Annotated in this window: 52 protein-coding genes, 5 tRNA genes and 1 pseudogene (1 of these 58 only partly in view); 33 read left to right on the forward strand and 25 right to left on the reverse strand. The window is 60.4% G+C overall.

Annotation, left to right across the window (positions count from 1 at the left end):
- Positions 1-360: 360 nt before the first annotated feature.
- The 4 genes from CW305_RS01060 to CW305_RS01075 all read right to left on the reverse strand — a co-directional run bounded on the left by CW305_RS01060 (position 361) and on the right by CW305_RS01075 (position 4,270).
- On the reverse strand, positions 361-606 hold the full coding sequence (locus CW305_RS01060) for a hypothetical protein (protein WP_104096875.1): 246 nt from the start codon (positions 604-606) through the stop codon (positions 361-363).
- A gap of 82 nt (positions 607-688) precedes the next feature.
- The gene (locus CW305_RS01065; protein ID WP_104096876.1) at positions 689-1,312 is read right to left on the reverse strand and encodes a hypothetical protein; all 624 of its coding nucleotides are present in this window, start codon (positions 1,310-1,312) and stop codon (positions 689-691) included.
- Between the two features lie 114 nt (positions 1,313-1,426).
- A complete protein-coding gene (locus CW305_RS01070) occupies positions 1,427-2,587 on the reverse strand; it encodes an AlbA family DNA-binding domain-containing protein (RefSeq protein WP_104096877.1) in 1,161 nt (386 codons plus the stop codon).
- Between the two features lie 300 nt (positions 2,588-2,887).
- A complete protein-coding gene (locus tag CW305_RS01075; protein ID WP_104096878.1) occupies positions 2,888-4,270 on the reverse strand; it encodes a hypothetical protein in 1,383 nt (460 codons plus the stop codon).
- Between the two features lie 301 nt (positions 4,271-4,571).
- Between CW305_RS01075 and CW305_RS01080 the strand changes: the two genes are divergently transcribed.
- The 4 genes from CW305_RS01080 to tadA all read left to right on the forward strand — a co-directional run bounded on the left by CW305_RS01080 (position 4,572) and on the right by tadA (position 12,986).
- On the forward strand, positions 4,572-7,421 hold the full coding sequence (locus CW305_RS01080; protein WP_104096879.1) for an AAA family ATPase: 2,850 nt from the start codon (positions 4,572-4,574) through the stop codon (positions 7,419-7,421).
- A gap of 462 nt (positions 7,422-7,883) precedes the next feature.
- The gene (locus tag CW305_RS01085) at positions 7,884-10,601 is read left to right on the forward strand and encodes an EAL domain-containing protein (protein WP_104096880.1); all 2,718 of its coding nucleotides are present in this window, start codon (positions 7,884-7,886) and stop codon (positions 10,599-10,601) included.
- Between the two features lie 512 nt (positions 10,602-11,113).
- Positions 11,114-12,484 (forward strand): multicopper oxidase family protein, encoded by a 1,371-nt coding sequence (locus CW305_RS01090; RefSeq protein ID WP_104096881.1) that lies wholly within the window; start codon positions 11,114-11,116, stop codon positions 12,482-12,484.
- Between the two features lie 19 nt (positions 12,485-12,503).
- On the forward strand, positions 12,504-12,986 hold the full coding sequence (gene tadA, locus CW305_RS01095; RefSeq protein WP_014819493.1) for a tRNA adenosine(34) deaminase TadA: 483 nt from the start codon (positions 12,504-12,506) through the stop codon (positions 12,984-12,986).
- Here the strand turns inward: tadA and CW305_RS01100 are convergent.
- A complete protein-coding gene (locus CW305_RS01100; RefSeq protein WP_101274640.1) occupies positions 12,983-14,080 on the reverse strand; it encodes an ABC transporter ATP-binding protein in 1,098 nt (365 codons plus the stop codon). The two genes, tadA and CW305_RS01100, sit on opposite strands and share 4 nt — an antisense overlap.
- Entirely contained in the window at positions 14,077-14,997 is a 921-nt protein-coding gene (gene argF / locus CW305_RS01105) for an ornithine carbamoyltransferase (RefSeq protein WP_014819495.1), read from the reverse strand. The genes CW305_RS01100 and argF overlap by 4 nt, the downstream gene beginning before the upstream one ends.
- A 272-nt stretch (positions 14,998-15,269) precedes the next feature.
- On the opposite strand from argF, the gene grxD reads away from it, so the two are divergent.
- On the forward strand, positions 15,270-15,596 hold the full coding sequence (gene grxD, locus CW305_RS01110; protein WP_014819496.1) for a Grx4 family monothiol glutaredoxin: 327 nt from the start codon (positions 15,270-15,272) through the stop codon (positions 15,594-15,596).
- Between the two features lie 191 nt (positions 15,597-15,787).
- Positions 15,788-16,150, forward strand: a complete 363-nt coding sequence (locus CW305_RS01115) for a VanZ family protein (RefSeq protein WP_104096882.1) — start codon at positions 15,788-15,790, stop codon at positions 16,148-16,150.
- A 232-nt stretch (positions 16,151-16,382) separates the two neighbouring features.
- Here CW305_RS01115 and CW305_RS01120 read toward each other — a convergent pair.
- Together CW305_RS01120 and CW305_RS01125 are read right to left on the reverse strand one after the other, a co-directional pair.
- A tRNA-Asn gene (locus CW305_RS01120) sits at positions 16,383-16,458 on the reverse strand.
- A 102-nt stretch (positions 16,459-16,560) separates the two neighbouring features.
- A complete protein-coding gene (locus tag CW305_RS01125; protein ID WP_031297299.1) occupies positions 16,561-17,757 on the reverse strand; it encodes an amino acid aminotransferase in 1,197 nt (398 codons plus the stop codon).
- 296 nt (positions 17,758-18,053) lie between these two features.
- Between CW305_RS01125 and uvrB the strand changes: the two genes are divergently transcribed.
- From uvrB to CW305_RS01160, 7 genes are all read left to right on the forward strand, one after another.
- Entirely contained in the window at positions 18,054-20,069 is a 2,016-nt protein-coding gene (gene uvrB, locus CW305_RS01130) for an excinuclease ABC subunit UvrB (protein ID WP_104096883.1), read from the forward strand.
- Positions 20,070-20,223: 154 nt separating this feature from the next.
- The gene (gltX, locus tag CW305_RS01135; protein WP_102832467.1) at positions 20,224-21,705 is read left to right on the forward strand and encodes a glutamate--tRNA ligase; all 1,482 of its coding nucleotides are present in this window, start codon (positions 20,224-20,226) and stop codon (positions 21,703-21,705) included.
- Positions 21,706-21,871: 166 nt separating this feature from the next.
- Positions 21,872-21,947: transfer RNA gene (locus CW305_RS01140), tRNA-Ala, on the forward strand.
- Between the two features lie 73 nt (positions 21,948-22,020).
- Positions 22,021-22,096: transfer RNA gene (locus CW305_RS01145), tRNA-Glu, on the forward strand.
- 45 nt (positions 22,097-22,141) lie between these two features.
- Positions 22,142-22,217 (forward strand) — tRNA-Ala (locus CW305_RS01150).
- Between the two features lie 45 nt (positions 22,218-22,262).
- Positions 22,263-22,338: transfer RNA gene (locus tag CW305_RS01155), tRNA-Glu, on the forward strand.
- 191 nt (positions 22,339-22,529) lie between these two features.
- Positions 22,530-22,979 (forward strand): acyl-CoA thioesterase, encoded by a 450-nt coding sequence (locus CW305_RS01160; RefSeq protein WP_104096884.1) that lies wholly within the window; start codon positions 22,530-22,532, stop codon positions 22,977-22,979.
- A gap of 13 nt (positions 22,980-22,992) precedes the next feature.
- Here the strand turns inward: CW305_RS01160 and CW305_RS01165 are convergent, their stop codons facing one another.
- A complete protein-coding gene (locus CW305_RS01165) occupies positions 22,993-23,247 on the reverse strand; it encodes a hypothetical protein (RefSeq protein WP_042924450.1) in 255 nt (84 codons plus the stop codon).
- Between the two features lie 98 nt (positions 23,248-23,345).
- Here CW305_RS01165 and dinB point away from each other — a divergent pair, with 98 nt between their 5' ends.
- The 18 genes from dinB (at position 23,346) to CW305_RS01255 (ending at position 42,127) form a co-directional block, all read left to right on the forward strand.
- Positions 23,346-24,410, forward strand: a complete 1,065-nt coding sequence (gene dinB / locus CW305_RS01170) for a DNA polymerase IV (RefSeq protein ID WP_104096885.1) — start codon at positions 23,346-23,348, stop codon at positions 24,408-24,410.
- Positions 24,411-24,740: 330 nt separating this feature from the next.
- The gene (locus tag CW305_RS01175) at positions 24,741-25,661 is read left to right on the forward strand and encodes an MSHA biogenesis protein MshI (protein WP_104096886.1); all 921 of its coding nucleotides are present in this window, start codon (positions 24,741-24,743) and stop codon (positions 25,659-25,661) included.
- On the forward strand, positions 25,661-26,266 hold the full coding sequence (locus CW305_RS01180) for a PilN domain-containing protein (protein ID WP_104096887.1): 606 nt from the start codon (positions 25,661-25,663) through the stop codon (positions 26,264-26,266). The genes CW305_RS01175 and CW305_RS01180 overlap by 1 nt, the downstream gene beginning before the upstream one ends.
- Entirely contained in the window at positions 26,259-26,936 is a 678-nt protein-coding gene (gspM, locus tag CW305_RS01185) for a type II secretion system protein GspM (protein ID WP_104096888.1), read from the forward strand. The genes CW305_RS01180 and gspM overlap by 8 nt, the downstream gene beginning before the upstream one ends.
- A 19-nt stretch (positions 26,937-26,955) precedes the next feature.
- Positions 26,956-27,255, forward strand: a complete 300-nt coding sequence (locus CW305_RS01190) for a Type II secretory pathway component (protein ID WP_234174759.1) — start codon at positions 26,956-26,958, stop codon at positions 27,253-27,255.
- Positions 27,252-28,853 (forward strand): pilus (MSHA type) biogenesis protein MshL, encoded by a 1,602-nt coding sequence (gene mshL / locus CW305_RS01195; RefSeq protein WP_090521652.1) that lies wholly within the window; start codon positions 27,252-27,254, stop codon positions 28,851-28,853. Before CW305_RS01190 ends, mshL begins: the two co-directional genes overlap by 4 nt.
- 8 nt (positions 28,854-28,861) lie before the next feature.
- Positions 28,862-29,791, forward strand: a complete 930-nt coding sequence (locus tag CW305_RS01200) for an ExeA family protein (protein ID WP_102832474.1) — start codon at positions 28,862-28,864, stop codon at positions 29,789-29,791.
- Positions 29,788-31,152, forward strand: a complete 1,365-nt coding sequence (locus tag CW305_RS01205; RefSeq protein WP_104096889.1) for a tetratricopeptide repeat protein — start codon at positions 29,788-29,790, stop codon at positions 31,150-31,152. The genes CW305_RS01200 and CW305_RS01205 overlap by 4 nt, the downstream gene beginning before the upstream one ends.
- Positions 31,149-32,873 carry a GspE/PulE family protein gene (locus tag CW305_RS01210; RefSeq protein ID WP_104096890.1) on the forward strand — a complete coding sequence of 575 codons (1,725 nt, stop codon included), beginning with the start codon at positions 31,149-31,151 and terminating at the stop codon, positions 32,871-32,873. Before CW305_RS01205 ends, CW305_RS01210 begins: the two co-directional genes overlap by 4 nt.
- A gap of 81 nt (positions 32,874-32,954) precedes the next feature.
- Positions 32,955-34,193: a type II secretion system F family protein gene (locus CW305_RS01215; protein ID WP_104096891.1), complete on the forward strand. Its 1,239-nt coding sequence runs from the start codon at positions 32,955-32,957 to the stop codon at positions 34,191-34,193.
- Positions 34,193-34,819, forward strand: a complete 627-nt coding sequence (locus CW305_RS01220; protein ID WP_281257224.1) for a type II secretion system protein — start codon at positions 34,193-34,195, stop codon at positions 34,817-34,819. The genes CW305_RS01215 and CW305_RS01220 overlap by 1 nt, the downstream gene beginning before the upstream one ends.
- A 19-nt stretch (positions 34,820-34,838) precedes the next feature.
- Positions 34,839-35,297: a type II secretion system protein gene (locus CW305_RS23840; RefSeq protein ID WP_104096892.1), complete on the forward strand. Its 459-nt coding sequence runs from the start codon at positions 34,839-34,841 to the stop codon at positions 35,295-35,297.
- A gap of 173 nt (positions 35,298-35,470) precedes the next feature.
- Complete coding sequence (locus CW305_RS01230) at positions 35,471-35,932, forward strand: type II secretion system protein (RefSeq protein WP_104096893.1); 462 nt, start codon at positions 35,471-35,473, stop codon at positions 35,930-35,932.
- 143 nt (positions 35,933-36,075) lie between these two features.
- A complete protein-coding gene (locus CW305_RS23845; protein WP_104096894.1) occupies positions 36,076-36,591 on the forward strand; it encodes a type II secretion system protein in 516 nt (171 codons plus the stop codon).
- Positions 36,592-36,593: 2 nt separating this feature from the next.
- The gene (locus CW305_RS01240; RefSeq protein WP_245890961.1) at positions 36,594-37,055 is read left to right on the forward strand and encodes a prepilin-type N-terminal cleavage/methylation domain-containing protein; all 462 of its coding nucleotides are present in this window, start codon (positions 36,594-36,596) and stop codon (positions 37,053-37,055) included.
- Positions 37,055-37,870, forward strand: a complete 816-nt coding sequence (locus CW305_RS01245) for a prepilin-type N-terminal cleavage/methylation domain-containing protein (RefSeq protein WP_104096895.1) — start codon at positions 37,055-37,057, stop codon at positions 37,868-37,870. Before CW305_RS01240 ends, CW305_RS01245 begins: the two co-directional genes overlap by 1 nt.
- Before the next feature lie 112 nt (positions 37,871-37,982).
- A complete protein-coding gene (locus CW305_RS01250; RefSeq protein WP_245890962.1) occupies positions 37,983-38,390 on the forward strand; it encodes a pilus assembly protein MshP in 408 nt (135 codons plus the stop codon).
- A complete protein-coding gene (locus CW305_RS01255; protein WP_104096896.1) occupies positions 38,387-42,127 on the forward strand; it encodes a DUF6701 domain-containing protein in 3,741 nt (1,246 codons plus the stop codon). The genes CW305_RS01250 and CW305_RS01255 overlap by 4 nt, the downstream gene beginning before the upstream one ends.
- Before the next feature lie 298 nt (positions 42,128-42,425).
- Here CW305_RS01255 and CW305_RS01260 read toward each other — a convergent pair whose 3' ends face one another.
- The 8 genes and pseudogenes from CW305_RS01260 to CW305_RS01295 form a co-directional block, all read right to left on the reverse strand.
- Positions 42,426-42,830, reverse strand: coding sequence for an META domain-containing protein (locus CW305_RS01260; protein WP_090521700.1), 405 nt, complete (start codon positions 42,828-42,830; stop codon positions 42,426-42,428).
- A complete protein-coding gene (locus CW305_RS01265; protein ID WP_104096897.1) occupies positions 42,830-43,264 on the reverse strand; it encodes a hypothetical protein in 435 nt (144 codons plus the stop codon). The genes CW305_RS01260 and CW305_RS01265 overlap by 1 nt, the downstream gene beginning before the upstream one ends.
- Before the next feature lie 95 nt (positions 43,265-43,359).
- Positions 43,360-44,166 carry a dienelactone hydrolase family protein gene (locus CW305_RS01270; protein WP_104096898.1) on the reverse strand — a complete coding sequence of 269 codons (807 nt, stop codon included), beginning with the start codon at positions 44,164-44,166 and terminating at the stop codon, positions 43,360-43,362.
- A gap of 164 nt (positions 44,167-44,330) precedes the next feature.
- Positions 44,331-45,032 (reverse strand): ABC transporter ATP-binding protein, encoded by a 702-nt coding sequence (locus CW305_RS01275; protein ID WP_023444303.1) that lies wholly within the window; start codon positions 45,030-45,032, stop codon positions 44,331-44,333.
- Positions 45,033-45,034: 2 nt separating this feature from the next.
- Positions 45,035-45,802, reverse strand: a complete 768-nt coding sequence (gene livG, locus CW305_RS01280) for a high-affinity branched-chain amino acid ABC transporter ATP-binding protein LivG (protein WP_023444302.1) — start codon at positions 45,800-45,802, stop codon at positions 45,035-45,037.
- Positions 45,799-47,055: a high-affinity branched-chain amino acid ABC transporter permease LivM gene (locus CW305_RS01285; RefSeq protein ID WP_023444301.1), complete on the reverse strand. Its 1,257-nt coding sequence runs from the start codon at positions 47,053-47,055 to the stop codon at positions 45,799-45,801. The genes livG and CW305_RS01285 overlap by 4 nt, the downstream gene beginning before the upstream one ends.
- Positions 47,052-47,975, reverse strand: a complete 924-nt coding sequence (livH, locus tag CW305_RS01290) for a high-affinity branched-chain amino acid ABC transporter permease LivH (protein ID WP_003299167.1) — start codon at positions 47,973-47,975, stop codon at positions 47,052-47,054. The genes CW305_RS01285 and livH overlap by 4 nt, the downstream gene beginning before the upstream one ends.
- 257 nt (positions 47,976-48,232) lie before the next feature.
- Positions 48,233-49,368: pseudogene (locus CW305_RS01295) on the reverse strand (branched-chain amino acid ABC transporter substrate-binding protein).
- A 199-nt stretch (positions 49,369-49,567) separates the two neighbouring features.
- On the opposite strand from CW305_RS01295, the gene CW305_RS01300 reads away from it, so the two are divergent.
- Positions 49,568-49,885: a DUF2288 domain-containing protein gene (locus tag CW305_RS01300; RefSeq protein WP_014821206.1), complete on the forward strand. Its 318-nt coding sequence runs from the start codon at positions 49,568-49,570 to the stop codon at positions 49,883-49,885.
- Between the two features lie 59 nt (positions 49,886-49,944).
- Here CW305_RS01300 and CW305_RS01305 read toward each other — a convergent pair whose 3' ends face one another.
- The 7 genes from CW305_RS01305 to CW305_RS01335 all read right to left on the reverse strand — a co-directional run bounded on the left by CW305_RS01305 (position 49,945) and on the right by CW305_RS01335 (position 56,573).
- On the reverse strand, positions 49,945-51,528 hold the full coding sequence (locus CW305_RS01305) for a M48 family metallopeptidase (protein ID WP_104096899.1): 1,584 nt from the start codon (positions 51,526-51,528) through the stop codon (positions 49,945-49,947).
- Complete coding sequence (locus CW305_RS01310; protein WP_041756511.1) at positions 51,515-51,880, reverse strand: hypothetical protein; 366 nt, start codon at positions 51,878-51,880, stop codon at positions 51,515-51,517. Before CW305_RS01310 ends, CW305_RS01305 begins: the two co-directional genes overlap by 14 nt.
- Positions 51,814-53,172, reverse strand: coding sequence for a CHASE2 domain-containing protein (locus tag CW305_RS01315; RefSeq protein ID WP_104096900.1), 1,359 nt, complete (start codon positions 53,170-53,172; stop codon positions 51,814-51,816). The genes CW305_RS01310 and CW305_RS01315 overlap by 67 nt, the downstream gene beginning before the upstream one ends.
- 84 nt (positions 53,173-53,256) lie before the next feature.
- Positions 53,257-54,024: a phosphonate ABC transporter, permease protein PhnE gene (gene phnE / locus CW305_RS01320; protein ID WP_104096901.1), complete on the reverse strand. Its 768-nt coding sequence runs from the start codon at positions 54,022-54,024 to the stop codon at positions 53,257-53,259.
- Positions 54,021-54,854, reverse strand: a complete 834-nt coding sequence (locus CW305_RS01325; RefSeq protein WP_041013241.1) for a PhnE/PtxC family ABC transporter permease — start codon at positions 54,852-54,854, stop codon at positions 54,021-54,023. Before CW305_RS01325 ends, phnE begins: the two co-directional genes overlap by 4 nt.
- Positions 54,848-55,702 (reverse strand): phosphonate ABC transporter ATP-binding protein, encoded by an 855-nt coding sequence (locus CW305_RS01330; protein WP_104096902.1) that lies wholly within the window; start codon positions 55,700-55,702, stop codon positions 54,848-54,850. Before CW305_RS01330 ends, CW305_RS01325 begins: the two co-directional genes overlap by 7 nt.
- Before the next feature lie 19 nt (positions 55,703-55,721).
- Positions 55,722-56,573, reverse strand: a complete 852-nt coding sequence (locus CW305_RS01335; protein ID WP_044315067.1) for a putative selenate ABC transporter substrate-binding protein — start codon at positions 56,571-56,573, stop codon at positions 55,722-55,724.
- A gap of 225 nt (positions 56,574-56,798) precedes the next feature.
- On the opposite strand from CW305_RS01335, the gene CW305_RS01340 reads away from it, so the two are divergent.
- Positions 56,799-56,996 carry a hypothetical protein gene (locus tag CW305_RS01340; RefSeq protein WP_041013243.1) on the forward strand — a complete coding sequence of 66 codons (198 nt, stop codon included), beginning with the start codon at positions 56,799-56,801 and terminating at the stop codon, positions 56,994-56,996.
- An 85-nt stretch (positions 56,997-57,081) separates the two neighbouring features.
- Here CW305_RS01340 and CW305_RS01345 read toward each other — a convergent pair whose 3' ends face one another.
- Positions 57,082-57,111: the final stretch of an undecaprenyl-diphosphate phosphatase gene (locus tag CW305_RS01345; protein ID WP_104096903.1), read on the reverse strand. The gene runs 783 nt beyond the window's last position; 30 of the gene's 813 nt are visible here — the last part of the coding sequence; its start codon lies off the right edge, out of view — the gene reads right to left on this strand; the stop codon is at positions 57,082-57,084.

The raw sequence follows: 57,111 nt of genomic DNA on the forward strand, positions 1-57,111 counted from the left end.
GGGTCGAGACACGTCCTGGCCGCTACTAATGCGCTCTGTGGGCGACGACCAGCGTTGTCAGTCAGCCGACAGGGATCGCCGCGCACCGAACACCGGCTTGCAGCGTTTTTACACGCTCTGGGCCAGAAGCGGTCATCTGACTCGTTAATTTAATGCATGCGGCTCATATGCGGTTACCAGCAGCCCAATTGGCTTCGAATCTGGCTCGGAGTTTGGCCTCGTTGGCCTGACAAACCTCTACCATGCGCTGAGATTCTGGAAGCAGGCAGCGCTGTGTCGGGGTGAAGTACTTGGACCAGGCACCTTCCTTCCGCCGCTCTTCAGCTGCGGCTCTCGCATGCTCTGCTGCGAGTCTTCTTTCTATCTCGGCTTGTCGACGAGCAGCCTCTTGGCGGGCTGCGACTTCTTCGGGAGAAAGTTGGTGTGAATCGCTGGTGATTGAGGGATGAGGTTGTGATGCAACTGCCTCTCTATGCCGGATAAATCGCGCTCGAGCCTGTTCTCGGCTATATGGATACGCAGCTGATAGATAATCAGCGCGGTGATCACTGTGCCTACAAATCCAATTGCCCATTGAGCAAAGGATTTCGGTCTACGTCGGTTCATATATCCGCCTCCTTGCGCTTAGGCGAATTACCCAAACACTGCCTTTTGCCAATGCTCCTCACTGACGGTGGAGATAATCCGCTCATCCGATGGAGAGGTTTTGCGCAGACATAGATTCATATCGAATCACCGCTCGTGCCCACGGATCACCCTTGCTGGCCGCTTTTTGGATGGATGAGGGCGTAGTAACAAGCCACTTTCCAATTTTTGGCTTCGCCAGCGGTTTCGCCATTCGGGCGTGGCATGCGGCAAGGAAAGGCTCCATCTTTTCGATGATATGCGGCGCCAGATGCGAGATATCCGACGACGGGTAGCGGACAGCCGGGCTATAGATCAGCCCTTTAGGTAACGGGTAGCTCGCATTCCAAAACACCGCTGGCACCTCGCAGGCCTGGAAGCTGGACTCGATTGGCAAGTAGTAAGTTGCCAGGTCAATGATGGAGCCATCTAGCTCGACCCAATAGTGGGAATGCTCGCCAGAGCCGGATGCGTACCCCTGGATCGAAGCCGTGCGTTGATCTCGCGATACGACAAAGGCCCCAAAATTTCCGCCCACGATTACAGGGCTGTAACCTTGGGTCTGCAGCAGCCTGTGCACCCCGAACGACGCATACATACATCGCTTGTAGTAGTCGTCAGGAAACTGGCTTTTCAGACATCTGTCCACTACGCAGAGAACGCGCTCAACAACCGCAGCCTCAACCAAAACAAGCTCCTCCTTGGAACATGGCGACTCAGCAGAAGCTGCAGTTGTAAGGCACCTCGCTGATTTGTACCAGTAATAACGGGGTTCTTCCCCTCCACGGCTTTCGTATCGTTCTTATCTGCACCTAGCTCGCTCCGCTAGGAAGAATCTCTTGTAGCCTTCAAAGTCCAGCGAGAGAACCTCGCCTGTTGTCTCTATTAAGTGCTCTTCTTCAATCGGTGTGGCCAGCTCGCCGCCTAGGATGCGCAGATGGAGGCGCAATCTGCCAGGGGCTTGCGGGAGAATCGCAAGTAATTCCGATCTACCCTGCTCCCCTGGTAAGAGAGACCCAAGGCGAATGTGGCATACCGGGGTTGGGCCGCTTTCATCTACCTCCAGGCTGACATCTTTTTTGGCCAATACCTCCTGTACGGATGCGAGATTGGCTATGTTCCACGTAGGCTTTGGCTCGTCGGGTAAATCGCGTCCAGCGATCATGTGAACCGCTTGGGAGTCAAGAGCTTCTACGGTTACCTCAAGCTTGGAGTTGGACAGCTGTACGCTGGATCGATTGGTCAGCACGAGTCGCATTGCAATGCATGCTTCGTTCACGCGCGTGTACTCGCCGTGCTCCCGCCAGAAATCATTGTTGTCTCTATCAAGGCCTATAAACTCGGGCGGATCAAACGGGCCACGGGGCTTGCGTGGTTTCTCGAAGTCCGGAAATTTCTCGGTGAAATGCAAGTAGGTGTGAGCAAAGCTATTGGGGAGTTCTTCGTTCCCGGGAGTCAGTAGGGACAGCTCGATTCTCAGATCGCCACGACCGCTATCCTCATTTGCCATCGCGATGGTCTCGACCGGCTCTGCTTCGTCAGTGCTGCTACCTCGGCGGACATACACCACATTGCTTTTAAGCTTGCCGTAAGGGCTTGCGAGGTAAAATGGCCGCTTCTGCTTTGGGATGATGATGACGCCGATGGTCTTCTCCTCGTAAACGTGCTCCTCGTAGCGGAACGTCAGCTTCGGCTTCACCTTGCTGTTCACGAACTGCTGTATCCGAGAGTCGTCGATGCTGTCTTGGATGCCGACAACTTCAGCAGGGTGGGGGCGCTGATCCTTGAACCCTAAAAGGATGTAGCCAGTGCCTTCGCGCCAGGAGTTGGCGATTGCGAGAATGTCCTTGAGCAGCTCTGATTTATCGGCCTCAGTGCCGCTATTGAAACGGTACTGGGCAGATTTGAAGTCAATATCAGTGCTCTCGCTCTTGTAGCGCAGCATGTTTAGCAGATCAATCATCTACGCCCTCACGCCTTGATTTGGTGTGAGCCCGATTTGAGCATTATGATCACCTAAGCGGTAGGTGGAATGAGTAGAGCTATGAAGGAGAGCTTGGTCTTCGGTTAAGGGTGCCTATGGGCAGCTGCCGGCCAGATAGCGGACGGTCTCACAGGATCTGAGCAGACCATCCTTGAGGCTTGAAGACATCTATGAAACTAGGGGCGATTCATTCAGGCCCTTCAAACTTACGGCTCATACTTGAAATTACTCAAAAGAAGGTTTGCCCAGTAGCCGCAGCATTTCTTGAGACGGCCCCCGTCACTGCGGGACTTTTGCAGCTTTGTCTTGTGCCCAGTGAGTCGTGCCCTCCACGGCTTCTGCCGGGCCAGAGGCGAGCATCAAGGTCTGGAAAGGGAAGAGAACAGCCAAGTCAGGCACGCGGGCAAAATCTTGTACCGTTTCGGCCCACTCGTAGGTGTCCTCGAACGGGTAGTAATTGACGGCGTGCACGAAGACCCCAAGCACCGTTGTCTCAGAGGCGTCGTAGTTGGAGATGTTGTCGATGTTCTTGTCCCGGCGTAGCTCCTCGATTTCCACTCCATCTCGAGTCTCATACCAGACGTGCACAACACCAGGGCGGTCTGGAGGAATCTGGGTCACGCCATCGTTGACTAGACCCTTGAAGTGCTTAGAGCGTAGAGAAAGCGACTTATCATGCTCACAGCACCATTGGGCGCCTACGCAGCAGCCAACGTCTTTGACGAACATATTGAGGAAGTCATTGTTGCTACCCGGACGAATGACCCGTGCACCGATGGTCGCGATGCTTCGCTTTTCATTGCTGTCCACATCGCCGAATACCAGCAGCTCGTGCTGAGGGCTATTGGGCCTGACGGAGAATTTTAAGTAGTGGCGCTTGAGGCTCTTCTTGTCGATAGCTCGTATTTGACCGCTGACTGACCCAGCCCTTACCTTTTCCCCTCTAGCTTTGATGGCTAGGTCCACCAATTTGATCACCTCGCCCGTTGACACATCGGCGACCTGATCATGGAAAGTTAGGTCAACGGTGCACCAAGGCGCGGCCTTGAGCATGTGACGGCTCAACTGAGTCCATATGTTTGTCCAGGCTTCCTCTTCGGTCCGTGAGTACTTCGTTTGTTTATCCGCCCGTTTACATTCGACGTAGAGCTCTTCCTCGCCCATTTTGACGAGCAGGTCTGGCGATCTCTTTTTCCCATCAGGCCAAGTGATGCTGTTTTCGGGGATAAAAGAAACCTCATAGCCGTTCTTCAAGTAGAACGCGGCGGTCAGCAGCTCAAATAACTGCTTCTCTGGCTGATTGTTGTTCGCCAGCATCTTGTCTAGAACAGCTTCTACGTTGGGCACGACGCGAAGCAGATGAGCAACAGCTCCTATGGCCATGGCATAGGTGTAAACACGCCTGCTGCTGTAGGCGGAGTCGCTATAGGGGAAGTCATGGGCTAGGTATGACGCGAGGATGTACCAGTCGATGTCATCGTCTGCGGGTATGAAGAGCTGGGACTCTATCGGCAGCCTGATGTCGAAACTCGACTCCTTCTCTCGGATGCGCTTCACATAGTCGGCTTTGCGCTCGGCCCAGACATCTGGGCCAAGCCGATCCACAAGCAGCTTGTAAAACGCTTTGATTCTTGCGCGCTCAATCCGATCGACGACATCCATGCGGTCTCTCTCCAACTTGTGACCGATGAGATTACCTCGGAGACATATCAACGTACCACCATCGCGGTTTATATCAGCCACTGGCTTGAATGCTTCCTTCTTAGCCTACTGAAGCCCGTTGTGACTGATGGCTACCGCCATTAGCGGCCTCTCCAAAGATTAGCTGCGGCATCCGTCGGCTTATCAGGTGTGGTACCAGGTTCAGATCGGCAGCGCTCCACATTAGCGAAGGTTGGCCTAGCTGTGATGGTTTTCTGATTTCAGTCCGGCTACGATCATGCGCTTCAGGGAGGAGGGCGCGATGAGCCAGTACCTTTTGAGTTTTGCAAGGCAGCATCTTGAAGAGCGCACTGACGCATACCTCGTGCTGCTCTGGTGCATGTACCAGGCGAACCAAAGCAAGGGGCGCTATTCCGACCATATCAAAACGCACATCACCGCGGCAGCCGACCATCTGCTGGGGCGCAACTATCAGCGCATCGCCTCTCGCTTCAAAAAGGTGCTCGACAACAAGCCGGAACTGGATCGGATACCGCCTTCCGGCCTTGGAGCTTTGGACTACCTTCGCGTGAAAAACTTCCGAGGCTTCGGAGAGTTTGGCCCTGACGACAACGGCTCTTTCATCCGCTTCAGCAAGTTGAAAAATGTCTTCTACGCGCCCAATGGCGGTGGTAAATCGTCCTTGTGCGAGGCGTTGGAGTTCGGCACCACAGGAGACATCAAGGAAGCGTCTAGGCGCAAGACCAAGCTTAGGCAGTACATCGCCCGGGGAGACATTCGGCACGAGCTCTTGCTGAAGGGAGCGGACAAGCTTCCGGTCAAACCAAGCATAAGTTGGTCGAGTTGCTTCATAGACCGTAACCGCCTTCAGGAGTTTTCCCTGCTGGGTTCCAAGGACACCGGCAGTATCGAGAGTGATGTCCTGGCGACCCTGTTTGGCTTGGAAGAACTCCAAGAGGTCATTGCACGGTTCGTCAGGCCTGAAAGCTTCTCGCTCAAGCCCCTCATGCGTGCCGACCAAGCCGAGGCTCTGAAAACTCTGGAGCACACTTGCAGCAGCCTGGGCCAGCAGAGGCGTAAGCATAGGGCAGACCTTTGGGTATCAATTTCCCAAATCTGCGAGCTGCTTGGGCTGCGGTCAGATCAAGACTTTGAGATTCGCCCCAAGGTATTGCGGCTTCGAAAAACAATAGAAATGCATATCCGTGGAGCTGAGCGCCTTCGAGCCGCCAAAGCTCCATTCGCTATCCCGCTGAAGCAGGTGAGGCGCGTCTGTACTATCGCTCAGCGCTTGCTCCACCGCAGAGCCGATATCGAGATGGTATTTCTGCAGAGGGCCAGCGAGGTCAATTATCGCGCCGTTTTCGAGGCCTTGGAAGCTGTCGAGCTGCAGTCGAGGGCAACTTGCCCTGCATGCCTGACGCCCCTCGACAAGGTGACAGTGAACCCATTCGAGAGGGCGCGAGAGCAGATCAAGGCGTTGGGTGCACTGGAATCCCTGAAGCAATCCAGGCTGCGAAATGACGCGCGGATCGCGCTCTGGGCATCACGAGTTGCCACGGGAATCGGCGCTGTGAAGGGCAATGAGTACGCCGACGTACCCTGCCAGCTGAGGATGGACGAGTTAGAAGCGGTGCTTGCAGAATTTCATGCCGCTACCGATCGCTCGGAGGTGGCTCCGTCAGTTCTCGACTCATTCCTGAAACTCTGCGCCGAGCGTGCCGATCAGATCGAGGCTTACCTGCGAAACTGTGAGCGCAAGTACCGGGAGGTTGGCCAGGCAGAAGCCCAGGCAGCCCGCCTTGAAGCACGGGTGGTGCAACTGAAAGCGATTGATGATTCATTGAAGCAACTGTTCGACCGTAAAACGCGTGCGGAGAGCGAGTTCAAAGCCTGCAACGGTCAGATGGCAGAATTGGTAAGGCAAAAAGCAGCCTTGCTCAACGACGCAGTCGATAACAGTCGCTTCAACCAGCTGCTCAAAGATCTCGAGGCTGAGTACCGAACGCTGTACCGCGATCTGCTGGATTACAAGCTCGAGCTGGAGAAAGCGCGAATCACCGGGATCGAAGCCAAGGCAGCCGAGTACTACCGCGCTATCAACAATCACGACGATGACCATGAGCAGATCGCGTCGTTGAGCTTCGACCGGCAGGCGGATAACTACCGGATCAAGATCACCAACGTGGATGGATCATTGCTCGATGCGTTTGCTGTGCTCAGCGAAGGGCATCTGCGAGCATTGGGCCTGTCAATCCTCCTGGCGATGGCTGAGAAAAACAACTTCCCGCTCATCGTCTTTGATGACGTCGTCAATGCGATCGACACCGATCACCGATCGAACATTATCGACCTGTTCTTCAGCGACGCTTACCTGCGCCGGATCCAAATGGTCGTCACCACCCATGACCGCCTCTTCTGGGAACGATTCTGCATCATCGCCGACCGTCACCCTCAGTGCGATCAGCATACTAGCCACGTGCTCAGCTACACGAACAAGGGCATCGTGGTGATTGATCACGAGGGTGGTTTCCAGAAGAAAGTCTACGTGGCGCTGTCGGTCTTCGACGTCCGTCAGGCATTGCTTTATTGCCGTATTTGGTTCGAATCCATGGTGCTTGAGTTTTGCATTGAAAACGGCGTCACAGTCACGGCCAACTTCAACAAGTGGCAGTTGAAGAAGAGCATGTATCTGCAGGTCAGCCTAGAGCACACCTTCTCGTTGGTGGAGACTTTCATCGACTACGACCTGTCGCACTTCAATCTCATCAAGAATGACTTGGTCAACTGGACTGGGCAGAACCAGGAGCATCACGCCTTCGACGAGGGCAGCCTGAACTTTGTGCACTCCAAGACCAGCAGTGAGGTATTGAGAATCTACGATGCCATCCGCTTCTTGGAGTGCCAGCTCTTCCCGGCGAGGAAAAAGGAGTCCGGGGAGAAGTACCTTGCCGAACTTAATGAGAAGATCGAGAGAAGCCAGAGGAAGTTAGCAGGGCTCGCTAAAGCACCAGTAGAGGTGCAGAAGGAGCATCAATCAGCTTTAAAAGCTTTGGAAAAGCGTGCCGGCGAGCTTGATCAGGAGCTTCAGTTCATCGAGCAGTGTCTCGCCAGCGTCGCTCAGCGCGAGCAAGCTAAAGAGCTGCCATGATCTCTACTCAGCTTGGCTCAGATCTGGCTACTTTGGGCTGAAATTCTGCGGGTTCTCAACAGCCGCTTCTGGCCGAAAGCTGCTAAATGATGTTCTGCCGTCCGACCTCACGTTTTCGCTCTGTTGTCTGAGGGATTCCCATTTTGAGGCATCCGGCGATCCGCCGTCGGGCTCGCGGGCTGCGCCCCTCGCCTCGTGCCGAGTCGCGGCCATCCGGCTTTGATCCCTGACGTCTCCGGCCCTTGAGGGCCTGCGCGCTCCGCTTGCCCCGATCCGTGGCATGGGTGGAGTGAGGGGGCGGTCTTGCTGTTCCCTTTACCGTATCACGGCGTTCTCGCCGTCAAGGGCGGCGCGTGCTTTGCACGCTGGCGTCCTGGCGGCCGTCAGTGACCCCTGACAGCTGCGCTGCGCCGTGCTGGCGCCGGTTCCGGGCAATTCCGCCCGAGCAACCGGAGCACGACCATGTCGCAACTTTCCTTTTCCTCGTTCGATGCCATGCTGCTGGTGCGTGATGCACAGGGGCGCTACCTGCCGGCATCTGTAGATCAGATCCTGAGCGTGGCGCGTCAGGCGATTGATCAGAAGTACCAGCGCGGGGCGCTGTTTGACGCACCGGAAGTGGTCAAAGATTACCTGAGTACCAAGCTGGTCGGTTTCGAGCACGAGGTGTTCGCAGCGCTGTTCATGGACAGCAAACATCGGTTGCTTGAGTACGTTGAGTTGTTCCGCGGCACCATCGATCAGGCTTCGGTGTATCCGCTCTCCTATTCCGTTAAGCGAATGACCGATACGCTTGACCGTAACGTGATCGAGCACAGCCATTTCTTGATAGAGAAGGCGTTAAGTCACAGACAGGCCATGCTTCGGCAGGGAATGGCCGCATTCGTCACGCTCAATAACGCCTCAACCGATCCGCAATCGCGAGCTAAGATGGCGGCTCCAGACGTGCTTTTTTACAGCCTCGATTTCGATGCCCTTATGGTGTTTGGCTCCGGCGTCGAAAAAACTCAGGCGCTCACTTCCGAGGCAGTGCGGGACAGCGATCTGCTTCAGCGGCTCGGCGTTGGGTTGGATGGGCTGTTAGAGCAAGCCCGGCGGGGTGGCCCCGATGCGTTGACAGGTGGAATTCTGCGGCTCGATGACACGTTGGTGCTCGCTGCTGCGGCAAATGCTTTGCCTGAGGATCAGGTCGCCCTGAGACGGGCTTCCGGCACCACCTTGGTTCTGATTGATTTGCTGGATCCGGACGAACTGCTGCGGCTCGGCTTCCAATACGGACTGATCGATTTACATTTAATTGGCCAAGGTGAGGGTGGTGCGATATCAGAAGATGGCAGCCTAGCGCTCACCGACCTGGCGGGCGCCTCGGTAATCTTCGGCTGGTCGGCTCCTGAGTTCGGTCATGAGATGCTTGAAGGGCTGCTACCGATAGTCGGCTCCTCTGCGGTATTAATGCTTCTTCTAATAGGGTTGATCGCCCTTGATGCGGTGAGGGCATCGCGACGCCTTGAAGATAGTCACTCGGCGCTTACGGTCAGCCAGGCAAGCCTTGCTAGTAGTGAGAAGCGCTTTCGTGATATCGCCGAGGCTGCATCGGACTGGTTGTGGGAAACCGATGAGCGCTTGAGGTTGATATACCTCTCCGAACGGTTTGAACGCGTCACCGAATTCAAAGCCAGCCAATGGCTGGGACGCCCGCTAGATGAGCTGCTTCAGGCTGATACGCAGGGTATCGCGCTGTGGTTACAGACACAGAGCAGAAAACCCTTGCGTTGCAAGTATTCGGACCGTAACGGTGACGTTCGGATCTGTCGCCTGGCGTCGCGGCCGATCATGGCGGACGGGAAATGTGCCGGTTACAGAGGTACCGCCAGCGACATCACCGAGGAGGTAAAAGCGCAGACGCAGGTAGAGCATCTATCCATGCACGACGCTCTGACTGGCCTGCCCAATCGTAACAACTTGCACAGTTTTCTGGCCGGCAAGCTGGGAGCCAATAGGCCGTTGGCAATGATCAGTCTGGACCTGGATCGATTTAAGCCAGTAAATGACACCCTTGGGCACGCTGCAGGCGATCTGGTGCTCCAGGAAATGTCGCTCCGTTTGCTTAACTGTACGCGCAACGAAGACCTCGTCGCTCGGCTTGGCGGCGACGAATTCATCATGGTACTTGATGGCATAAGCTCCCAGGAAAGCATTGAGGCGCTTTGTGTACGCCTTATCGATCAGATCAAACAACCGATCGTATACGAAGGCCAGAACATCTTCGTCGGCGGAAGCATCGGTATTGCGCTTGCGCCGCAGGACGCGACCGAGGCGAACGAGCTGTTGCGCTGTGCGGACATTGCGCTCTATCAGGCCAAGGAAGATGGACGTGCCACGTGGCGGTTCTACGCCAGCGAAATGAACCAGCGGTTATTACAAAGACGACAGCTTGAGATGGACCTGCGGCAAGCCATGGCTATGGGGGAAATGGCGCTTCAGTATCAGCCGCGCTATCGAACAAATGGTATGCACATCATCGGAGCTGAAGCACTGGTGCGCTGGCAGCACCCACTGAAGGGGTTGCTCGGCCCGGCGCACTTCATTGACCTAGCGGAGGAAACCGGGCTCATCGTTCCGCTCGGACGATGGGTGTTAAATGAGGCCTGCAACGAAGCAGCACGCTGGCCCGAGCATATCTGCGTGTCAGTCAACCTGTCCGTTGTCCAGTTCCGTCAGAGCGACCTCCGACTGGATGTTCAGCGGGCACTGACGGAAGCCGGTCTGGCTGCCTCGCGGCTTGAGCTGGAGGTTGCCGAGAGCATTTTGCTGGATGAGTCCGCAGGTGCGTTAGCAACCCTCAATGCGCTCAAGGAATTAGGCGTACGCCTGACCATGGACCACTTCGGTACGGGCTATTCTTCGCTCAATTACCTACGAAGTTATCCGTTCGACGGGTTGAAGATAGATCGCAGCTTCATTGGCAACGCGCTAAGTTCTGCTAATGACCGTTTGATCATCAAGGCAATCGTTGGGCTCGCGGAGGCCTTGGAGCTCACGGTTACCGCCGAGGGCGTTGAGACTGGTGAGCAGCTTGAATGGTTGGAAGAAGCAGACTGCGCAGTGGTGCAGGGTTTTCACATATGCCAGCCTCAATTCGCTCAAGAAATGGAGCGACTGGTTCAGGAGATGGGATGATGCGAATGTTAGTGGCTAACAGGCTAGGGAACTGCACACATGCCATGAACAAGTTTTCTAATCATTAAGTTAAGGGCGATTATGTCGACTATTTCAAGCGAGACAGTTATTTAGTCCTTGCAAGCGGATCACCATGCGTCAACAAACTTCAATAAACCCGCCCAACCCCGGATTGTGCGTAAAGGCTCTGGTTTTGCCGCATCCGACGGCATTGGTCAAGGATGCTAAAGACGGCTAAAATTGCCGGCGACCGCTAAGTCTTCACTGTTCGAATAGCTCCATCACCGCGCAATATAGATGCTGGCGGAATGGCGGTAAATGTGACGGTAAAACCTATATCGATTAAATTTGTCCCTTTAACCATGCGGGTTTAGGCGACCTATTGATGATTGAGTGGGAATGATCTGAAGCAATGAGGGCAGCCCAGGCTGCCCTCATGCTATGCGCAGCCTCCGCAGAGGGGCGCGTCGAGCCTGATGGGCCCATCAACTCGGACTGGCTGGAGCCCATGCATGTCCTTTACCCGTAGACAGATTCTCACCGGCCTGGCCGGTCTTGGTGTTGTCGGCTTCGCCGGCAGTGGCGCGCGCTACTGGCTCGGTCGCCCGGCCGACATCACCACTCATGACTACGAACTGATTGCCGCCCCGCTGGACGTGGAGCTGGTGCCCGGTCACGTCACGCCTGCCTGGGCCTATGGTGGGCAAGCGCCTGGCCTGGAGCTGCGTGGCCGTCAGGGCGACTGGCTGCGGGTGCGCTTCATCAACAATCTGCCCGAGCCCACCACCATCCATTGGCATGGCATTCGTCTGCCGCTGGAAATGGATGGCGTGCCCTACGTATCGCAGTTGCCGGTGTTGCCCGGCGAGTTCTTCGACTATCGCTTCCAGCTGCACGATGCCGGCAGCTTCTGGTATCACCCGCACACCAGCAGTGCCGCGCAGCTGGGTCGCGGGCTGGTCGGTCCGCTGATTGTCGAGGAGCGCGAACCAAGCGGTTTCAGGCACGAGCGCACGCTCAACCTGAAAAGCTGGCATGTCGACAAGCAGGGGGCGTTCACCGAATTCAGCGTGCCGCGCGAGGCGGCCCGTGGCGGTACGCCGGGCGTGCTGTCGACGGTGAATGGCACACATGCGCCCACGCTTGATTTGCCGGCCGGGCAGGTCGTGCGGCTGCGGCTGCTGAATCTCGACAACACCCTGACCTATCGCCTGAACCTGCCAGATAGCGAGGCGCGCATCTATGCGCTCGATGGACATCCGGTCGTTCCGATGCCGCTGGGCAAGGAGTACTGGCTCGGTCCGGGCATGCGTATCGACCTGGCGCTGAAGGTGCCGGAGGCCGGCATGGAGCTGTCCTTGCGCAATGGTCCGCTACGGCTGGCGACGCTGCGCTCGGTGGCGCATGACGAAGTCGCCGGCGACTGGCCGCCGGCGTTGCCGGCCAATCCCGTGGCGGAGCCGGATCTGCAGCGCGCGGAAACGCTGCGCTTCAACTTCGAGTGGGCCGGTACCTTGTCGACAGACGCCGCGCAGGGCGGCGCCTATACCTTCTGGCAGATCAACGGCGAGGCTTGGGACATCAACGACAAGACCTGTGCCGATCGCCCGATTGCGACGCTGAAAAAGGATGGCCATTACATCTTCGAGCTGCGCAACCTCAGTCAGTACCAGCATCCGATTCATCTGCACGGTATGACCTTCAAGGTGATCTCGTCCAATCGCCGCAAGATCGATCCGTGGTTCACCGATACCTACCTGCTGGGCAAGAACGAGACGGCCCGTATCGCGCTGGTCGCCGATAATCCGGGTGTCTGGATGTTTCACTGTCATGTCATCGACCACATGGAAACCGGGTTGATGGCAGCGATCGAGGTGGTATGAGACAGGGCGGAGTAGGGCAGTGAGGAAGCCGCAGATCATCGACCGCAGCCAGGACGAGCGCTTCATGCGCGAAGCCCTGGCGCTGGCGGCGCAGGGCGCTGCGTTGGGAGAGGTGCCGGTCGGCGCTGTGCTGGTGCAGGATGGGCAGATCATTGGGCGCGGCTTCAACTGCCCGATCTCCCGACACGACCCCAGTGCGCATGCGGAAATGGTCGCGGTGCGGGATGCGGCGCAGGTGCTGCAGAACTATCGGCTACCCGGCGTGACGCTCTACGTCACGCTGGAGCCGTGCAGCATGTGTGCCGGTCTGATCGTGCATTCGCGGATCCAGCGCGTCGTCTATGGCGCCACCGAGCCGAAGGCCGGCGTGGTTGTCAGTCGCGGCCAGTTTTTCGATCAGGGCTTTCTCAACCACCGGGTGCTGGTCGAGGGTGGTGTGCTGGCCGAGGAGTGCGGGATGGTGCTCAGCGAGTTCTTCCGCCAGCGCCGGCAGAAGGGTTAGCGCGCCGCTGTTGTCGGCTGCAGCGTTTCATGGGCGGCGACGCTGCCCTGTGCCGGAAATACCACCAGATGGTCGGCGGCGATGGCGATGCCGACTTCCTGCCCGGTGGGGTAGTCCGCATGGCTGGTGAAGATCGCCACCAGTTGATTGCCGGTGGGCAGCTGCAGCCGGTACAGCGTCGACGCGCCGAGGAAGGTCTTGCCGACGATAAGCGCCCGCAGCGGGCTGTCCGGCTTGTAGACGATGTCATCCGGGCGCAGCAGCACATCCACCGAGCTGCCTGCCGGCCAGGTGTAGGCGCGGTTGCCGCGAATCACACCGAGTTCGGTCTGCACGGTTTCCGGGTCTAGCAGCTGCCCTCGGATGAAATAGCCCTGGCCGATAAAGCTGGCCACGAAGGGCGTCAGCGGTTCGTGGTAAAGGTTGAACGGGGTGTCCCACTGCTCCAGGCGACCGTCCTTGAACACGCCGACCTGATCGCTGACGGCGAAGGCTTCTTCCTGGTCGTGGGTAACCAGAATGGCGCTGGTGTTGCGTGCCTTGAGGATCTCGCGCACCTCATGGCTGAGGCGCCGACGCAGTTCGACGTCGAGGTTGGAGAACGGCTCGTCCAGCAGCAAAAGTGCAGGCTCGGGCGCCAGGGCGCGGGCCAGTGCGACGCGCTGCTGCTGTCCCCCGGAGAGCTCGTGCGGATAGCGTCTGCCAAGGGCGGCCAGGTGCACCAGTTCGAGCATCTCGGAGACGATTCGCGAGCAGTCAGGCTGCTTGCGAATCCCGAAGGCAATGTTTTCCGCCACGGTCAGATGGGGAAACAGCGCGTAGTCCTGAAAGACCATGCCGATGCGGCGCTTCTCCGGCGCCAGGGTAAAGCCCGAGCGGGAAATGACCGACTCCGCCAGGTGGATTTCGCCTTGGTGCACCGGCTCGAAGCCGGCGATGGCACGCAGCGTAGTGGTCTTGCCGCAACCGGACGGGCCCAGCAGGCAGCCGATGTCGCCGCGGTTCAGATGCAGGTTGAGGTGCTGGACGATGCTCTGCTCGCCGTAGCCGCAGGCCAGGTCACGCAGTTGCAGCAGCGGCGGCTCGTGTTTCATGCGTGGTGGTAGGCCGGCTCGACGAGAAACTCCAGCAGCGCCTTCTGTACATGCAGGCGGTTCTCGGCCTGATCCCAGGCCACGGAGCGCGGATCGTCGAGCAGGTCGTGGCTGATCTCCTCGCCGCGGTGGGCCGGCAGGCAATGCATGAACAGCACGTCCTCGGCCGCGCAATCGAGCAGAGCGCGGTCCACCTGATAGGGGCGGAACGTGGCCAGGCGCGCTGCGGCTTCGTCTTCCTGGCCCATGGAGGCCCAGACGTCGGTGCTGATCAGGTGTGCGCCTGCAGCCGCTTCGCGCGGATCACGCATTACCTGGACGCGATCACCGGCGCGCGCCATCAGTTCGGCGTCGGGCTCGTAGCCCTCGGGGCAGGCGACCTTGAGCTGGAAGTCGAACTGGATGGCGGCTTCTATATAGGTATTGCACATGTTGTTGCCGTCGCCGATCCAGGCCACCGTCTTGCCGGCGATGCTGCCGCGGTGCTCATGGAAGGTCTGCATATCGGCCATCAGCTGGCAGGGGTGCAGGTCATCGGAAAGACCGTTGATGACCGGCACGCTCGAGTTGGCGGCAAAGTCGGTGAGGGTCGAGTGGGCGAACGTGCGGATCATCACCGCATCGAGCATGCGGGACATGACGATGGCCGAATCGCTGATCGGCTCGCCACGCCCGAGCTGGGTGTCGCGCGGGGACAGGAAGATCGCCTGGCCGCCGAGCTGGATCATGCCGGCTTCGAACGACAGCCGGGTGCGGGTCGAGGCCTTCTCGAAGATCATGCCCAGCACGCGATTCTTCAGGGGTTCGAACAGGACGCCGCGCTCGCGCAGATCCTTCAGCTCGATGCCGCGGCGGACCAGGCTGTTCAGCTCCTGGGGCGTGCAGTCCATCAGTGAGAGAAAATGCCTTGCGCTCATATCAACTACCTTTATTGCCGCAGCGCGATCCAGTGCTTTTCGACAGAAAAAGGGGACCGACGACTGGGGGTCGCACGGGGAGCGACGAAACGGGAAAGGCGCGATCTTATCCAGAAAGCGAGCATAGGCGCAAATCCGCAGCCCACGGCCTCCGGTGGGCTGAATCGCCGTGCTGACGGCCTTTGCGCCGCAACAAAGCCGAGTCCTCCGCTCGGCTTTCCCACGCTTTTTCCGTTACAATGCGCGGCAACCGTGTCTAGCCGAGGTACTCCATGGATATCATCGAAACCATCAAAGAACAGATCGCCAACAACCCGGTGCTGCTTTACATGAAGGGTTCGCCCAACGCCCCGCAGTGCGGTTTTTCCGCTCGCGCGACCCAGGCGGTAATGGGCTGTGGCGAGAAGTTCGCTTATGTCGACATCCTGCAGAACCCGGAAATTCGTGCCAGCCTGCCGACCTATGCCAACTGGCCGACCTTCCCGCAGCTGTGGGTGAATGGTGAGCTGGTCGGTGGCAGCGACATCATCCTCGAGATGTTCGAGAACGGCGAGCTGCAGACCCTGATCAAGTCTGCTGTCGGCAAGACCGAGGCCTAAGGCCCGGTCTGACCGCGTAGGCTTTGCTGATGCCCGCATCGAAGGATGCGGGCATTTTTGTTTGTGCCGCTCTGCTGAATAACGCCGCTCGGCTGACGCGTTGATCTTTATGGTCTTTCCCGGGTCAGAGGTCGCGGTGAGGGTGTTTCCCTCTGTTCTGTTTGATCCCTTGACGTGAGAGACGCCACCTGATGCCCTATATGCGAATGCTGCCCTTTCTGATCGTGCTGGCGCTCGTCCTGTTCAACGGCTTGAAGCCGGAACCGGTACCGCAGCTGTTCGATCAGCAAGACAAGCTGCATCATCTGCTGGGTTTCGCCGCGCTGGCGTTCACCCTTCGTCTGGCGTTCCCGCGGGTGCCATTCCTGTGGGGGCTGGGTCTGACAGTTATTGCGGCACTGTCGATCGAGGTCGGGCAGGGCATGCTGCCTTATCGGACCGCCTCGCGCTGGGACATGCTGGCCAATGTGTTGGGCGTGCTGCTGGGCTGGGGCTGCTCGGTTGTGGCGCAGGGCTGGTGGCGTCAGCGGCTGGGCGAACCGCTGACCGAGTAGGACGCGAATAACCTGGGATGCAGTCCCTGGTGAGAGTCCAGCGGAAATAAAAAAGCCCCGGTATCAACCGAGGCTTTGAAATTTGGCTCCGCGACCTGGACTCGACAGCGAAGCTGAACGCGCTTCAGCGCGGCCCCGAAGGGGTGAGCGAAGCGAATAACCTGGGACGCAGTCCCTGGTGAGAGTCCAGCGGCAATAAAAAAGCCCCGGTATCAACCGAGGCTTTGAAATTTGGCTCCGCGACCTGGACTCGAACCAGGGACCCAATGATTAACAGTCATTTGCTCTACCGACTGAGCTATCGCGGAACAACGGTGCGTATCCTACTGTTTGCAAAAGAGAAGTCAACCCTTTGCGCCGCTAGGAACGGCGCCGCGCCCGGGGTCTGAGAGGGTCCCGGGCGGCTGGAGTCAGAGCACCTGAACGATGGCGTCAGTGACGTGACCGATGTTGTTGCGGTTCAGTGCGGCGGCGCAGATTCGACCGGTGCTGATGGCGTAGACGCCGAACTCGACACGCAGTCGCTCGACCTGCTCGGCCGTGAGGCCGGAGTAGGAGAACATGCCGCGCTGGGCGGCAACGAAGCTGAAGTCCGTCTTCGCGCCTTTGGCCGCCAATTGCTCGACCATGCTCAGGCGCAGCTCGCGGATGCGGCTGCGCATCTCGCCCAGCTCGGCTTCCCACATGGCGCGCAGTTCCGGGCTGTTGAGCACCGCGGAGACGATCGTGGCGCCGTGGGTCGGCGGGTTGGAATAGTTGGTGCGGATCACGCGCTTGACCTGCGACAGTACGCGAGCCGACTCCTCGCGGCTCTGGGTGACCATCGACAGCGCGCCGACGCGTTCGCCGTACAGCGAGAAAGACTTGGAGAACGAGCTCGAAACGAAGAAGGTCATGCCCGACTCGGCGAAAAGGCGCACGGCGGCGGCGTCCTCTTCGATGCTGTCGCCGAAGCCCTGGTAGGCGATGTCGATGAACGGCACGTGATCCTGGGCACGCAGCACGTCGAGAATCTGCTTCCAGTCATCCAGGTTCAGATCGACGCCGGTCGGGTTGTGGCAGCAGGCGTGCAGCACGACGATGGAGCGGGGTGGCAGGTTCTTCAGGTCCTGCAGCAGGCCGGCGCGATCGATGCCGTGATTGCTCGCGTCATAGTAGCTGTAGCTCTGGACCGGGAAACCGGCCGACTCGAACAGCGCGCGATGGTTTTCCCAGCTCGGGTTGCTGATGGCTACCACGGCGTCCGGCAGCAGGCGCTTGAGGAAGTCTGCGCCGACTTTGAGTGCGCCGGTTCCGCCCAGCGCCTGGGTAGTCACCACCCGGCCTTCGGCGATCAGCGGAGAATCGTTGCCGAACAGCAGCTTCTGTACGGCAGCATCATAAGCGGCAATGCCCTCGATCGGCAGATAGCCGCGGGGCGCGTGGGCAGCGATGCGGGCATGCTCCGCCTCGACCACGGCGCGCAGCAGTGGAATGCGACCTTCTTCGTTGTAGTAGACACCGACACCGAGGTTGACCTTGTTCGGCCGCGTGTCGGCGTTGAAGGCTTCATTGAGGCCGAGGATAGGATCGCGCGGCGCCATTTCGACAGCAGAGAACAAACTCATGGTGAGGGGGCTCGAAAGAGAAGAGTGACTAGATTCACCACCCTCGCGTCGGCGCGCAGGGTGATGCGCAAACGGGGCGGTAGTATAGCGGTCAAGCCTGTTGCCTGCGATATGCTACCGAGGTTTTCTGATCACTTTCGGTGCGTTTTGCGTACTGGAAAGATGGGCGGTTTCTCGGCTCTGCGCGCCCATCGCTGGTGGCGGATTCCAGGATCCGCTGGCTGTCGTGCCAAACCGCTGGATGGCTGTTCGAAAGTCCGGCTGTCAAGCTCGCACATGTTACCTAGAGAGGCGAAATGTCCAAGTTCGAACTGGTCACCCGTTTCAAGCCGGCCGGCGATCAACCGGAGGCCATTCGGCAGATGATCGAAGGCATCGAGGCGGGGTTGTCGCACCAGACGCTGCTGGGCGTTACGGGCTCGGGCAAGACCTTCAGCGTCGCCAACGTCATCGCCCATGTGCAGCGGCCTACGCTGGTGCTGGCGCCAAACAAGACGCTGGCCGCGCAGCTCTATGGTGAGTTCAAGGCGTTCTTCCCGAACAATGCGGTCGAGTATTTCGTTTCCTACTACGACTATTACCAGCCGGAAGCCTATGTGCCGTCGTCGGACACCTTCATCGAGAAGGATGCATCGATCAACGATCACATCGAGCAGATGCGTCTGTCGGCAACCAAGGCGCTGCTGGAGCGCCCGGATGCGATCATCGTCACCACTGTGTCGTGCATCTACGGTCTGGGTGATCCGCAGTCATACCTGAAGATGGTCCTGCACGTCGATCGAGGTGATCGGCTCGATCAGCGCGAGCTGCTGCGCCGGCTGACTGGACTGCAGTACACCCGCAACGACATGGATTTCGCTCGTGCGACCTTCCGTGTGCGCGGCGACGTGATCGACATCTTCCCGGCGGAATCGGATCTCGAAGCGGTGCGCATCGAGCTGTTCGATGATGAGGTGGAGAGCCTGTCGGCCTTCGATCCGCTGACCGGGGAGGTCATCCGCAAGCTGCCGCGCTTCACCTTCTATCCCAAGAGCCACTACGTGACGCCGCGGGAAACCCTGCTCGACGCGATAGAGAAGATCAAGGACGAGCTGCGCGAGCGGCTCGATTACCTGCGCAGTCAGAACAAGCTGGTGGAGGCGCAGCGGCTTGAGCAGCGCACGCGTTTCGATCTGGAAATGATTATGGAGCTGGGTTACTGCAACGGCATCGAAAACTACTCGCGCTATCTGTCCGGGCGCGATGCCGGCGAGCCGCCACCGACGCTGTTCGACTACCTGCCGGCCGACGCGCTGCTGGTGATCGACGAGTCCCACGTTTCGGTGCCGCAGGTCGGCGCGATGTACAAGGGCGACCGCTCGCGCAAGGAAACCCTGGTGGAGTATGGCTTCCGGCTGCCATCGGCGCTGGATAACCGGCCGATGCGCTTCGACGAATGGGAGGCGATCTGCCCGCAGACCATCTTCGTCTCCGCGACACCCGGACCTTACGAGGCCGAACATGCTGGCCGCGTGGTGGAGCAGGTCGTGCGTCCGACGGGCCTGGTCGATCCACAGATCGAGGTGCGTCCTGCACTGACCCAGGTCGACGATCTGCTGTCGGAGATTCGCAAGTGCGTGGTCAAGGAGGAGCGGGTGCTGGTCACCACGCTGACCAAGCGCATGGCCGAGGACTTGACCGACTACCTGGGTGATCACGATGTGCGCGTTCGCTACCTGCATTCGGACATCGATACCGTGGAGCGGGTCGAGATCATCCGCGACCTGCGGCTGGGCACTTTCGATGTGCTGGTGGGCATCAACCTGCTGCGCGAAGGCCTGGATATGCCTGAGGTGTCGCTGGTGGCGATCCTCGATGCGGACAAGGAAGGCTTCCTGCGTTCAGAGCGCTCGCTGATCCAGACGATCGGCCGCGCGGCGCGCAATCTCAACGGTCGCGCGATTTTGTATGCCGACAACATCACCGGGTCCATGCAGCGCGCCATGGACGAAACCGAGCGGCGGCGCAACAAGCAGATTGCCTTCAACGAGGCCAACGGCATCGTGCCCAAGGGCGTGAAGAAGGACGTGCAGGACATCCTCGAAGGCGCAACCGTACCAGGCTCGCGCAGCAAGAAGCGGCGTGGCGAGGCGAAAGCGGCGGAGGAGAGTGCGCGTTACGAGAACGAACTGCGTTCGCCGAGCGAGATCACCAAGCGGATTCGTCAGCTGGAAGAGAAGATGCTGAGTCTGGCGCGCGATCTGGAGTTCGAGGCGGCCGCCGAGGCGCGCGACGAGATTCACAAGCTGCGCGAGCGCTTGTTGCAGGTCTAGCAAGCTATTCTGGCGGATCGACCGTTTCGGCCTGTCCCGGAGCGTCTCCTTCGGGACGCTCTCGCTCTGCTTCCCGGTGTTCGGCTGGAGCCGGCTGCGCAGCGCCTGCTAACATTCGTCCCCTTTCCGTATGTCCTACCGTCCGAGAGCATTCATGACCACGGTTCGCACCCGCATCGCGCCATCTCCGACCGGCGATCCCCACGTCGGTACTGCCTACATCGCGCTGTTCAACCTGTGCTTCGCCCGACAGCACGGTGGCCAGTTCATCTTGCGCATCGAGGATACCGATCAGGTGCGCTCGACCCGTGAATCCGAGCAGCAGATCTACGATGCGCTGCGCTGGCTGGGCATCGAATGGGACGAGGGTCCGGACGTTGGCGGTCCGCATGGCCCGTACCGGCAGAGCGAGCGCGGCGAGATCTACAAGAAGTACTCGGACGAGCTGGTCAGCAAGGGTCATGCGTTCCCGTGCTTCTGCAGCAGCGAGCGCCTGGATCAGGTGCGTGCCGAGCAGATGGCGAACAAGGAAACGCCGCGTTATGACGGCCATTGCATGCACCTCGATCCGGCCGAAGCTCAGCGTCGCATCGCTGCGGGTGAATCCCATGTAATTCGGATGAAGGTGCCGAGCGAAGGCGTGTGTCAGGTCAACGACATGCTGCGCGGCGCCGTCGAGATCGGCTGGGATCGCATGGACATGCAGGTACTGATGAAGGCCGATGGCCTGCCGACCTACTTCCTCGCCAACGTGGTCGATGACCACCTGATGGGCATCACTCATGTGCTGCGTGGCGAAGAGTGGCTGCCGTCGGCGCCCAAGCTGATCAAGCTGTACGAGTACTTCGGCTGGGAGCAGCCGCAGCTGTGCTACATGCCGCTGCTGCGCAATCCCGACAAGAGCAAGCTCTCCAAGCGCAAGAATCCGACCTCGGTGACCTTCTACGAGCGCATGGGTTTTCTGCCACAGGCGATGCTCAACTACCTCGGGCGCATGGGTTGGTCGATGCCTGACGAGCGCGAGAAATTCACTCTGAACGAGATGATCGAGCACTTCGACATCCATCGCGTATCGCTCGGCGGACCGATCTTCGATCTGGAGAAGCTTTCCTGGCTGAACGGCCAGTGGCTGCGCGAACTACCGGTCGAGCAGTTCGCTGCCGAAGTGCAGAAGTGGGCATTCAATCCGCAGTACATGATGCAGATCGCGCCGCACGTGCAGCAGCGCGTGGAAACCTTCAGCCAGATTGCGCCATTGGCTGGCTTCTTCTTCTCCGGTGCATTGCCGCTCGACCCCGCATTGTTCGCGCACAAGAAGCTCGATGCGACGCAGGTGCGCCAGGTCATGCAGCTGATTCTGTGGAAGCTGGAAGCACTGCGCCAGTGGGAAAAGGAGCGCATCACCGCGTGCATCACCCAGGTGGCGGAACATCTTGGCTTCAAGCTGCGCGATGTGATGCCGCTGATGTTCGCCGCCATCACCGGGCAGGCCAGTTCGGTATCGGTACTCGACGCGATGGAGATTCTCGGCCCGGATCTGACGCGATTCCGCCTGCGCAACGCACTCGAGTTGCTCGGTGGCGCGTCGAAGAAGGAAGCCAAGGAGTGGGAGAAGCTCGCGGCGTCGATTGTCTGAGTGCGGGGCAGGGGCGGTGCTTGTGACCAGCATCGCCCCGAGGTGGTGGCGTTACCATTCGTCGGTGGTAAGTAGTTGTTCCTAATGCCAAAAAAACTTCGGCCCGTTCGAAATTGTTGTTGACACTACTTGGGGGCGCCCCTAATATGCGCCCCGTCCTCGAGATGGGGCTATAGCTCAGCTGGGAGAGCGCTTGCATGGCATGCAAGAGGTCGACGGTTCGATCCCGTCTAGCTCCACCAATCTCGAAGAGCAGAATTGCCACCAGCTTGTATTTGCCGCATAAGCGATACAGGTTGCGCTTGAAGGGTTTGCGTCCCCTTCGTCTAGTGGCCTAGGACACCGCCCTTTCACGGCGGTAACAGGGGTTCGAGTCCCCTAGGGGACGCCATTATTAAGCGATGTTCGACATCGCGCGTCGAGAGACGATAAATCTGGGGCTATAGCTCAGCTGGGAGAGCGCTTGCATGGCATGCAAGAGGTCGACGGTTCGATCCCGTCTAGCTCCACCAATCACGGCTTGTCGATTGATTGTTCGGCAGGTTTGCGAAGGTTTCGTCCCCTTCGTCTAGTGGCCTAGGACACCGCCCTTTCACGGCGGTAACAGGGGTTCGAGTCCCCTAGGGGACGCCATTTTTATTGCCCGTTTTGGGCTTCAAGGGGTCATCTTTCATGAGATGGCCCTTTTTGTTTTGCGCGGTCGAAAAGTCGGATGAGTCGCACTGCGCTGAATGTCTTGTCATTGCTCGCAGCAACAGGCGTGACTCGTCGCGGCCGCTGCGGTTTCATAGGTCATCGCAAACGGCCAACGAGGCTTGCAACGAATGAGCTGGGATCAGGCGGACGCGTTTACCATCGACCTGCAGGTGCAGTCCGAGCATATCGACGAGCTGGGCCATGCCAACAATGCGGTCTATGTAACCTGGCTGGAGCGGTGTGCCTGGCAGCATTCGCAGAGTCTGGGATTGGGCATCCACGACTACCGCCGCCTCGACCGGGCGATGGCGGTGCTGCGGCACGAGATCGATTATCTGGCCGCGGCCTACGAAGGCGATCTGCTGCAGTTGGGAACCTGGATTTCCGAATCCGATCAGCGTTTGAAGATGAAACGCAATTTCCAGCTGATCCGACCGGCCGACGGCGCTACGCTGCTGCGCGCGCAGACGACTTTCGTTTGCATCGAGCTCTCCAGCGGGAAACCCAAGCGCATGCCGCCGGAGTTCATCGACGGCTACGGTAAAGCGCTGGTTCAGCCGTACCCGCTGGAGCTTTGACGAAGCTGGTTGCTCAGCCGCGCTGCTCGGGCTTCATGACGTCGCTCTCGCGGCGCTTCTCGGCATCCTCGCGCCAATCTTCCTGGATTTCCTCTTTCATTTTCGGGTCGGCGCCGCCATCTTCGTTCTCGCGAACCATTCCCTCGCCTTTCTTTTCCTGCTGGATGTTGGTGCCTTGCGGCTGAGTGTTCATCATGTCCTGGTCGGCCAGCGCAACCGCGGAAAACAAGCTGCCCAGTGCGATGATGCCTGCGTACAAGATTTTCATCTGAACCTCCGGCTATCGGGTGATAAAGGACTTACCATCTCAATAACCGACCTGCTGCGCTGAAGATTCGTTCACTCCTGTCCGGTGCCCTGTTTTCCGTGAGTCAGTCCACCCTTCGCAAGATCATCCATATTGATTGCGACTGCTTTTACGCCGCGATCGAGATGCGCGACGACCCCAGTCTGGCTCGGCGGCCGATCGCAGTTGGTGGCGCTGCGGATCGGCGCGGGGTCATTGCCACGTGCAACTACGAGGCGCGTGCATATGGTGTTCGCTCGGCCATGGCGTCCGGGCACGCACTGAAGTTGTGTCCTGATCTGCTGATCCTGCGGCCCCGCATGGATGCCTACCGGGAGGCTTCGCGTGAGATCCATAACATCTTTCGCACCTACACCGAGCAGATCGAGCCGCTGTCGCTGGACGAGGCTTATCTGGACGTCACTGCCTGCGAGCATTTTTCCGGTAGCGCCACGCGTATTGCCGAGGACATCCGGCGTCGGGTCTGGCAGCAGCTGCGCATCACGGTGTCGGCGGGTGTTGCTCCGAACAAGTTTCTCGCCAAGATTGCCAGCGAATGGAATAAGCCCGACGGCCTGTTCGTCATTACCCCGGCACAGGTCGACGATTTCGTACAGGCGCTGGAGGTCAAGCGGCTGCATGGTGTTGGTCGCGTCACCGCTGAGAAGCTCGGCCGGCTCGGCATCCGCACCTGTAGCGACTTACGCGAGTGGCGCAAACTGGATCTGGTCCGCGAGTTCGGCGCGTTCGGTGAGCGGCTCTGGGGGCTGGCGCGCGGCGTCGATGAGCGGTCGGTGCAGGTGGAGAGTCGGCGCCAGTCGGTAAGCGTCGAGCAGACCTACGACAAGGATCTGCCGGACTTGGCGGCGTGCCTGGAGCGTCTGCCGGAGCTGCTGCAGCAGTTGGCTACCCGCATGGCGCGCCTCGACAACGGCTATCGACCCGGCAAGCCCTTCGTAAAGCTCAAATTCCATGATTTCACCCAGACCACAATGGAGCAGGCTGGCGCCGGACTCGAAATCGACGACTACGCCGATCTGCTCGCCATCGCCTTCTCCCGTGGTGCGCGGCCGGTTCGGTTGATTGGCGTCGGCGTGCGGTTGGTCGATCTGCGCGGTGGTTTCGAGCAGCTCACTCTGTTCTAAGAGCGCCAGTTTCCTTTTCCTGCATCCATCGCGTGCTCATTCCGCTGACTACCGTTCGTCAGGTGCTTAGTTTGTGATGCCCTCGTGCGACGAAAGGGCTTAAGCCGATATAGCGCCAGCTTATTAATTAACCCAGAATGCGCGCGATACTTGACGTCCTTAGATTGACGCTTTTCTGGTGCGCGATTGATTTACGACAATATTTGGACGCACCCATCGGATATTGTTAGAGTCACGCCAGATGGCAATATGCTATCTATTTGACGCCCTCAATATCGATTCTCTGCTTTCTGGCAGTTGAGCACCGACGTCTTGGCGAGGGAGCCAGTGGTGGGTCTGTTTTCCAAAACCAAGAAATCAAAACCAGCCGGCATGCTCGGCATCGAGGCTGGTCCGCAAGGCATCGCATTGGCGCAGGTCGTTCGGGCGGCTGGCGCACGACCGATGCTGCCGTACTGCGAACACCTGGAAGGCAGTGCCGACGCACAGGCAGCGCTGCTGGAAAAAACCGTAAGCGAGCGGGCCTTGCAGGGCCTGCCGGCAAACGTGCTGCTACATCCTTCCGAATACCAGATGTTCCTTCTCGAAGCGCCTGAAGTGCCGCCGCAGGAATTGCGTGACGCCATGCGCTGGCGCATCAAGGACATGATCAGCCAGTCGCTGGACGATGTGGTGATCGACTGTTTCGCACTGCCCGAGGACGCCTATCGCGGGCGCACGCGCATGGTCTATTGCGCCGTTCTCGAGAAAACCCGGATGCAGCATTACGCCCAGCTCGTGCGTCAGGCCGGTCTGCACATGGCGAGCATCGACATCACCGAGATGGCGTTTCGCAATCTGGGCTCGCTCGCCGGCGCCGAAGGCCTGAATCTCGCACTGCTGCGCCTGCGCACCAGCGAAGGCCTGATCTGCATCCAGAACGGCGCCGACCTTTACATGGCGAGGCGTATCGAGCAGGGGCTGGCCCGCGCCGCCCAGGATCTGGGCAGTACGACACTGGAAATCCAGCGCTCGCTTGACTACTTCGAGAGCCAGCTCGGCAAGGGCTATATCAATCGCTTGATGTTGCTGCCCATGAAGCAGGATGGCGAGCGCGCCTATCAGGGGCTGGCCAGTGGCCTGGCGGTGAACCTGCAACGCCTCGACCTGCGCGAGCTCTTCCCCGGCCAGCCGGGTGCCGAGATGTCCGAAGCGCAGCAGGCGTTCTGCATTGGCGCCGTCGGCGCCGCCCTGCGTCAGGACGCCGTCTGATGCAGAACGTCAATCTCTATCAGCGCGAACGTCGTCAGCAGGGTGGCCCGCGTCCGCGGCAACTCCTGCTTGGCGCATGTGTACTGGCGCTTGCCCTGGCTTCGCATGCTGCCTGGCAGGGCTGGAACCTCAAGCAGCGCGCCTCGGACCGTCAGTTGGCCGAGGCGCAGGCGGTCTCTGCAGAGGCGCAGCTGGCTGCATTCAAGGCCAACTATCGGGAACCGACGCTGGATACCCGGCTGCCTGCGCAACTGGCAGAGCGGGAAGCGGAGAACCGCCAGCTGCAGCGCCTCGCAACGCACCTGCGAACGCTCGATGGCCAGCTGCGCGGCGGCTTCGCGCCTGTACTGACGGCGCTGGCCGATCGGCACCCGCCGCGCGGGCTGTGGCTGACCCGCATCCGTCTGCAGGCGGGCGGCAGCGACATGCTGTTGCGCGGCTTGAGCCAGGATCAGGAACTGCTTCCGCTTTATCTGGAAAGCCTCGGGCGCAGCAAGACGTTGCAGGGTCGCGAGTTCGGTAGCTTCGATCTGCAGCGCGACGACAGCGGCCTGCTGGCGTTCCGCCTGGCATCCCGTGCGGCGGAGGAGGGCGACGATGAATAACGCCATGCAAAACCTGCGGCAGCGCTGGCAGGCGCTGGCGCCGCGCGAGCAGTGGCTGAGCGTGCTGGTCGGCGCTTCCCTGCTGGGCATGCTTTATCTACTGCTAGTGGCTGAGCCGCTCGCCCAGCGCATCGCCCAACAGAACAGCCAGCTGCGTCTCGCCGAAGCCCGTCAGCTGGAGGCGAACAATGCGTTGCTCGAACTTCAGGCCAAGCTCGCGGCCGACCCCAATCGTCCTTATCGCGACGCACTCGATATTGCACGCACCAGCCGCGAACAGATTCTGCGCAGCATCGACGAGGAGACCCGCTCACTGGTTTCACCTGCACGCATGAAAGCGCTGCTGCAGGACCTACTGCGCCGTCAGCCTCAACTGCAGATGGTCGCGCTGCAGAGCTTCAGCGCGCCGCTGGAGTTGCCGGCCGGCGCGACGGATGCGGCGAAGGATGCGCCGCCAGCGGCGGTCAGCTTCTACCGGCACGGCCTGCGTCTGACCCTGCAAGGCGGCTATTTCGACCTGCTCGATTACCTGCAGGCGGTGCAGAACAGTGGCTGGCGTCTGCATTGGGACAGCCTGGACTATCACATCGATGAGGCCGGGCCGGACAAAGCGCGGATCACGCTGGAGCTGCATACCTTGAGTCGCGAAGCGGGGTGGGTTGGTGTCTGATTTTTCTCGTGCGTTCTGCTTGTTCCTTTTGCTGCCCGCTTCGGCCTACGCGCTCGATCCCACCCGCCCGCCCGCGGCGTTCGTGACCGCGGCAGCGGAGCGCCAGGCACCGGCGACGCTGCACCTGCAAGCCATTTTCCGTGGTGCACAGAGCGCCCGGGCGGTGCTCAACGGCCAATCGCTGAGAGTCGGCGACATCCTGGCCGATGCCCGAGTCCTGGCCATCAACACGAATTCCGTCCTGATCGAGCGCGACGGCCAGCAGCAGACGCTGCGTCTGGTTGCCCCGATCATTACTCCGAGCCAAGTCCGACCATGATGCCGACCCTTTTTCCACGTCTCGGCTTGCTGAGCCTGTTCTGCCTGCTGGCCGCCTGCCAGACATTCGAGGACGGCGACAAGCGCCTCTACGAGCAGAGCAACCGTCTGTTCGAGGAAAGCCTGCAGCAGACCCAGGCCAAGGCGCTGCCGCCGCCGTCGGTACAGGCTGCGCTGATTCCGCCGCTGAGTGTCGACGGCAGCTCGGCGGTCAGTGGCCCGCGCTTCGATGTGGTCGCCAACGACATGCCGGCCCGCGAATTCTTCCTCAGCCTGATGGACAACGCCGGGCAGAACCTGCTGGTACACCCAGCGGTGACCGGCAACATAACCTTCAGCTTGCGCAACGTGACGCTGGAAGAGGTCCTCGCGGCGGTGCGCGACAGCTACGGCTACGACTATCGCCGCACCAGCTATGGCTACCAAATCCAGGCCAATACCGCAGTCACCCGCACCTATGACCTGAACTACCTCAACCTGCAGCGACAGGGCATGACCGATACTCGGGTCAGCTCCGGTCAAGTCACCACCAGCGACAACACCGACACCGGTGCAGGCGGAACCACGACCAACTCGACCTCCAGCACCGTCAACGCCAGTCAGCTGCTGACCAGCAGCAGCGTCGACTTCTGGAGTGAAGTGCGCGAGGTCGTGGCGATGATGATCGGCAGCGAGGCGGACAACAGCGTGGTGGTCAACCCTCAGGCCGGACTGCTGGTGGTTCGAGCATCCAGTGCCGACCAGCAGAACGTCGAGCGCTTCCTGCAGCAGGCGCAGCGCAACCTGCAGCGGCAGGTGATTCTGGAAACCAAGATTCTCGAAGTGAGCCTGTCCGACGGCTTCCAGTCCGGGATCAACTGGGCGCAGCTGGGTTCCATGGGCAACGCCGACTTCGCGCTGGGTGTACAGGGCGATACGCTGGATGGCGTCAACAATGTCGGTGGCGTGTTCAGCGCTGCGGTCAGCGTCGGCGACTTCAGCGGCGTGCTGCAGCTGCTGGAAACCCAGGGCGATGTGCGGGTGCTTTCCAGTCCGCGGATTTCCACTCTCAACAACCAGAAGGCCGTGATCAAGGTCGGCACCGACGAGTTCTTCGTCACCGACGTTTCGACCACCACCACCTCGCTGGCGGGCGGCACCACCGCGCCGGATCTGGACATCACCCTGACGCCGTTCTTCTCCGGTATCTCGCTGGACGTCACCCCGCAGATCGACGAGAACGACCAGGTCACGCTGCACGTCCGTCCGACCGTCAGCCGCGTTCAGGATCAGAACAAGAGTATCCAGCTGGGCGGTTCCGACAACGTCTTCAACCTGCCGCTGGCGCTGTCCACCACGCGCCAGTCGGATTCCATCGTGCGCGCGCGCAGCGGCCAGGTTGTGGTCATCGGTGGCCTGCTGGAAAACCGCAACAGCAACAACGACGCCAACATTCCCTGGGCCTCCAAGCTGCCCATCGTCGGCAGCCTGTTCCAGCAGCAACGCAAATCGCTCGAGCAGACCGAGCTGGTCATCCTGGTGCGCCCGCAGGTGATCGACGATCAGGTCTGGCTCGACGAGCTGCGCCGCAGCGCCGATTCGTTCCGGCAGGTCAGGTAAGCATCGGTATGTACGAAGCATTCTTCGGCCTGCAGGAAAAGCCATTCGCATTGACGCCGAATACCGGCTTCATGGTTCGCCTGCCGCCTTACCAGGCGTGCCTGAACCTGCTGCGCGTGGCTCTGGCCGAAGGCGAGGGCTTCATCAAGGTGACCGGCGAAGTGGGCACCGGCAAGACCCTGCTCTGCCGCGCGCTGCTCAAGCAACTGGATGCCGAACACTACCAGCTCGCCTGGCTGCCGAATCCGGCGCTCGGACCCATGGCGCTGCGCCAGGCGCTGGCCCATGAGCTGCATGTGCCGCGGGTCGAGCAGCTGGATAACCATGGGCTGCTGACGGCACTGCATCGCCGGCTGATCGAGCTGGCCGGCCAGGGCAAGAGCACCGTGCTGTTGATCGATGAGGCGCAGGCGCTGCCACCGGCCACGCTGGAGGCCCTGCGACTGCTGACCAATCTGGAAACCGAGCAGCGCAAACTGCTGCAGGTGGTGCTGTTCGGCCAGCCTGAACTGGACGCTACGCTGGCCAGCGAAAATTTCCGGCAATTGCGCCAGCGCATCACATTCTCCTATCGCCTGCGCCCGCTGGATGTCAGCGATGCCAGGCGTTACCTGCATGAGCGCCTGGCGGTTGCCGGTTATCAAGGTGAACCGCTGTTCAAGCCGGCCGCGATTCGCCTGCTGGTCAAGGGCAGCGGTGGCATCCCGCGGTTGCTCAACATCCTGGCCAACAAGTGCCTGATGGCGGCGTTTGGCGAAGGCCAGCGACGGGTCGGCAGCCGCCACGTACGCCGTGCCCTGGCCGATACCGAGGGTGCGCGACCGTTCCTGCGTGCAGCCCTTCCGTTGCGTTGGGCATTGCTGGCGGGTGCGGCAACCTTGAGCCTGCTGTTGAGTGCATTGCCATGGCTGTCGCAGCTGGCCGAGGTGCGGCCATGAGCCTGGTCAACGACATGCTGCGCGATCTCGAAGCGCGCGGCGCGGCATCCGGCGGGCAGAGCCCGTTCCTCGACATGCAGGCTGTCGATGAAACAGCCGCAACGCGGCGTCAGCGATCGGCACGGTTGCGCCGCTGGTTGTTGCCGCTGGCTATCGGGGCGTTGGTCGCCGCGGCATCGGTGGTGCTGTTCGAACGTTTCGCGCAAGCCCCGGCTGTGCAGGAGTCACCTGCTGCCGCCCCGGTGGTCGCTGCGGTGCCTGCAACTCAGCTCCTCGACGTCTTGCCGCAGCAAGACGGTGGCCGTTTCGTGCTGCAGTTGCTGCTGGATCGCTCGATCAGCTATCAGCGCACCGACGAAGGCGGCGCGATCAGTCTGCGTCTGCCGGATGTGACGCTCGTCGATGGCCCGCGAAACGGCCGCGTGGAGAGCAATGGCCTAAGCCTGTCCTGGCGAGTGGAACAGCAGGGCGACCAGGTGCAGGTGCTGCTGCTCGGCATGACCGATCGCCTCGACGTGCGTGATCGGCTCGAGCCGGCCGCTGGCCATGCGCAGCTCTGGCTGGAAGTCCACATGGATGGCGCACCAGCGGCCGTCCCTGAGGACTTGGACCTGCCTTTCGCCGAGCCGGCGCTGGACGAAGCGAGCCTGCCTGAGTGGGTCACCCGCACCGCGCCTGACGCACAGACCGCGCCGGTTATCGCGCCGGATGTGCAGCCGGTCACCGAGCCGGCCTCGGCGCCGGTTGCCAGACCCCGGGTTGCCACCAAACCCACCGTGCAGATCGGCAGTCATCGACCGGACCCGCTGGCCCAGGCGCGCGATGCGCTGCAACAGCAGAACTTCCCCCGTGCCATCGAGCTGCTGCAGGCGCTCCATGCCGCACAGCCGGACAACGCCGAGGCGGCCCGCTGGTTGGCTCGTGCTTACCTGGCGGCTGGACAGATCGGGCCATTGCTTGAGTGGCTGCCGGCCCGGCTGCAGAGCCGGCCGTTCGATGCCGAGCTGCGTATGCTGCTCGCCCGTGGCCAGCTGCAGAGCGGCGACAAACAGACGGCGCTCGCCACCCTGGTGCAGAACGCGCCGTCGCTGGCCAGCGATCCCGGCTATCACGCGTTGCTGGCAGCTCTGCAGCAGCAGGTCGGCGACTGGGCCGGCAGCGCTGCGGTTTATCGCCAGCTGGTGGCTCTTCAGCCGCAGCAGGCGGCCTGGCAGCTGGGCTTGGCCATCGCGCTGGAACAGATCGATCAACCCGCCCGGGCGGCGCGCCACTACCGTCTGGCCGCGCAAGGGCAGGGGCTCGATGACAACTCGCGGCGCTTCGCCGCCGAACGTGCCGGCGTACTCGGAGGTGCCCGATGACCGCGCAAGACATGCGCCAGCGCAAGATTCGTCTCGGCGATCTGCTGGTCCAGGCCGGCCTTATAAGCGAGGCGCAGCTGCAGCAGGCGCTGCAGGACCAGAAGCGCACCGGCTCCAAGCTCGGGCGCACGGTACTGGACCTCGGCTTCATCGACGAAGGCCGCCTGCTGCGTGCGCTGTCCGAGCAGCTGCAGATTCCCTTCGTCGAACTCAAGCACTACAAGTTTGACAACCAGCTGACCCAGAGCCTGCCCGAGGCGGTCGCCCGGCGCTTCCGGGTGATAGTGCTGTCCCGCCAGGGCGATGGTTTGCTGGTGGGCATGACCGACCCGCTGGACATCTTCGCCCAGGACGAGATCGAGCGCCTGCTCGGCAAGCGCGTCCACCCGGCGGTGGTGCGTGAAAGCGAGCTGCTCGGCGCGCTGGACCAGCTTTACCGCCGTACCAGTGAGATCGCCTCGCTGGCCGGCGAGCTGGAAGGTGAGCTGCAGGAAAGCGACTTCGACCTCTCGCGCCTCGGCGAAAGCAACAGCGATGCGCCGGTGGTGCGCCTGCTGCAGACGCTGTTCGAGGACGCCGTGCAGATGAAGGCCTCGGACATTCACATCGAACCGGACGAAGGCGTGGTGCGGATTCGCCAGCGTATCGACGGCGTGCTCAACGAACAGGTGATGAAGGAGCACCGTGTGGCTTCGGCGCTGGTCATGCGCCTGAAGATCATGTCCGGCCTGGATATCTCGGAAAAACGCCTGCCGCAGGACGGCCGTTTCAACATCCGCGTGAAAAACCGCAACCTCGATGTGCGGGTTTCCACCATGCCGGTGCAGTTCGGCGAATCGGTGGTCATGCGTCTGCTCGACCAGAGCGGCGCGATGTTCAAACTCGAAGGTACCGGCATGCCGCCGGCGATGCTCGAGCGCTTCCGGCGCCTGTTGCAGCGTCCGCACGGCATGGTGCTGGTCACCGGCCCGACCGGCTCGGGCAAGACCACCACGCTCTACGCCGGGCTTTCCGAGCTGAACAGCCCGGAGAAGAAGATCATCACCGTCGAGGACCCGGTGGAGTACCGCCTGCCGCGGGTCAACCAGGTGCAGGTCAACGCCAAGATCGAGTTGACCTTCGCCCGCGTGCTGCGCGCCGCCTTGCGTCAGGACCCTGACATCGTCCTGGTTGGTGAGATCCGTGATCAGGAAACCGCCGAAATCGGCCTGCGCGCCGCACTGACCGGCCACCTCGTACTCTCGACGCTGCACACCAACGATGCCCTGACCTCGGCCATGCGCCTGATCGACATGGGCGTCGAGCCCTTCCTCGTCGCCACCGCACTGAATGCGGTGCTCGCCCAGCGTCTGATACGCCGCGTGTGCGAAAACTGCATGGAGGACGATCAGCCCGATCCTCGGCAACTGGCCTGGCTGGAAGCGCTGCACGGCGGCTCGCTGCGCGACCACCGTTTCAAGCGCGGCACTGGTTGTCATCAATGCCACAACAGCGGCTATGCCGGCCGTGTCGGTGTGTACGAGCTGCTGGAACTGGACGAACCGATGATCGCCGCGCTTCGTCGGGGTGATCCGCAAGGCTTCGCCGAGGCCGCGCGCCAGCAGGCGCACTATCGACCACTGGCGGCGTGCGCGCTGGATTACGCCATCGCCGGCGTCACCAGTATCGAAGAGGTGCTGAAGGTCTGCGCCACCCTGGTGGACGACGAGGTGGTCGCGTGATCGCCGCTAGTCTCCTGCCTATCGCGGCCGTAGGCGCCAGCGCCACGGGCGCCGTCCGGTCGCTTCGCGGGGAGCCTGCCGATGCCTAGCTTCCGCTATACCGGCCGCGATATGCGCGGCGCACGGGTCAGCGGCGCGCTCGATGGCGCCAGCGCTGACGCCGTGGCCAGCGAGCTGGTGTCGCGCCAGATCACCCCGCTGACCATCGATGCGGAGCGTGCCCAGGCCGATAGCGTCGACGTGTTTGCCGTACTGCGCGAGAAGCTGCGGCGCAAACGTGTCGATCTGGACGAACTGATCATCTTCAGCCGCCAGATGTACAGCCTGAACAAGGCCGGCGTGCCGATCATCCGCGCCATCGGCGGTCTGGCCGAATCCAATCGCAACCTGTATTTCCGCGGCATCCTGCAGGACGTGCGCGCCAGCCTCGAAAGCGGCCAGTCCATGGCGGTCGCGCTGAACGCGCATCCCAAGGTGTTCAACAATCTGTTTGTCAGCATGGTCAGCGTCGGTGAGAACACCGGCCAGCTCGACCAGGCGTTCAAGCAGCTGTCTGCCTATCTCGAGCTGGAGCGCGAGACCCGCAAGCGCATCAAGCAGGCCACGCGTTATCCGATCTTCGTGCTGGTGGCCATGGGAGTGGCGCTGGGTGTCATCAATCTCTTGGTGATCCCGGCGTTCGCCAAGGTCTTCGCCCAGTTCCACGCGCAACTGCCGTGGGCCACGCGCGTGCTGATCGGCACCTCCAACTTCATGCGCGACTATTGGTGGCTGTTGCTGCTGGGCATCGTCGGTGGGCTTTACGCCTTCTTCAAGTGGATCGAAACCGACGCCGGTCGACTGCGCTGGGACCGCATCAAGCTGCGCCTGCCCATAGTCGGCGGCATCTTCGAACGTATCGCCCTGGCGCGCTTCACCCGCACCTTCGCGATGATGTATCGCGCCGGCGTGCCGCTGCTGCAGACGCTCTCGATCAACAGCGCCAGCGTCGGCAACCAGCATATCGGCCAGGCGATTCTCGGCATTCGCGAAAGCGTCGAACGCGGCGAAGCGCTGACCCGCTCGGCGCATAACTCCGGCCTGTTCACCCCATTGGTACTGCAGATGATGGCCGTCGGCGAAGAAACCGGCGCGCTGGACGACCTGTTCATCGAAGTCGCCGACTTCTACGAGCAGGAAGTCGACTACGACCTTAAACAGCTGGCTGATGCCATTGAGCCAATCCTTATCGTGGCCATGGGCGTGATGGTGCTGATTCTTGCGCTGGGCGTGTTCCTGCCCATGTGGGAACTCGGCGGCGCGGCGCAGGGGAGGGGCTGATGAAAGGCGACCAAATGGCAACCAACAGCGAGCGATTGCGCACGGCGATTGCTAAAGCACGGCAAAGCGAGGGCGACATGACGGCAAACCGACAATCAGGCAGATACGCGCAGGCAGGCTTCACCATGATCGAACTGGTGGTGGTCATCGCCATCCTCGGCATTCTCGCCGCCGTGGCGCTGCCGCACTTCATCGACTCCGCCAAGGACGCCCACCGCTCCACCGTGCGCAGCGCCGGCGGCGCCTTCACCTCGGCGGTATCCCTGGTGCGCGGCCAGTACGAACTCAACCGCAACGGCGGCCACAACAGTTGCGTGGCCGGCAACTGCCAGATCAACGTCATCGGCTATGGCAACGGCACCGTGGACGTCAACACCCTCGGCTGGCCCGTCGGCACTGAACGCAGCGGCAACCCCGGCCCCATCACCAGCATGAGCCAGCAGGAATGCCTGAATCTCTGGGCCAACCTGCTGCAAGCCTCGGCGGCCAGCGTCACCGGCGCCAACCCCACCTTCCGCGCCGAGGCCCAGGGCCACCGCTGCCTCTACCGCTACACCCTCGATGGCAACGACGATTTCATCGAGTACAACAGCAACACCGGCGAAGTCGCCGTAACCTTTGAATAACGCAAGAAGGAGCAACACCATGAAAAAGCAACAAGCGGGTTTCACCATGATCGAGTTGATTATGGTGATTGTAATTCTGGGGATCTTGGCAGCGTTTGCGTTGCCGAGGTTTGCGAACTTTGGAACTGATGCACGTGCTGCAGCTATCCAAGGTTTGGCAGGAACAGTTAGAAGTGCTTCGGCAATCGTTCACTCGGCCTGGCTGGCAAATGGTGGTACTGGTACGACTGTGACACTCGAAGGAGCGACAGTTACTACGACTACTAATGGCTATGCTGTTGCTACTGCTGCAGGAATTGGAGCGGCGATAGATGTGGATGGCTTTAACGGTACACCTGACACAGGAGAAATTGTTTATGTGCCGGCGGATTACACTGGTACTGACTGCTCAGTTACTTACATTCAGGCAGATCCTGCGGCCACAGATCCAGAAGATCGAGTTCCGCAGATTAATGTGCTTGATGCCTGCGCAGGTTAATTAATATATGGGGCGGCGCAATCCGCCGCAGCTTAAAGCCCGTTCGGCTTACGGCTAGCGGGTTTCACCCGCCCTACGCTACACCGCAATCCGGCTTCTGGCCGGGTTGCCACAAATTTCCGGAGGCGGGTCGATTCCCGCCTCCAACCCGCTTCTATAAGAAGGGCAGGCCAATGGTTGAACAACGCGGTTTTACAATCGTCGAGTTGATCATGGTGATCGTCATCATCGGCATCCTCGCCGCCGTTGCTGGGCCGCGCTTCTTTAGCAAAAGCAATTTCGATGAACGCTTCTATTTTGAAGAGGTTCTTTCGTCTGTTCGTTATGCGCAGAAACTGGCAGTGGCGAGTGGCTGTCTAATAAGAGTTACTGTTAATAGTAGCGGCTATTCGCTGGCTTATGGGGCTGGAGCTTGCAGTAGTGTTCAGATCAAAGATCCCTCTGGTAATGAATACCCAATTAAGCCTCCGGCTAATGTTGCTGTGCAGAGTGGAATGGATATCGAGTTCAATTCGCTGGGCTGCATTGCAAATAATTCCTCCATTAATTGCAGCAGCGGGAATAACACCGTCACGGTCGGAACCTTTTCATTCAAGGTCCACGCCGCCACCGGCTTTATCGAGGTCACCCCATGACCGCCCGGCCAATCACCTGCCCAACAAGGCCAACCGGCAAACCAATCGGCCGCAAACTCCGCAGGGTGGATGACGCTTCACCCATCCACCAACGCACCAACCACCGGAGTCGCAGCGGAAAACCCTGTGCGGCTTTCCACGGGATGCCCATTTACCCTGCACACAGGGCTGGTGGCCGAGGGGGCAGGCAAACCGGCTTCACCCTGATCGAACTGATCATGGTCATCATCATCCTCGGCATCCTTTCGGCCTTTGCCTTGCCGCGCTTCTTCGACCTCTCCGCCGACGCCCGCGCCGCACGGGTCAACGCCGGCCTCGGTGCGGCAAGAAGCGCACTGGCCATCGTCAATGCCAAGGCCCGGCTAACAGGCATCGGCATGGGCGAAGTGGCACAGGAACTGACGCTGCAAGATAAGAAGGTATCCGTGAAATTCGGCTACCCCGAACAGCCTTACTCACTACTCATCGCCGCCGGCATGGAAGCGGACTTCGACGGCGCCGGCGCCGACGGCATCGTGCACAAAAACACCCACGACATGGGCTCGGGCCGCTGCGGCTTCCGCTATATCGCACCCACCGCCGCCGGCGAAGCACCCCGCTTCGAGCCCTGGCCCGGCAGCAGCCTGCCCGTCACTGCCGCTGACTGCAGAAGGAGCTGACCATGCCGCCGCTTGCAGCTCTCCGCCAACCCAACCACCACCCGGCACGCACCACGCCCCGCAAGCAGCACGGCATGACCCTCGTCGAACTGGTCATCACCATCGTCATCATCGGCATCGCCGCCGCCGCGCTCTTCACCGCCATGGCCACCATCACCGCCCGCTCCGCCGACCCGATGTTGCGGCAGCAGAGTTTGTATATTGCGGAGGCGTATCTGGAGACGTTGCTGGTTGTTGATCTGGGTAATAACCCTCCCTTGATCCCGGCTGTCAACGTTCCGCCCCTTGGTATTGATAATTCGCCGATTCCAGAGCTTGCCGGCTACCGGGTGACGGTGGTAGTCGAACCCGATGCTGAATTGGGTCCGCCAGGAAACCAGGTGGATGCCACGCGCATTGATGTCTCCGTCAGAGACCCTTCAGGGCAAACCCTGACCCTGACAGGCTACCGGACCGACTATTGATGAAAACGACCTCCTGCGGCGACTTCCGCAACAGCGGCTTTACCTTGGTCGAGCTCATCATGGTCATCGCCTTGGCCGGCATCGTCGCGGTCATGATCTCCACCGTCATGTCTCGCCCCCTGCAAGGCTTCGCCGACCAAAGCCGCCGCGCCGAACTCACCGACCTCGCCGCCATGGCGCTCAACCGCATGGCGCGGGATATACGGTTGGCGGTGCCGAACTTACTGGTTGTCTCCAGTAATGAAGTCCGACTCGTACCTATTGCCGCAGCCGGTCGATATCGTGCAAACCAGCCAGACCCTGCTGGGCCACGCCATGACCCACCGGCCTGTACGCAAGCTCTCGGAGCATGTGCGATAGATATTCTCAGCCCGATAGAACCCACAATTTCTACGACGCCACATTGGCTGATCATCTATAACACCGCAGGGCTTGCGGGCATCTCCGAAGCTACAGACGGTGAAGTTTCGGCCATTTCACCAAAGGCGTTTACCTGGAAAGACAACACCTTGAGCGCAGGTCTTTCCAATTTCAGATTTCAATATGCCTCACCGCAGAAGCGCTTTTATCTTGCAAATGAAGCCATTAGCTATAGCTGCGTAGAGGATGAGCTGCTCAGAAAGTCATCTCAGAAACTGGACGGTTCAGATGCTGAACAGGCCGTTGTCGTTGACTCGGTACACTCCTGCTCCTTCAGTTATGAACCTGGAACCAACACCCGTAACGGCCTCGTCACCCTGCGTTTGACTCTCCGCGACGAGGTTGGCGAAACCATCACCCTGCTGCAACAGGTCCACGTCGACAATGCGCCCTGACCCCAAAGCCCCCCGTAGGAGCGGGCCACGCCCGCGAATCCGGACGACGCAAAAGCTTCGCGGGCAAGGCCCGCTCCTACAGAAGCAACACGGCTTTGGCCTCGTCGCCGCAATGTTCCTCATCATCGTCATAGCCGGCGCCATTGCTGCCATGTGGCGTATATCGGCAACTCAAACTGCTACCAGCAGTCTGGCCCTGCAACAGGCTCGCGCCTATCAGGCAGCGAGGACGGGATTGGAGTGGGGAATATGGCATTTTCTCAATGGCTCCTGTGATTCTGCTTCCTTTCAAGTACCGGAATTCGATGGCTTCCAAGTGACAGTCGATTGCCCTAGTGATCAGCGTATGGAGTACACCGACTTACACGAGGAGCAGCCGCAGAGCATGGTTAGCCAGAACATTATCGCCACGGCGACGTATGCGGTTGTTGGCACCCCCGATTACGTATATCGGCAGCTCTCGGCAGTGGTGGAAAAGCCCGGGGAGATAGTCCCCGTTGCTCCTGAAGAGGAAGAATGACCGTGACCATGCCCGTCATGCGCTATTTGGCTCTCGCCGCGTTTGCCTTGTTGTTCAGCGTTTCGGCTGAAGCTGAAATATACAACCTGAGCGATGGTCAATACCCACCTTGTTCGAGTAAGAGCTGGACGGTAAGCGGCACAACCTACACTTGTAATTACGGAATAGTCGAGCTGAAGGCGGGCGATACGGTTATTGCCCGCACACAAGCTGTTCTCTGGGCGGAAGGTGGATTCAAGATCCAGGCAAGCACTATCGGCTCTGTAGGGAATGGTATGGTACTGCGTGCTTCTTATGGAATAATTGAGATATCGGGGTCAAGCAATGCCAGAAGTGTCGTTTACGGTTCCGTTATAGGCGCAAATGTAGACCTCGGTGATACGACGGTGAAGGGGGGCGTTTCCGGTTCTGGTAACGCAAAGATGGTGCGTAGCTCGATTGACGGAAATGTCGAGTTCAGCAATGAAATAACTCTTGTCGATACGACGGCTAATGGTTCTGTCATAAGCGCAAACAGGGAAATACGCCTGACTCGGGGGCGGGTAGACGGGGATGTAACCAGTTCTGGTGGGAGTGGCGTCTTCATTGATGGTACGACAGTGGAAGGAAATATTTCTTCAGCGAATGTAGCCTCCATTGCCAATGCGAAAATAACCGGAAACGTGGCGAGCAGCTGCTGCAAGGTAACCGTCAGTTCCTCCTCTGTAGTTGGAAATATATCCGCTCCGGGGAACCCTATCGAGCTGAATGATTCTGATGTGGTGGGCACAGTCAGCAATACGAATCGGATTTATCTGAACGATTCTATTGTATATGGCGATGTGCTGGCTGCGACGGGGTGGGGAAGTGATGTCACCATTCGGGGTACAGGCTACAGCCGTATATATGGACAATGTGCCTATAGTGGATTATCTCCCACGGACTTATGCAGCGACTCCACGGATATAAATGAAACACTACCCTTGTATCTGCGCTTCGATGAGGTGAGTTGGCGCAATGCAACCGTGCAAAATAGTGGAACACTCAATGTAACTGGCGTCGCCAGTGGTGCGGCTGAAACGGCCGGAGCGATTCCTGCGTTACCCGGTACCTGGGGCACCTGTCGTTACGGGGAGTTTTCCGGCAGTGGTCGGGTCAGTGTGCCTCACAATACTGCGCTCAATTTCAATGACAAACTCAGCGCAAGTTTCTGGCTGAACGTGGCCGAATTTCCAACAAGTGGATCGGTCATCCTGCTTGGCAAGGGGCATAACTACCGTCTTGAACTTGATGCTTCGGGCCGTCTGGTTTTGACGACTCAAATGCTTCGCTTTTTTTCCAGTGAGGACTTGGTGATATCCACGCCGATCAGCAAGGGTTGGAATCACGTCGCTTTCACTCTTGATTATAGTTCTTCTTTTCTAGTGCTCTTCCCTACCGTTGCCGCAAAGCTTTATGTCAACGCCGAATTGAAAGAGGATCAGTCGCGAACACTTCTAGCAGGTTGGGGACCTTCGACCAATATCGAGCCTATCAGCATTGGCGGCAATGGACTGCGGGGTTCGATGGATGAGGTTCGTCTCAACACAACGCTCTGGAGTGTTGCAGAACTGAGCCGACAAGCCAAAGCGAGACATTTGTGCGGTAGCTCTTCGACTATCGATCATTTTGAATTCGTCACCAGTAGTAGCGCGCATACCTGTCGGCCGCATACGGTCACGCTCAAGGCATGCACCAATGCCGCTCCGGCTGCATGCCAACTCTATCCCGGTACCGTATCGGTAACATTAACGGGTAACGGCTGGGTTGGCGGCAGTAACAAGTCATTGGTTAATGGCATCGGCACTTTTCAACTGCAAGGGTTGCAACTTCAGATGCCACTCGGAGTCTCGGTTTCAAGCCCTTCATCTGCTAAGTCACTCTGCCAGATTGGCGATGCGCCGCTTTCATCCGCATGTATTTTGAATTTTTCCCAGAGTGGCTTTATTTTCGATGTGCCGAACATGGTGGCTTCTCAGAGCGTTGAAGTTCCTATCAGCGCAGTCATCGACAGAGGCAATCCAGGTAGCCCTCGATGTGAGCCAGCATTTACCGAAGAGGATGTGCCGCGCTACATAAAGTTCTGGAGCGAGTTCATAAGCCCGGCCGGGAGCGAGTTGGTAGTCAGCTCCGAGAAAGTTGAGGTGAATCGCGCGGAGGTGGCACAGAGCTTTGCTGCAGCTGAGCCGCTGCCGCTGTATTTCAATCGTGATGGAATTTCCAATATTGACGTGAATTATCGTGAAGCTGGGAAGATGCAGCTGTATGCCCACTACGCCGGTAGTGGCAATGAGGGTGATAGTGGCTTGATGATCGGCAGTGATGATTTCGTTTCCCGCCCCGACAGATTTTCGATCGAGGTTGTTGGGGCACCCGTCTGCGATCCAAAGAAAAGCTTCTCTAAGGAAAACTGTGATAAATTTATTGCGGCTGGAGATGAATTGCCTTTAGAAATTAAGGCGCTGAATAGCGTGGGTAAGGAGACGCTAAATTTTATGCACGATCGTGTACGGATGGAGGTTGTTGGCGAGCCCTCCGACGTTTGCGGAGAGATGGCTGATGATTGCCTTCCCTTTCCCAGGGGAGGGGTTGTACCGAAATTATTACCCAATGAGTACAAGCATGGCTATGGAAATGTCAATATATTTGAAAGCGCGCCGTATGTTGATGAGGTTGGTATAGCTAGACTTCGTGCCATTGCCAAGGATTATATCGAGGGCGGTCTTGATGTTGTAGGTGTGTCTGATTATGTCGGTCGTTTTATACCGGCATATTTTATTGTTTCCAGTGACGCTAGGTTGGTACCTGCTTGCAATGGTTTCACATATCAAGGGCAAGAAACATTGTTTTCAGGTGGGTATCCGGAAATCGTAATTACAGCGTTTAGTAAAAGAAATGAAGAGGTGAAAAATTATGACCACTCTGGATTTTGGCTTCTTGATCCGCCAAGTCGAAGCGATTACTTTTCGATTACCGGGAGGGTTGAAATTGATCAGCGCTTGGAGTCGGGCGGAGAAGTTGAATCATTGCTAGTGAAAGACACTGCTAATAATGGTGGCGGCAGAACTTACAATTGGCCTGCTGTTGAGGAGGATGAGCCTTCAAAAGCGCGTTCAGCTGATACTTTGACTTGGCATATGCCGCTTACCCCTAGTCTTGCTGATTTGCCGTTTGGCACAGATATGCAAGCAATTGCCAAGCTGGTAATTGATAAGGATCAGTTGAAAGATAGCGATGGCGTTTGCTATCGAGGCGAGAAAGGAACGCTTGGTGAATGCAGCGATTTCACTCATGACTTTGGGGGTAGTGAAATCCGCCTTGGTCGTTTGCGTATAGCCAATGCCCATGGCTCGGAGCAATTACCGTTAGCCTTGCCATGGGTGATCGAGAGCTGGCAGGTGCCTGGTGTTTTCCTTCCGGAGGAGGGGGATATCTGTAGCGCATCGGCTTGGTCCGAGCCGGATCTGATCGAGCCGACTGGCGATTTGGCTGCTATAACCGCTCCAGAAGTCTCTACCATCAGGGCTGGTCATCAAGGTGTGCTGACTGTAGCGGCTCCGGAGGTTACTGGTAGCGGTCGAGTCGGGTTTCCAAAAGTGCCGAAATGGCTCTGGTACGACTGGCGTGGTGAAGGATGGGAGCCGAGTCGTGGTCTCGCCACCTTCGGCATCTACCAAGGCCCCAAGCCCCTGATCTTCCGCCGCGAAGTCTATCGATAGAAAGCAAAAGGGCCGCTCACCTAGCGGCCTTTTTGCTTCGCGAATAAAAGAGGGGATTCCCGGCCTGCCTGTACCGAGGTCCCCGAAACTGGTCGCTAGAGTCTATGCACTGCGTGTGCCAGTTTCGTGAAGGTCAGTAGGCGGGTTGCCTGGGCTGTTTTTGTAGGTGCGGAGTGCCGCAATCAGTTGAGCGGCGGGTACAGGCTGGCCCGCGTCATATGTCCCTATGGACACGATCTCTCTGCGACCCTGCATGAAAGCAGTGCGCATGCCTTGGTGCATGCGCATATTTGGCGCGTCAGTTCTGGTCGGGCCAGAAGCGGATCGGCGCGCCCTCTGCTGGCCACAGGCGCAACTGGTCGATGTTCGACACGTCCCAGCGCTCGACTCGGCTGAGCAGATCAAGGAAGCGCTGCTCCTGCTCCATGAGCTCTGGCATGCACATCTTGCGCGTGCTGCCGATGTTCTCGAAGCGCAGGGTTTGACCTTCCAGATGATAGCTGGCGAACCAGTGGTTGCAGCCGGCATTGCCGTAGGCGCGCTCGGCCGAGAGGGTCAGCGAAACCGGCGTGCGGCCGACCACCGCATCATCACCGATCCACTCGGCGACATAGGTGACATCGTTCTGCAGTGTCAGTGGTTCCACGGCGCAGCCGGAGGCGGCCAGCGTGATGGCGAGCAACGGAAAGGTGTAGCGGTGCATCATCGAGCTTCCTTGCAAGTGGGGCAGAAATGCTGACTATCCTGGCTGGCCCAGCCGAGTTCGGCGATACGGGCTTCGGCAGCCGGGGCTTGTGCGGTTGCACCGAGTGCCGCGTCGACGGCGAACTCGAAGTCCAGCTGTTTGCCGCAGCCATTGCAGTCGACCTGCCAGTTATGGATTGCCAGCTCGCGAAATACCGGCCCGCTGGCCACGGCCATCCATTGCCCGGGTGGGTTGATCAGGTGACGGACCTTTTCAACGGTCAGCCGCTGGGAAAGGTCGCGGCTGCCTTTGAGGGTTACCAGCAGGGTGTCGCCGCTGCGAATCGAACCGCCATTACCGGTGACCTGATAGCGGCCCGGCGCCAGTGCGCGGCATTCGGTGAGCGTGTGGGCGGGGTTGAGCAGGGTGTAGCGGAAGTCGTGTTCGGCCATGACTCGTGTTCGACGCTGAGTTGTGCGTGCAATGCTAGCACGAGCCCCGGCGGCAGGCGCGCCGCCGGGACGAATCGAGCGTGAGGGATCGAAGGTCACTGTGCCGGAGCGGGGTTCGACTTGCCGAAGGTGTCCTCGAAGAAGCGCTGCATGTCGCGCCAGGAGCGTTCGTCCGCGGCTTTCTGATAGGCCACGTCGAGGCCGTTCTTCTGATGGGCATCGGCACCGGGGTTGGTGAAACCGTGCTTGGCCCCCGGCAGGCTGACGAACTGGTAGTCGGCGCCGGCCTTGACCATCTCGACGTTCAGTGCGGCGATGTCGTCGGTGCTGATCATGCTGTCCTCGCTGCCATGCTCGACCAGCACACGCGCCTTGACGCTGCCGGGGGCGGCGCGGGTTTCGGTGGCCAGCGCGCCGTGGAAGCTGACCACGCCTTCCAGCGGCACACCCTGGCGCGCCATGTCCAGAACCACCTTGCCGCCGAAGCAGTAGCCCACAGCGCCCAGTTTGGCGGTATCGGTCTGGGCCTGTTCCTTGAGCAGGTCGAGGCCGGCGTTGAAGCGGCCCTTGGCAGCATCGGCGTCCTTCAGCGCGGCCTGCATGAAGCTCATGGCGTCTTTCGGGTGATCGGTATTCTTGCCTTCGCCGTACATGTCGATGGCGAGGGCGCTGTAGCCCAGCTCGGCGAGGTCGCGAGCGCGCTGCTTGGCATAGTCGTTCAGCCCCCACCATTCGTGTACCACGACGATGCCGGGACGCTTGCCTTCGATGGCGTCGTCATAGGCGTAGTAGCCGATCATCTCGGTGCCATCGGCAGCGGTGTAGGGGATTTCCTGCGTCTGAATCTCGGCATTCGCAGTGACGCTGGCAACCATGAGCAGGCCGAACAGGCAGTGGCGCATCGTGGGATCTCCTTGGTGATCGTTATGTTGGCGAAGGGTTCGAAGAAGGATAGCGGTTCTTCGACTGCACGCGCAGCGCCCGGGTTCGGCTGCGTGATGGATACGTATAAGACGAAAAAGCCCTGCCGGTTGGCAGGGCTTTTTCGTTGAGCGTGGTGGCGATGTCAGCCGCCCAGGTAGGCGTCGCGCACTTTCGGATCGGTCAGCAGGTCCTCGCCGCTGCCCTGCATGACGATATGCCCGTTCTCCAGCACGTAACCGCGGTCGGCCAGCTTGAGCGCTTGGTTGGCGTTCTGCTCGACCAGAAACACCGTCACGCCATCCTCACGCAGCTGTTCGATGATCTCGAAAATCTGCTGGATGATGATCGGCGCCAAGCCCAGCGATGGCTCGTCGAGTAGCAGCAGCTTGGGTTTGCTCATCAGCGCGCGGGCGATGGCGAGCATCTGCTGTTCACCGCCGGACATGGTGCCACCGCGTTGCTGGTAGCGCTCCTTGAGCCGCGGGAACAGGCCGAGCACCTTGTCCAGTTGCTCCTGGAAGTCCGTCTTGCCGGTGAAGAAGCCGCCCATGGAGAGGTTTTCCTCAACCGTCAGACGGGCGAAGATCCGCCGGCCTTCGGGCACCACGGCGATGGCCTTGCGCATGATGTCGCAGGTCTGCTGGCCGACCAGCTCCTCGCCCTGGAAGCGGATGCTGCCACTGGCTGCCTGCGGCGAGCCGCACAGGGTCATCAGCAGGGTCGACTTGCCGGCACCGTTGGCGCCGATCAGGGTGACGATCTCGCCCTGTTCGACCTGCACGTTGATGTCGTGCAGGGCCTGGATCTTGCCGTAGAAGGTCGAGACGTTTTCGAAAGTCAGCATGCTTACGCCTCCCCCAGATAGGCTTTGATCACGTCCGGATTGTTACGGACTTGCTCGGGTGAACCATTGGCCAGCGGGGTGCCCTGATTGATCACGTAGATGTGGTCGGAAATGCTCATGACCAGCTTCATGTCGTGCTCGATCAGCAGCACGGTGACCCCGTGTTTGTCGCGTAGCATGGCGATCAGGGCCTTGAGGTCCTCGGTTTCTCTGGGGTTCAGGCCGGCCGCCGGTTCGTCGAGCATGAGGATGCGCGGGCGCGTCATCATGCAGCGGGCGATTTCCAGACGGCGCTGCTGGCCGTAGGCGAGGGTGCCCGCCGGTCGATTCGCGACATCGGTCAGATTGACCTGTTCCAGCCAGTGCGCAGCGAAGTCCATCGCCTCGCGCTCGCTCTTGCGGAACGCCGGCGTCTTGAACAAGCCGGCAAGGAAGCCGGTGTTCAGGTGACGGTGCTGGGCCACCAGCAGGTTTTCCACCGCCGTCATGTCCTTGAACAGGCGGACGTTCTGGAACGTGCGCACCACCCCCTGACGAGCGATCTTGTGGCCAGGCAGGCCGTGGATCGGCGTGCCGTCGAGGAGGATTTCCCCCGCGGTCGGCTGATAGAAGCCGGTCAGGCAGTTGAACACCGTGGTCTTGCCGGCGCCGTTGGGGCCGATCATCGAAACCACTTGCTTGTCATGTACCGTCAGCCCCACCTCGTTGACCGCCAGCAGGCCGCCAAAACGCATCATCAGGCCGCGTACTTCTAGAATCGGGCGGCTCATTGCTTCAGCTCCAGGTGTGGGCGTTGCATCGGCAGCAGGCCTTGCGGACGCCAGATCATCATCAGCACCATCAGGGCGCCGAACATCAACATGCGGTATTCGCTGAATTCGCGCATCAGCTCAGGCAGCAGGATCATCACGATGGCGGCGAGGATCACGCCGAGCTGCGAGCCCATACCGCCCAGCACGACGATGGCGAGGATGATCGCCGACTCGATGAAGGTGAACGACTCCGGCGACACCAGGCCCTGGCGTGCGGCGAAGAAACTGCCGGCGAAACCGGCAAAGGTTGCACCGAGGGTGAAGGCCGAGAGCTTGATCACGGTGGGGTTCATGCCCAGCGCACGGCAGGCGATCTCGTCTTCGCGCAAGGCTTCCCAGGCGCGGCCGATCGGCATGCGCAGCAGGCGGTTGATCACGAATAATGTCAGCAGCACCAGCAGCAAGGCGATCAGGTAGAGGAAGATCACCTTGTTCACCGAGTTATAGGCCACGCCGAAATACTCGTGGAACGTCTGCATGCCCTCGGCTGCGCGGCGGTCGAAGGACAGGCCGAACAGGGTCGGTTTGTCGATGCCGCTGATGCCGTTCGGGCCGCCGGTTAGGTCGGTCATGTTGCGCAGCAGGATGCGGATGATCTCGCCGAAGCCGAGAGTCACGATGGCCAGATAGTCACCGCGCAGACGTAACACGGGGAAGCCCAGCAGGAAGCCGAACAGCGCCGCCATCGCGCCGGCGATGGGCAGTGCAGTCCAGAACCCGACTCCGTAGTAGTGCGAGAGCAGCGCATAGGTGTAGGCACCGACGGCGTAGAAGCCGACGTAACCCAGGTCGAGCAGGCCGGCCAGACCGACGACGATGTTCAGGCCGAGGCCGAGCATCACGTAGATCAGGATTAGCGTGGCGATGTCCACCGCGCCACGTGACCCATAGAACGGCCATGCCAGCGCGACGAGGATCAGAGCGATGATGATCCAGCGTTGGGTCGAGGGCAGGGTAAGGAAGCTGCCCGCACCTGCTGGTACGCTCGGCAGGCTTGGGCTGGCGGCCCAGCCGGCGGCCAGGTGAGTACGGAACAGTTGCCAGACGAACATGGCTACCGCGCAGGCGGCGATGATCCAGAACGTACCGGCTTCGGCGCCGTGCACTTCGACGCGGATGCCGACGGTGGTGAGCTTCAGGCCGAATACCGGCACCGCAACGGCGATGACCAGCAGGGCGCTGAAGAAGGCTGTACGGAGATTGCCGGTCATACCTTTTCCACCTCCGGGCGGCCGAGGATGCCGGTGGGGCGGAACAGCAGGACCAGCACCAGCAGACTGAACGCCACGACATCCTTGTACTGGTCGCCGAAGATGTCAGCACCGAAGGCCTCGGCCACACCAAGCACCAGACCGCCGAGCATGGCGCCTGGAATGCTGCCAATGCCGCCGAGTACTGCAGCGGTGAATGCCTTGATGCCGGCGAGAAAGCCGATGTGCGGGTTGATCACGCCGTACTGCATGCTGATCAGCACAGCTGCGATGGCGGCCAGCGCAGCACCGATGACAAAGGTCAGGGCGATGATGCCGTTGGTGTTGATGCCCAACAGGTTGGCCATCTTCAGGTCTTCTGCGCAGGCGCGGCAGGCACGCCCCAGACGTGAACGCGAGATGAACATCGTCAGCCCGTACATGGCAACGAAGGTGACCACGAAGATCAGGATCTGCATGTACGAAATCACCACGCCGTTCATGGTGCTTTCACCGAACACCAGATTGCCCGGCATCAGGTTGGGAATCGCTTTGTCCTTGGAGTCCTGAGCCAGCAGCACGACGTTCTGCAGGAAGATCGACATGCCGATGGCCGAGATCAGGGGAATCAGGCGATTACTGCCACGTAGCGGGCGGTAGGCGACCCGTTCGATGCTGTAGCCGTAGGCGCTGGTGACGATGATGGCGGCGACGAACGCACCCATCATCAAGATAGGCAGCGCATCCAGGCCCATCATGGACAGGCCGACAATGGCGATGAAGGCGACATACGAGCCGATCATGTACACCTCGCCGTGGGCGAAGTTGATCATGCCGATAATGCCGTACACCATCGTGTAGCCGATGGCGATCAGCGCATAGGTGCTGCCAACGGTGAGCCCGTTGATCAGCTGTTGTAGGTAGTGGTAAAGCTCAGGCATCACTGCTCTCCCGAAGTCCCTGCAATTGCGTTTCGGTCTGCTGCGCTGCCCACGTCGAACGCACCGCACACCCTGGCGCGGCGCCACTGCGGTACGGTGCCCTGCGGATCACGCACGGCATCGGTTCGAGGTGGGCCTGCTGTTCAGGCCGCTCGTTGAATTACAGGTACGGCAGGGCGACCCGGGTGCTTTTGGCTGGGCCGCCTGCTTAAAACAAAGCCCACAAGCGAGTGTGGGCTTCGTCAGGCTGATGGAATTTACTTGGCTTCGGTCTTGGTGCCGTCCTGGTGCCATTCGTAGACGACGAAGTTGAAGTCCTTCAGGTCGCCCTTCTCGTCGAAGGAGAGCATGCCGGTCGGGGTGTCGAAGGTGTTGCTGCGCAGCGCCTCGGCCACCTTGGTGGTGTCGGTGCTGCCGGCCTTCTCGATACCTTCGGCAATGACCTGTACGGCGGCGTAGGCGGGGAATACGAACGGACCGCTCGGGTCCTGCTTCTTGGCCTTGAAGCCGTCTACCAGTTCCTTGTTGCGCGGGTCCTGATCGAACGACTTCGGCAGCGTTACGTACATGCCTTCGGAAGCCGGGCCGGCGATGGCGGAGATTTCCGAGTTGCCGACGCCTTCAGGCCCCATGAAGCGCACGTTCAGGCCTTTTTCCTTGGACTGACGCAGCAGCAGACCCAGTTCCGGGTGGTAGCCGCCGTAATAGACGAAATCCACGCCTTCGCGCTTGAGCTTGGCGATCAGCGAGGAGAAGTCCTTGTCGCCGGCATTGATGCCTTCGAACAGGCCAACCTTGATGTTCTTGCTTTCCAGGGTCTGCTTGACGGCAGTGGCGATGCCTTCACCGTACTGCTGCTTGTCATGGATGACGGCGACGTTCTTCGGCTTGACGTGGTCGGCAATGAAGTTGCCGGCGGTCGGGCCCTGCAGGCTGTCGAGGCCAATGGTGCGGAAGATCAGCTCGTAACCGCGGGAGGTGATGTCCGGGCTGGTGGAAGCCGCGGTGATCATCAGGATGCCTTCGTCCTCATAGATGTCGGACGCCGGCTGAGTGGAGCTGGAGCAGAGGTGGCCGACAACGAACTGCACTTCGTCATTGACGATCTTGTTGGCCACCGCCACGGCCTGCTTCGGATCGCAGGCGTCGTCGTAGCGCACGCGTCGTCGTAGCGCACGCCTTCCAGTTGCTGACCGTTCACCCCGCCGGCCTTGTTGATCTGCTCGATGGCCATTTCGGCCCCGATGAACTGCATGTCCCCGTACTGCGCCACCGGCCCGGTTACCGGCCCTGCCAATCCGATGCGGATCGTGTCGGCGGCCAGGGTGTAGCTGGCTGCGCCGGTCAGTGCCATTGCCAGAAAAATTTTCGAAAGACGCTGGTTGGTCTTCATAAGTGCTCCACTTGCATCGTTATTGTTTGAATCCTGCGGGCCGGAGTGCCGTTAAGAGGCGAACATCCCGAAACGCTCCGGCAACTGTACCGGCACAGTGTAGAAGTGTCTCCTCCGTTTGCACAGCCGGCAGATTCAACCGTTTGATGGGAATCGGGGCGCGGGTATCATTGCGCCCTTTTCGTATCTGGTGAGTCCCATGGCCGACGACGCAAGCACTCTTTATGCCAAGCTGTTGGGCGAAACCGCAGCGATTACCTGGGAAGAACTGCAGCCGTTCTTCGCTCGCGGAGCGCTGCTGCAGGTGGCTGGCGATGCTGATCTGGTCGAGGTGGCGCTAGCCGTCGCCGAGGACGATCAGACCAAGGTAGCGGCGTGGCTCCACGGCGGACAGCTGTCGAAGATGCAGCCCGAGCAGGCGCAGGACTGGCTGGAGCGTGACCCCGACCTCTGGGCCGTCGTGGTCGCACCCTGGGTGCTGGTGCAGGAGCGCGTCGGCAAACCTGCATTGCACTGAAACGGGGCGAGGCGCGCAGCCGGGTAATCGACTGCGCAACCAGCGTCGCCCTCTCAAGGTCAGCCGATCTTCTTGCAGACATCCTTTCGATTTGGCATCTGCTTGCATTTTTCGCCGAGCATGCGCAGTTCGCTCTCATCTTTCTTGAGCTTATGAGCGAGCATCTTTTCGACAATGAACTGTTCCTGTGAACCCAGGTGGCGTTCAGCCCGTTCAATGGTCGCAAGGGCCGCAACTGCATCGCCATTGTTCAGATGATAGTGAACGAGTTGTTCGTAGACTTCCGGTCCCGCTAGCGACCAGTCCTTGATTGCGTTGAGCTGCGCCAGTGCACGACGTTTGTCACCAGTTGCCATGTGGACGTTGAAGAGGCTACGACGAATGCCTGGCTGGTTAGCCACCGGAGACTTCAGAGCTCGCTCGGCCAAGGTTCGGGCATCCTTCAGGTTCTTCTGAGCCAGGGCCTCGTTGGCTCCGTAGGCGTTCTTGTAAGCGTCCAGTGAGGCTTTCACGCCTGGGGTGTTGCGGACTGTAAGCCAGTTCCGTTTATTCACCCGGTGATAGCGCTCGGCATCGTACTCGCGCTGCAGATATTGGCGCAGGTCGTCATCGCGACGCTGGGCTGACATGTGTGAGCGGGTGAGGTGCTGGCCGACTGCGCTGACGGTCGTCATCAGGCCCTGACTGACGACCGTGTTGATCTCCTGGGTAAAGCCATTCAGGTCGAGGCGCTGCAGCGAATCCTGCATCGCGCCCCGTCGCGCCTGGATAAAACCGGCCAGGAGGGGTTCCTGCTTTCCCTGGAAATCGCTAAGCCGCTGCAGGCTGTGGCTGGCACCGCGCGGCGCGTAACGCGCTTTGATCAGTAGATCGGTACCCAGCAGATCTGCCTGGTCTTCCTGAGCACGACCCCAGGCGGTGTTCCATACGTTGTCTGAAAAGGTGTTGGCGAGTGATGTGTAGAGCACCGTCTCACCGACGGCCTTCTGCGTGGCTTGCGGATTTTTGCTGACCACCTTCCATTTCGAAGCTCCGCGATCCAGGCGAGAGTCGGCGACCATCGTCGCGATTACTGCAGTGGTGGCAATGTTGGTCAGCAGTTCCCGCTGCTCGTTGAAGGCTTGGCGGCGATCATGGTGGCGCAGCAGCACATGGCTCATTTCATGGGCCAGCATCGCCGCGATTTCGTCCTCGCTTTCTACGCTTTCCAGCATGCCGAGCGGCACGTAGAGATTGCCGTACGGGTCGGCTGATGGCCCGAACGAATAACTGTCGGTGACCGTTACCCGCAATTGCGGCTGCTCGCCAGGCCAACCCTTGGCGAGACGTTCGACGATGCCTTGCAGATAGTTCTGCAGCGCAGGGATCAGCACCACGTTCTGTTGGCGGATTTCATTGGCTGGCAGGCTACGGCCGTCATAGCTCAGCCGCAGGTTGTGGTTGTGCTGCGGATCGAGGCGGAAGTAACTGCGAACCTCCTCCTGCTCCAGGTACTTGCCCTGAAACCCGCTTTGCGTGCTTTGTCCTGCAAGATTGATCAGCGCGTCAGGTGCTCCTTTGAGCGTGCTGCACCCGCCCAGACAAGTCAGCAGTAAAGCCGCCGCGAATGCGGCACGCTTACGCAGTAGGTCAGTTCTTCGCACAGCCAGCCCCGTAACCAATGGTGGAGAGATTGGTCGCGCTATCTGCGCGGGCCTTGGGCAGTGCTGCGCACGGCATGGGAACGGTCTTGCCTTGACTCAGGCGGACATCGACACCATCCAGCCAGACCAGCTGTCCGGCTACCTCGACCTGCACCAGTTCGAGATCGTCATTCCACTGCTGTGCGGCCAGCGGTGTGGCGGGTAACTCGGAGCGTGCAATCTTCTTCAGCAAACGACCCTCTGCATCAAGCAGGGCGATCGGATCGTTGGTGTATTGCTCTACGGTCAATCCGGCCGCGTAGCTGGTGCTGCTGAGCAACAGGGCGCAGAGCAGTGTGAGGGGTTTGCGCATGATGACTCCTTTCGTGTGCTGGTCGAGGGGAGGGAGGGGGATTCCGGTTCTTCTGGCAGTAACACGCCAATCAGCAGCAACAAGCCAAGGATGTTCACTGGAGTGACGCGCAACTGATAAAGCAGCACGCTGATTAGCAGCAGACAGAGCGTTGCGCCGATCGCGAACGCCAGGCGATGCCCAGGCAAAAGGCCTGCGCGGGCCGAGTGAAACCAGAGAATGACCAAAGCGAAGATGAACTCGAGCAGGTCCAGGACATCGATTTCGGTGTTGAACAGTTGCGGTGGTGCGGCGATGTAGTCCTGGCCATATTCGATCAAGTTATCCAGCGCCATGGCGTGGGCGTAGACGCCCGGCAACTTGCCGTGAACCGGCGAGCTGGTGAGATCCTCGGCGGAACTGATGGAGGCGCCGACCATTACCAGGCGATCGCCAAGCAGCTCACGTAACAAGGCGCGCTCCTCCGGTACGGTCGTAGCCAGGGCACTCGCGGTGATTGTCAGGTGAAACGGGCAGTGTGTTTCGGTAGGAGCACTGAGACGCCAGAAGACCGACTGGGCGAGCTGGCTGAAAATTCGGCTCCAGAGTCCAGATGATGAAGCGCACTGGCTGACGTCGCTGACCAGACGCTGCTCACGCGCCGAGTCACCGCCCCATTGCAGAGCGATCGGCGGTTGCTCTCCGGCGAGCTGTGCCGATGCTGGTAGCGGCTGGCAGGCATGGCGCGTGCAGTAGCTTCTGTATAAGGCGAAGGCTGCGCTGTCCGTCCAGCCGTATGCGGTCTCGGCTGCCAGCGGGTACTGATCTTCATAACCGCTCCAGCTCACCAGTGCCGGCTCGCTAACTTCGGTAAAGATCGGCAAGGCATTGGATTCAGTGCTGCCGGAGTTGGCGAGATACAGCGGCACGCCGGCAGCTCGATAGCGTTCGAACACGTTGGACAGGAGTCGACTACTGTCGCTGTTGCGTCCGCGGGAGTGGTCGTAGCTGTACATCAGGTCAACCATGACCGCGGCTGGTCGATAGGCCAGTAGCTGGCGGAACAGTTTGCTCTGTTCGCTGTAGGGCAGTGGCCAATGGCTTTCGCGCTGGCGCAGAAAAGCGTCATCGATGATCACAACTGCGATCTGCTGTCTGGCGCCGGCATCGCCGTAGGCGTTGGCTTGCAGCTGATTGAGCAGGCGGGACGATGCGCCATCGGTGGCCGTAGTCAGGCCGAAGGGATCCAGCAGGATTGCCAGCAATGCCAGTACGGTTCGTAGCGTAGACAACTGGCGCGGTAGGGCCGGCACTTCATCATCCTTGATGATCTCAAAACGACATCACGGATGTTCGGTGAATCAGTTCACAAAAGTCAACGGAGTCGGCCGCGGCGATTAGCCTCGCACCCAGCGCTGCCTGGCCCAGGCACTCAGGCTGTCGACCGCCAGTACCATCGCCAGCATGGCCAGGATCACCGTCGAGGCTTGGGCTTCCTGGAACAGGCTGAGGCTCATGTAGAGCATCTGGCCCAGGCCGCCAGCGCCAACGAAGCCGAGCACGCTGGCCATGCGAATATTGTTTTCCCAGCGGTACAACGTGTAGGCCACCAGTTGTGGCCAGAGCGAGGGCAGCGTGCCGTAGCAGAATGCCGTGATGCGTCCGCTACCGGCCAGGCGAAGGGCGTCGGCGGGCTGGGGCGGGGTATTTTCCAGCGCTTCGGCGAACAGGCGCCCCAGCACGCCAGCAGTGTGCAGCGCCAGCGCCAGGGTGCCGGCGTTCGGCCCGAGCCCCGCTGCCAGCACCATCAGCGCGGCCCAAACCAATTCCGGAATCGCCCGCAGCGCATTGAGCAGCAGGCGTGATGCGGCCTGTGCCAGCAGACCGAAACGGCCGGCCGCGGGGAGTGCCAGCAACAAGCCGAACAGGGCTGCGAGCAATGTGCCGATGGCCGACATCGCCAGGGTTTCCAGCGTGCCGCGAGCGATCGCCTGCAGATGCGCGGGCGACAGGTCCGGCGCCATGAATCCCGAAGCGTAGGCGGCCATCTGCGCAAGGCCGTCTCGGCTGAGCAGCGCGGCGCTTTCCAGCTGCAGGAAGGCAAAGGCGGCCACCACGGCCGCGACCAGCCCGGCCGGAATCAGCAGGCGCGACAGCAGACTCATGCGAATCTCCAGCGCAGCATTCGGCTGAGCAGATCGGCCAGCAGCACCAGCGCGAGGAACGTCAGCAACATGGAGGCGACTTCGCCGCCGGCGAACATGCGCATCGACAGGTCCATCTGCTGGCCGAGTCCACCGGCGCCGACGAAACCCATCACCACCGAGGCGCGGATCGCACATTCCCAGCGGTAGACGCTGTACGACAGCATCTCGCCCGTGGCCTGCGGCAGCACGCCGTAGAGGAAGGCCTGCAGCCGCGAGGCGCCGGCACCGAGCAGTGCGCGGGCGGGTAGCGGGTCGACCGATTCGAAGATCTCCGCGTAGACCTTGCCGAGCATGCCGGCGTAGGTGATGGCGATGGCCAGCACGCCGGCGGTCGGCCCCAGGCCTACGGCGCGGACGAACAACAGCGCCCAGACGATCTCCGGGATGCTGCGCAGCACGATCAGCAGGCCGCGTACCGGCCAGCGCAACGCTTGCGCCCACCAGGCCGGGCGACCACCACGGCTGAGCGCCGAGAGCGACAGGGCGCGGGTGGCAAGCAGGGCGCAGGGGATGGCGACAGCCAGAGCCAGGGTCATGCCGGCAGTGGCGATTGCCAGGGTTTCCAGTGTTGCCTGCCAGAGCAGGCCAAGGAATTCGCCGCTGTGCTCCGGTGGCCAGAACGCCGAGAGAAACGTGCCCATGGTGTCGGCATTGCTGCCGTCGAACAGCACACCCAGGTCCAGTTCGCTCAGCCTTACCCCTGGCCACAGCAGCGCCACGGCCAGCAGGGTCAACATCAGGCGTGGCGCGGCGGCAGGATCGTGGCGGGCAGCTGCGGGGTTCAGCATCGCGGAATGTTCAGTGGCGGGGTCGCTGCAGCAGGTGGCGACGGGGCATGCTGAAGCTGCTCATTGGCATACAGCGCCGCCAGCTCGTCGGGGCCGATTTCGCTGGCAGGCTTGTCGAACAGGATGCGGCCGTCACGCACGCCGACGATTCGCGGAAAGTGCTCCAGTGCCAGCTCCACTGCATGCAGGCTGGCCAGCAGCGTGGCGTTGCGACGTTGCGCCTCGCGGTTGAGCACTCCCAGCGTGTGACTGGCGAGCACCGGGTCCATGGCTGAGACGGGTTCGTCGGCGAGGATCAGCTCCGGCGCCTGGTAAAGCATGCGGGCGATTCCGACCCGCTGCAGCTGGCCGCCGGATAGCTGATCGCAGCGCATGTACAGCTTGTCGGCAAGGTCGAGCCGCCCGAGCGCCTCGGCAGCGCCCTTGCGGTCCAGGGGATAAAGCAGGCTGAGCAGGCTTTTGGCTAGCGACCATTTGCCAAGACGCCCCGCCAGTACCGCCGTCACCACCCGCTGTCGCGGCGGTAGCGGCGGCGCCTGGTGGATCAGACCGATCTGGCTGCGCAGGCGTTGGCGAGCGCCCGCCGAGAGTGTCCAGGGGCGTTTGCCGAGCAGCTCGAGATCACCCTGATCAGGCTTGAGCGATGTGGCCAGCAGGCGCAGCAGCGTGGTCTTGCCAGCCCCGGACGGGCCAATGATGGCGACCCGTTCACCCTGCGCAACCTGCAGGTCGAGCCCGCACAGTGCGAGCTGGCCGCCAGCGTGGGTGTGGCCCACGCCGGCCAGCTTCAGCGCCGGCTCAGGCTGTGCAGCGAGGCCTGGCGCCGGCGGTGTCTGCAATGTGCTCATTGCTGATGCTTACGTGCCATCACTTGAGCAGGCCGGCGGCGCGCGCGGCTTCTTCGATTCCGGCGTAGTTCTCCGGCTTGGTCTCGATAAAGCGACTAGCAGCCTGCAGATCAAGAATCGCCTTGTGCTCCGGGTTGGCCGGATCGAGGGCGAGGAAGGCAGCCTTGATCTTCTCGACCAGCGCCGGCTCGAGGTTGCCGCGCACGGTCCAGTTGTAGTCGTAATAAGGCGGAGTGGTGGAGATCACCCGGACCTTGTCGGTGTCGACCTTGCCGGCCGCGACCAGCTTGTCCCACACCGAGGCGTTGAGCACGCCGGCGTCGGCCTTGCCGGCCTCGACCCAGGCGGCGGTTGCATCGTGGGCGCCGGAGTAGGCGATGCGCTTGAAGAACTGCTCCGGCTGGATGCCGTCCTTGAGCATGAAGTAGCGCGGCATCAGGCTACCCGAGGTCGACGACACGGAGCCGAAGGCGAAGGTCTTGCCCTTCAGGTCGGCCAGTGACTTCACCTCCGGATCGGCGGTGATGAACTTGCTGGTGAACTGCTCGTCCTGCTCGCGCTGCACCAGCGGGATCGCATCGCCGGTCTTCAGGCGCGTCTGGACGAAGGTGAAACCGCCCAGCCAGGCGAGATCGAGGCGGTCGGAAGCCAGGGATTCGACCACGGCCGCATAGTCCGATACCGGGGTGAACTTCACCGGCATGCCCAGCTGCTGTTCCAGGTATTCGCCCAGCGGCTTGAACTTGCGAATCAGCTCGGTCGGGGCTTCGTCGGGGATAGCGGAAACCCGCAGGGTTTCAGCGGCGTGGGTAGTAGCAATAGACAGGGACAGGGCAAGGCCGGCGACGGCTGCCAGGGAGCGCTTCAGCATTGAGGGTTCTCCGGTTCAATAGCGGAAAAAGCGCGCGGATTATAGAGCGAGGCAGGCGTGTGGCGCCAAGGGAAAGCTGCACAGGGACGCTTGGAGCGCTTCTGGCACATTTCCATTGCAGAAATATCGTGTAACACGACGAACTTTTTTCAGGCCCCAAACCTAAGTGATCTGTAGTGGCCGAATATGTGCAATGTGCCACCCCCGCAGGCAAAGGAAGCGAATGTGAAGTGCGATAAGAAGCGTCAGTCCACCATGGTCTGGGCAGATGGTCACTCGTTCAGAGAGGTAGCGCGAATTCAGGCGCAACCTGTTGGCAGCGCGGAAATACGCAGCGTGCCTTTGACCGAGAAGATGTTCACCGAGGCGCGTATCGCAGCTGTCCTGCTCGGCCCACTGCTGATCGACCTGCCTCAGGGCTGATTGGGCGACCTCGCTCCGGCCAGCGCCGCGGCAGCGCGAGGGATCGCAAGCCGCGGCAAGGCGTTCAACGTATCAGCAGGTGCGCTCAGGCGCCGGCGAACAGTACCAGCAGCAC

Origin of the sequence: Stutzerimonas kunmingensis (assembly GCF_002929225.1) — a bacterium.
GTDB lineage: Bacteria > Pseudomonadota > Gammaproteobacteria > Pseudomonadales > Pseudomonadaceae > Stutzerimonas.

Excerpts from the sequence above, each read along its gene's own strand:
- CW305_RS01240 (WP_245890961.1), top strand. The coding sequence starts at position 36,594 with ATGCCGCCGCTTGCAGCTCTCCGCCAACCCAACCACCACCCGGCACGC.
- mshL (WP_090521652.1), top strand. The coding sequence starts at position 27,252 with ATGATGCCGACCCTTTTTCCACGTCTCGGCTTGCTGAGCCTGTTCTGC.
- CW305_RS01325 (WP_041013241.1), bottom strand. The coding sequence starts at position 54,854 with ATGCTGAACCCCGCAGCTGCCCGCCACGATCCTGCCGCCGCGCCACGC.
- CW305_RS01100 (WP_101274640.1), bottom strand. The coding sequence starts at position 14,080 with ATGAAACACGAGCCGCCGCTGCTGCAACTGCGTGACCTGGCCTGCGGC.
- CW305_RS01210 (WP_104096890.1), top strand. The coding sequence starts at position 31,149 with ATGACCGCGCAAGACATGCGCCAGCGCAAGATTCGTCTCGGCGATCTG.
- CW305_RS01205 (WP_104096889.1), top strand. The coding sequence starts at position 29,788 with ATGAGCCTGGTCAACGACATGCTGCGCGATCTCGAAGCGCGCGGCGCG.
- CW305_RS01160 (WP_104096884.1), top strand. The coding sequence starts at position 22,530 with ATGAGCTGGGATCAGGCGGACGCGTTTACCATCGACCTGCAGGTGCAG.
- CW305_RS23845 (WP_104096894.1), top strand. The coding sequence starts at position 36,076 with ATGCCCATTTACCCTGCACACAGGGCTGGTGGCCGAGGGGGCAGGCAA.
- CW305_RS01215 (WP_104096891.1), top strand. The coding sequence starts at position 32,955 with ATGCCTAGCTTCCGCTATACCGGCCGCGATATGCGCGGCGCACGGGTC.
- livH (WP_003299167.1), bottom strand. The coding sequence starts at position 47,975 with ATGCCTGAGCTTTACCACTACCTACAACAGCTGATCAACGGGCTCACC.
- livG (WP_023444302.1), bottom strand. The coding sequence starts at position 45,802 with ATGAGCCGCCCGATTCTAGAAGTACGCGGCCTGATGATGCGTTTTGGC.
- CW305_RS01115 (WP_104096882.1), top strand. The coding sequence starts at position 15,788 with ATGCCCTATATGCGAATGCTGCCCTTTCTGATCGTGCTGGCGCTCGTC.
- CW305_RS01245 (WP_104096895.1), top strand. The coding sequence starts at position 37,055 with ATGAAAACGACCTCCTGCGGCGACTTCCGCAACAGCGGCTTTACCTTG.
- CW305_RS01330 (WP_104096902.1), bottom strand. The coding sequence starts at position 55,702 with ATGAGCACATTGCAGACACCGCCGGCGCCAGGCCTCGCTGCACAGCCT.
- CW305_RS01335 (WP_044315067.1), bottom strand. The coding sequence starts at position 56,573 with ATGCTGAAGCGCTCCCTGGCAGCCGTCGCCGGCCTTGCCCTGTCCCTG.
- CW305_RS01230 (WP_104096893.1), top strand. The coding sequence starts at position 35,471 with ATGGTTGAACAACGCGGTTTTACAATCGTCGAGTTGATCATGGTGATC.
- CW305_RS01070 (WP_104096877.1), bottom strand. The coding sequence starts at position 2,587 with ATGATTGATCTGCTAAACATGCTGCGCTACAAGAGCGAGAGCACTGAT.
- CW305_RS01085 (WP_104096880.1), top strand. The coding sequence starts at position 7,884 with ATGTCGCAACTTTCCTTTTCCTCGTTCGATGCCATGCTGCTGGTGCGT.
- CW305_RS01180 (WP_104096887.1), top strand. The coding sequence starts at position 25,661 with ATGCAGAACGTCAATCTCTATCAGCGCGAACGTCGTCAGCAGGGTGGC.
- phnE (WP_104096901.1), bottom strand. The coding sequence starts at position 54,024 with ATGAGTCTGCTGTCGCGCCTGCTGATTCCGGCCGGGCTGGTCGCGGCC.
- CW305_RS01275 (WP_023444303.1), bottom strand. The coding sequence starts at position 45,032 with ATGCTGACTTTCGAAAACGTCTCGACCTTCTACGGCAAGATCCAGGCC.
- CW305_RS01260 (WP_090521700.1), bottom strand. The coding sequence starts at position 42,830 with ATGCACCGCTACACCTTTCCGTTGCTCGCCATCACGCTGGCCGCCTCC.
- CW305_RS01060 (WP_104096875.1), bottom strand. The coding sequence starts at position 606 with ATGAACCGACGTAGACCGAAATCCTTTGCTCAATGGGCAATTGGATTT.
- CW305_RS01310 (WP_041756511.1), bottom strand. The coding sequence starts at position 51,880 with ATGCGCAAACCCCTCACACTGCTCTGCGCCCTGTTGCTCAGCAGCACC.
- CW305_RS01165 (WP_042924450.1), bottom strand. The coding sequence starts at position 23,247 with ATGAAAATCTTGTACGCAGGCATCATCGCACTGGGCAGCTTGTTTTCC.
- CW305_RS23840 (WP_104096892.1), top strand. The coding sequence starts at position 34,839 with ATGAAAAAGCAACAAGCGGGTTTCACCATGATCGAGTTGATTATGGTG.
- CW305_RS01285 (WP_023444301.1), bottom strand. The coding sequence starts at position 47,055 with ATGACCGGCAATCTCCGTACAGCCTTCTTCAGCGCCCTGCTGGTCATC.
- gltX (WP_102832467.1), top strand. The coding sequence starts at position 20,224 with ATGACCACGGTTCGCACCCGCATCGCGCCATCTCCGACCGGCGATCCC.
- argF (WP_014819495.1), bottom strand. The coding sequence starts at position 14,997 with ATGAGCGCAAGGCATTTTCTCTCACTGATGGACTGCACGCCCCAGGAG.
- CW305_RS01125 (WP_031297299.1), bottom strand. The coding sequence starts at position 17,757 with ATGAGTTTGTTCTCTGCTGTCGAAATGGCGCCGCGCGATCCTATCCTC.
- CW305_RS01080 (WP_104096879.1), top strand. The coding sequence starts at position 4,572 with ATGAGCCAGTACCTTTTGAGTTTTGCAAGGCAGCATCTTGAAGAGCGC.
- gspM (WP_104096888.1), top strand. The coding sequence starts at position 26,259 with ATGAATAACGCCATGCAAAACCTGCGGCAGCGCTGGCAGGCGCTGGCG.
- uvrB (WP_104096883.1), top strand. The coding sequence starts at position 18,054 with ATGTCCAAGTTCGAACTGGTCACCCGTTTCAAGCCGGCCGGCGATCAA.
- CW305_RS01255 (WP_104096896.1), top strand. The coding sequence starts at position 38,387 with ATGACCGTGACCATGCCCGTCATGCGCTATTTGGCTCTCGCCGCGTTT.
- CW305_RS01200 (WP_102832474.1), top strand. The coding sequence starts at position 28,862 with ATGTACGAAGCATTCTTCGGCCTGCAGGAAAAGCCATTCGCATTGACG.
- CW305_RS01270 (WP_104096898.1), bottom strand. The coding sequence starts at position 44,166 with ATGCGCCACTGCCTGTTCGGCCTGCTCATGGTTGCCAGCGTCACTGCG.
- CW305_RS01075 (WP_104096878.1), bottom strand. The coding sequence starts at position 4,270 with ATGGATGTCGTCGATCGGATTGAGCGCGCAAGAATCAAAGCGTTTTAC.
- CW305_RS01220 (WP_281257224.1), top strand. The coding sequence starts at position 34,193 with ATGAAAGGCGACCAAATGGCAACCAACAGCGAGCGATTGCGCACGGCG.
- grxD (WP_014819496.1), top strand. The coding sequence starts at position 15,270 with ATGGATATCATCGAAACCATCAAAGAACAGATCGCCAACAACCCGGTG.
- CW305_RS01300 (WP_014821206.1), top strand. The coding sequence starts at position 49,568 with ATGGCCGACGACGCAAGCACTCTTTATGCCAAGCTGTTGGGCGAAACC.
- CW305_RS01090 (WP_104096881.1), top strand. The coding sequence starts at position 11,114 with ATGTCCTTTACCCGTAGACAGATTCTCACCGGCCTGGCCGGTCTTGGT.
- CW305_RS01265 (WP_104096897.1), bottom strand. The coding sequence starts at position 43,264 with ATGGCCGAACACGACTTCCGCTACACCCTGCTCAACCCCGCCCACACG.
- CW305_RS01250 (WP_245890962.1), top strand. The coding sequence starts at position 37,983 with ATGTTCCTCATCATCGTCATAGCCGGCGCCATTGCTGCCATGTGGCGT.